At 65.1% G+C, this 56,476-nt stretch carries 50 protein-coding genes and 1 tRNA gene (2 of these 51 only partly in view); 25 read left to right on the top strand and 26 right to left on the bottom strand.

Annotated features, from left to right (window positions below):
* The 3 genes in view from WFP39_RS04360 to WFP39_RS04370 are tightly spaced (at most 21 nt apart) and all read left to right on the top strand, a layout consistent with a single transcriptional unit that may run on beyond the window.
* On the top strand, positions 1-689 hold the 3' end of the coding sequence (locus tag WFP39_RS04360; protein WP_336917924.1) for a carotenoid oxygenase family protein. 910 nt of this gene lie to the left of the window's left edge; 689 of the gene's 1,599 nt are visible here — the last part of the coding sequence; its start codon lies beyond the left edge, outside the window; the stop codon is at positions 687-689.
* A complete protein-coding gene (locus tag WFP39_RS04365; protein ID WP_336917925.1) occupies positions 689-2,719 on the top strand; it encodes a PQQ-dependent dehydrogenase, methanol/ethanol family in 2,031 nt (676 codons plus the stop codon). The genes WFP39_RS04360 and WFP39_RS04365 overlap by 1 nt, the downstream gene beginning before the upstream one ends.
* 21 nt (positions 2,720-2,740) lie before the next feature.
* Complete coding sequence (locus tag WFP39_RS04370; RefSeq protein ID WP_336917926.1) at positions 2,741-3,340, top strand: nuclear transport factor 2 family protein; 600 nt, start codon at positions 2,741-2,743, stop codon at positions 3,338-3,340.
* A gap of 50 nt (positions 3,341-3,390) precedes the next feature.
* Here the strand turns inward: WFP39_RS04370 and WFP39_RS04375 are convergent, their stop codons facing one another.
* On the bottom strand, positions 3,391-4,350 hold the full coding sequence (locus WFP39_RS04375) for a CHAD domain-containing protein (RefSeq protein ID WP_336917927.1): 960 nt from the start codon (positions 4,348-4,350) through the stop codon (positions 3,391-3,393).
* Positions 4,351-4,547: 197 nt separating this feature from the next.
* On the opposite strand from WFP39_RS04375, the gene WFP39_RS04380 reads away from it, so the two are divergent.
* The 4 genes from WFP39_RS04380 (at position 4,548) to WFP39_RS04395 (ending at position 10,575) form a co-directional block, all read left to right on the top strand.
* Positions 4,548-5,834, top strand: coding sequence for an MgtC/SapB family protein (locus WFP39_RS04380; RefSeq protein ID WP_336917928.1), 1,287 nt, complete (start codon positions 4,548-4,550; stop codon positions 5,832-5,834).
* 116 nt (positions 5,835-5,950) lie between these two features.
* The gene (locus WFP39_RS04385; protein WP_336917929.1) at positions 5,951-6,340 is read left to right on the top strand and encodes a hypothetical protein; all 390 of its coding nucleotides are present in this window, start codon (positions 5,951-5,953) and stop codon (positions 6,338-6,340) included.
* Between the two features lie 167 nt (positions 6,341-6,507).
* On the top strand, positions 6,508-8,784 hold the full coding sequence (locus WFP39_RS04390; RefSeq protein WP_336917930.1) for a TonB-dependent receptor: 2,277 nt from the start codon (positions 6,508-6,510) through the stop codon (positions 8,782-8,784).
* Positions 8,785-8,868: 84 nt separating this feature from the next.
* On the top strand, positions 8,869-10,575 hold the full coding sequence (locus WFP39_RS04395) for an alkaline phosphatase D family protein (RefSeq protein WP_336917931.1): 1,707 nt from the start codon (positions 8,869-8,871) through the stop codon (positions 10,573-10,575).
* A gap of 18 nt (positions 10,576-10,593) precedes the next feature.
* Here WFP39_RS04395 and WFP39_RS04400 read toward each other — a convergent pair.
* From WFP39_RS04400 to WFP39_RS04410, 3 genes are all read right to left on the bottom strand, one after another.
* Positions 10,594-10,668: transfer RNA gene (locus WFP39_RS04400), tRNA-Thr, on the bottom strand.
* A 51-nt stretch (positions 10,669-10,719) separates the two neighbouring features.
* Positions 10,720-11,748, bottom strand: a complete 1,029-nt coding sequence (locus WFP39_RS04405) for a TerC family protein (protein WP_336918079.1) — start codon at positions 11,746-11,748, stop codon at positions 10,720-10,722.
* Positions 11,749-11,919: 171 nt separating this feature from the next.
* Complete coding sequence (locus WFP39_RS04410) at positions 11,920-12,093, bottom strand: DUF465 domain-containing protein (RefSeq protein WP_336917932.1); 174 nt, start codon at positions 12,091-12,093, stop codon at positions 11,920-11,922.
* A 261-nt stretch (positions 12,094-12,354) separates the two neighbouring features.
* Here WFP39_RS04410 and WFP39_RS04415 point away from each other — a divergent pair, with 261 nt between their 5' ends.
* Positions 12,355-12,702 (top strand): DMT family protein, encoded by a 348-nt coding sequence (locus WFP39_RS04415; RefSeq protein WP_336917933.1) that lies wholly within the window; start codon positions 12,355-12,357, stop codon positions 12,700-12,702.
* A gap of 6 nt (positions 12,703-12,708) precedes the next feature.
* Positions 12,709-13,116 carry a hypothetical protein gene (locus WFP39_RS04420; RefSeq protein ID WP_336917934.1) on the top strand — a complete coding sequence of 136 codons (408 nt, stop codon included), beginning with the start codon at positions 12,709-12,711 and terminating at the stop codon, positions 13,114-13,116.
* A 34-nt stretch (positions 13,117-13,150) separates the two neighbouring features.
* Here the strand turns inward: WFP39_RS04420 and WFP39_RS04425 are convergent, their stop codons facing one another.
* Positions 13,151-13,390, bottom strand: coding sequence for a hypothetical protein (locus WFP39_RS04425; protein WP_336917935.1), 240 nt, complete (start codon positions 13,388-13,390; stop codon positions 13,151-13,153).
* Positions 13,391-13,601: 211 nt separating this feature from the next.
* On the opposite strand from WFP39_RS04425, the gene WFP39_RS04430 reads away from it, so the two are divergent.
* A complete protein-coding gene (locus tag WFP39_RS04430) occupies positions 13,602-14,072 on the top strand; it encodes a thermonuclease family protein (protein WP_336917936.1) in 471 nt (156 codons plus the stop codon).
* A gap of 304 nt (positions 14,073-14,376) precedes the next feature.
* On the opposite strand, the gene WFP39_RS04435 is transcribed toward WFP39_RS04430, so the two are convergent.
* The 6 genes from WFP39_RS04435 to WFP39_RS04460 form a co-directional block, all read right to left on the bottom strand.
* Positions 14,377-15,441 (bottom strand): ribonucleotide-diphosphate reductase subunit beta, encoded by a 1,065-nt coding sequence (locus WFP39_RS04435; protein WP_336917937.1) that lies wholly within the window; start codon positions 15,439-15,441, stop codon positions 14,377-14,379.
* Positions 15,442-15,585: 144 nt separating this feature from the next.
* Positions 15,586-15,888, bottom strand: coding sequence for a hypothetical protein (locus tag WFP39_RS04440; protein WP_336917938.1), 303 nt, complete (start codon positions 15,886-15,888; stop codon positions 15,586-15,588).
* 82 nt (positions 15,889-15,970) lie between these two features.
* The gene (locus WFP39_RS04445) at positions 15,971-18,847 is read right to left on the bottom strand and encodes a CHAT domain-containing protein (protein ID WP_336917939.1); all 2,877 of its coding nucleotides are present in this window, start codon (positions 18,845-18,847) and stop codon (positions 15,971-15,973) included.
* A 72-nt stretch (positions 18,848-18,919) separates the two neighbouring features.
* Positions 18,920-19,216, bottom strand: coding sequence for a hypothetical protein (locus tag WFP39_RS04450; RefSeq protein WP_336917940.1), 297 nt, complete (start codon positions 19,214-19,216; stop codon positions 18,920-18,922).
* Positions 19,203-19,640 carry a hypothetical protein gene (locus tag WFP39_RS04455; protein WP_336917941.1) on the bottom strand — a complete coding sequence of 146 codons (438 nt, stop codon included), beginning with the start codon at positions 19,638-19,640 and terminating at the stop codon, positions 19,203-19,205. Before WFP39_RS04455 ends, WFP39_RS04450 begins: the two co-directional genes overlap by 14 nt.
* A gap of 2 nt (positions 19,641-19,642) precedes the next feature.
* Positions 19,643-21,613 carry a ribonucleoside-diphosphate reductase subunit alpha gene (locus WFP39_RS04460; protein ID WP_336918081.1) on the bottom strand — a complete coding sequence of 657 codons (1,971 nt, stop codon included), beginning with the start codon at positions 21,611-21,613 and terminating at the stop codon, positions 19,643-19,645.
* A gap of 732 nt (positions 21,614-22,345) precedes the next feature.
* Between WFP39_RS04460 and WFP39_RS04465 the strand changes: the two genes are divergently transcribed.
* On the top strand, positions 22,346-22,564 hold the full coding sequence (locus WFP39_RS04465; protein ID WP_336917942.1) for a hypothetical protein: 219 nt from the start codon (positions 22,346-22,348) through the stop codon (positions 22,562-22,564).
* A gap of 8 nt (positions 22,565-22,572) precedes the next feature.
* The gene (locus WFP39_RS04470) at positions 22,573-23,268 is read left to right on the top strand and encodes a glycoside hydrolase family 11 protein (protein ID WP_336917943.1); all 696 of its coding nucleotides are present in this window, start codon (positions 22,573-22,575) and stop codon (positions 23,266-23,268) included.
* A 20-nt stretch (positions 23,269-23,288) separates the two neighbouring features.
* Here the strand turns inward: WFP39_RS04470 and WFP39_RS04475 are convergent, their stop codons facing one another.
* From WFP39_RS04475 to WFP39_RS04490, 4 genes are all read right to left on the bottom strand, one after another.
* Positions 23,289-24,263: an acyltransferase family protein gene (locus tag WFP39_RS04475; protein WP_336917944.1), complete on the bottom strand. Its 975-nt coding sequence runs from the start codon at positions 24,261-24,263 to the stop codon at positions 23,289-23,291.
* 98 nt (positions 24,264-24,361) lie between these two features.
* The gene (locus WFP39_RS04480; RefSeq protein WP_336917945.1) at positions 24,362-24,781 is read right to left on the bottom strand and encodes a hypothetical protein; all 420 of its coding nucleotides are present in this window, start codon (positions 24,779-24,781) and stop codon (positions 24,362-24,364) included.
* Positions 24,782-24,860: 79 nt separating this feature from the next.
* Complete coding sequence (gene nadB, locus WFP39_RS04485; protein ID WP_336917946.1) at positions 24,861-26,453, bottom strand: L-aspartate oxidase; 1,593 nt, start codon at positions 26,451-26,453, stop codon at positions 24,861-24,863.
* A gap of 60 nt (positions 26,454-26,513) precedes the next feature.
* On the bottom strand, positions 26,514-27,470 hold the full coding sequence (locus tag WFP39_RS04490) for an ABC transporter ATP-binding protein (RefSeq protein ID WP_336917947.1): 957 nt from the start codon (positions 27,468-27,470) through the stop codon (positions 26,514-26,516).
* A gap of 137 nt (positions 27,471-27,607) precedes the next feature.
* Between WFP39_RS04490 and WFP39_RS04495 the strand changes: the two genes are divergently transcribed.
* The 6 genes from WFP39_RS04495 to WFP39_RS04520 all read left to right on the top strand — a co-directional run bounded on the left by WFP39_RS04495 (position 27,608) and on the right by WFP39_RS04520 (position 31,568).
* Positions 27,608-27,805 (top strand): zinc-finger domain-containing protein, encoded by a 198-nt coding sequence (locus tag WFP39_RS04495; protein WP_336918082.1) that lies wholly within the window; start codon positions 27,608-27,610, stop codon positions 27,803-27,805.
* 87 nt (positions 27,806-27,892) lie between these two features.
* Positions 27,893-28,360: a hypothetical protein gene (locus WFP39_RS04500; RefSeq protein WP_336917948.1), complete on the top strand. Its 468-nt coding sequence runs from the start codon at positions 27,893-27,895 to the stop codon at positions 28,358-28,360.
* A gap of 59 nt (positions 28,361-28,419) precedes the next feature.
* On the top strand, positions 28,420-29,907 hold the full coding sequence (locus tag WFP39_RS04505; protein ID WP_336917949.1) for an alkaline phosphatase: 1,488 nt from the start codon (positions 28,420-28,422) through the stop codon (positions 29,905-29,907).
* A 95-nt stretch (positions 29,908-30,002) separates the two neighbouring features.
* Complete coding sequence (locus WFP39_RS04510; RefSeq protein WP_336917950.1) at positions 30,003-30,431, top strand: hypothetical protein; 429 nt, start codon at positions 30,003-30,005, stop codon at positions 30,429-30,431.
* Positions 30,428-31,060: a hypothetical protein gene (locus WFP39_RS04515; RefSeq protein WP_336917951.1), complete on the top strand. Its 633-nt coding sequence runs from the start codon at positions 30,428-30,430 to the stop codon at positions 31,058-31,060. The genes WFP39_RS04510 and WFP39_RS04515 overlap by 4 nt, the downstream gene beginning before the upstream one ends.
* 10 nt (positions 31,061-31,070) lie before the next feature.
* Positions 31,071-31,568 (top strand): asparaginase domain-containing protein, encoded by a 498-nt coding sequence (locus WFP39_RS04520; RefSeq protein WP_336917952.1) that lies wholly within the window; start codon positions 31,071-31,073, stop codon positions 31,566-31,568.
* A 6-nt stretch (positions 31,569-31,574) separates the two neighbouring features.
* On the opposite strand, the gene WFP39_RS04525 is transcribed toward WFP39_RS04520, so the two are convergent.
* Both WFP39_RS04525 and guaA read right to left on the bottom strand, forming a co-directional pair.
* Positions 31,575-32,042: a GNAT family N-acetyltransferase gene (locus WFP39_RS04525; RefSeq protein ID WP_336917953.1), complete on the bottom strand. Its 468-nt coding sequence runs from the start codon at positions 32,040-32,042 to the stop codon at positions 31,575-31,577.
* Positions 32,033-33,601, bottom strand: a complete 1,569-nt coding sequence (gene guaA / locus WFP39_RS04530) for a glutamine-hydrolyzing GMP synthase (protein ID WP_336917954.1) — start codon at positions 33,599-33,601, stop codon at positions 32,033-32,035. Before guaA ends, WFP39_RS04525 begins: the two co-directional genes overlap by 10 nt.
* 230 nt (positions 33,602-33,831) lie before the next feature.
* On the opposite strand from guaA, the gene WFP39_RS04535 reads away from it, so the two are divergent.
* From WFP39_RS04535 to WFP39_RS04545, 3 genes are all read left to right on the top strand, one after another.
* Positions 33,832-34,134 carry a hypothetical protein gene (locus WFP39_RS04535; protein WP_336917955.1) on the top strand — a complete coding sequence of 101 codons (303 nt, stop codon included), beginning with the start codon at positions 33,832-33,834 and terminating at the stop codon, positions 34,132-34,134.
* 544 nt (positions 34,135-34,678) lie between these two features.
* Positions 34,679-37,231 carry a DNA topoisomerase (ATP-hydrolyzing) subunit B gene (gene gyrB, locus WFP39_RS04540; RefSeq protein WP_377923227.1) on the top strand — a complete coding sequence of 851 codons (2,553 nt, stop codon included), beginning with the start codon at positions 34,679-34,681 and terminating at the stop codon, positions 37,229-37,231.
* 274 nt (positions 37,232-37,505) lie between these two features.
* Entirely contained in the window at positions 37,506-38,117 is a 612-nt protein-coding gene (locus WFP39_RS04545; RefSeq protein ID WP_336917957.1) for a glycoside hydrolase family 11 protein, read from the top strand.
* 79 nt (positions 38,118-38,196) lie between these two features.
* Here the strand turns inward: WFP39_RS04545 and WFP39_RS04550 are convergent, their stop codons facing one another.
* The 4 genes from WFP39_RS04550 to lgt all read right to left on the bottom strand — a co-directional run bounded on the left by WFP39_RS04550 (position 38,197) and on the right by lgt (position 42,328).
* Complete coding sequence (locus WFP39_RS04550; protein WP_336917958.1) at positions 38,197-39,237, bottom strand: alpha/beta hydrolase; 1,041 nt, start codon at positions 39,235-39,237, stop codon at positions 38,197-38,199.
* A gap of 25 nt (positions 39,238-39,262) precedes the next feature.
* The gene (locus WFP39_RS04555) at positions 39,263-40,285 is read right to left on the bottom strand and encodes an alpha/beta hydrolase (protein ID WP_336917959.1); all 1,023 of its coding nucleotides are present in this window, start codon (positions 40,283-40,285) and stop codon (positions 39,263-39,265) included.
* A gap of 112 nt (positions 40,286-40,397) precedes the next feature.
* Positions 40,398-41,459 carry a class I SAM-dependent methyltransferase gene (locus WFP39_RS04560; RefSeq protein WP_336917960.1) on the bottom strand — a complete coding sequence of 354 codons (1,062 nt, stop codon included), beginning with the start codon at positions 41,457-41,459 and terminating at the stop codon, positions 40,398-40,400.
* Positions 41,456-42,328 carry a prolipoprotein diacylglyceryl transferase gene (gene lgt, locus WFP39_RS04565; RefSeq protein ID WP_336917961.1) on the bottom strand — a complete coding sequence of 291 codons (873 nt, stop codon included), beginning with the start codon at positions 42,326-42,328 and terminating at the stop codon, positions 41,456-41,458. The genes WFP39_RS04560 and lgt overlap by 4 nt, the downstream gene beginning before the upstream one ends.
* Positions 42,329-42,447: 119 nt before the next feature.
* On the opposite strand from lgt, the gene WFP39_RS04570 reads away from it, so the two are divergent.
* Positions 42,448-45,207 (top strand): [protein-PII] uridylyltransferase, encoded by a 2,760-nt coding sequence (locus WFP39_RS04570; RefSeq protein ID WP_336917962.1) that lies wholly within the window; start codon positions 42,448-42,450, stop codon positions 45,205-45,207.
* 17 nt (positions 45,208-45,224) lie between these two features.
* Here WFP39_RS04570 and WFP39_RS04575 read toward each other — a convergent pair whose 3' ends face one another.
* Positions 45,225-45,890 (bottom strand): YggS family pyridoxal phosphate-dependent enzyme, encoded by a 666-nt coding sequence (locus tag WFP39_RS04575; protein WP_336917963.1) that lies wholly within the window; start codon positions 45,888-45,890, stop codon positions 45,225-45,227.
* A 20-nt stretch (positions 45,891-45,910) separates the two neighbouring features.
* On the opposite strand from WFP39_RS04575, the gene WFP39_RS04580 reads away from it, so the two are divergent.
* Together WFP39_RS04580 and WFP39_RS04585 are read left to right on the top strand one after the other, a co-directional pair.
* Complete coding sequence (locus WFP39_RS04580; protein ID WP_336917964.1) at positions 45,911-46,456, top strand: thiamine phosphate synthase; 546 nt, start codon at positions 45,911-45,913, stop codon at positions 46,454-46,456.
* A gap of 65 nt (positions 46,457-46,521) precedes the next feature.
* Complete coding sequence (locus WFP39_RS04585) at positions 46,522-48,900, top strand: FtsK/SpoIIIE family DNA translocase (protein WP_336917965.1); 2,379 nt, start codon at positions 46,522-46,524, stop codon at positions 48,898-48,900.
* Here the strand turns inward: WFP39_RS04585 and WFP39_RS04590 are convergent.
* From WFP39_RS04590 to WFP39_RS04605, 4 genes are all read right to left on the bottom strand, one after another.
* Positions 48,897-50,483, bottom strand: coding sequence for a tannase/feruloyl esterase family alpha/beta hydrolase (locus WFP39_RS04590; RefSeq protein WP_336917966.1), 1,587 nt, complete (start codon positions 50,481-50,483; stop codon positions 48,897-48,899). The two genes, WFP39_RS04585 and WFP39_RS04590, sit on opposite strands and share 4 nt — an antisense overlap.
* 73 nt (positions 50,484-50,556) lie before the next feature.
* Positions 50,557-51,954 (bottom strand): sensor histidine kinase, encoded by a 1,398-nt coding sequence (locus tag WFP39_RS04595; protein WP_336917967.1) that lies wholly within the window; start codon positions 51,952-51,954, stop codon positions 50,557-50,559.
* Positions 51,954-52,697: a response regulator gene (locus WFP39_RS04600; RefSeq protein WP_336917968.1), complete on the bottom strand. Its 744-nt coding sequence runs from the start codon at positions 52,695-52,697 to the stop codon at positions 51,954-51,956. Before WFP39_RS04600 ends, WFP39_RS04595 begins: the two co-directional genes overlap by 1 nt.
* A 240-nt stretch (positions 52,698-52,937) precedes the next feature.
* The gene (locus WFP39_RS04605) at positions 52,938-54,737 is read right to left on the bottom strand and encodes an aminopeptidase P family protein (RefSeq protein WP_336918083.1); all 1,800 of its coding nucleotides are present in this window, start codon (positions 54,735-54,737) and stop codon (positions 52,938-52,940) included.
* Positions 54,738-54,853: 116 nt separating this feature from the next.
* Here WFP39_RS04605 and WFP39_RS04610 point away from each other — a divergent pair, with 116 nt between their 5' ends.
* Positions 54,854-56,476: the 5' portion of a S9 family peptidase gene (locus tag WFP39_RS04610; protein ID WP_336917969.1), read on the top strand. 534 nt of this gene lie beyond the right edge of the window; only the first 1,623 of its 2,157 coding nucleotides appear in the window; it begins with the start codon at positions 54,854-54,856; its stop codon lies off the right edge, out of view.

Below are 56,476 nucleotides of genomic sequence, written 5' to 3' on the forward strand. Positions count from 1 at the left end.
TGCACTTTTCCTATGACAGCCGCACGCCCTGCTACATGGGCGTGATGCGGCGTGGGGGTGACGGGCGCGACCTGAAATGGCTGGTCGGGCCAAACCTGTTCTGCACCCATGTGATGGGCGGCTGGAACGAGGGCACAAAAATCACCGTCGATATGGACGGGGGCGAAGGCAATCAGTTCCCCTTCTTCCCCAGTCTGCACGAACCCTATGATCCGGTGAAAGGCACCGGCTACATCCGCCGCTTCACCGTGGACATGGCCAGCCGAAGCAATGACCGGTTCCAGGCCGAAACGATCTTCCCCGAAGTGCAGGGCGTGCTCAGCAGGCAGGACGACCGTTTCCACACGCTGCCCTACCGCTGGGGCTTCTTGCAGGTGACCGGCCCCAATGGCGGCTGGGCCGTGCTGGATCACCGGCTGGGCACATCCAAGGTGCTGTCGGTGCCGGGATACCAATTGTCCGAAATGACCTTCGTGCCCCGCCGCCACGATGCGGAGGAAGGCGACGGCTATCTGATTGGCCTCGGTTCCAGCATGGCGGAAGCCGGGCGCAGCGACCTGATCCTGTTCGATCTGGCCGATACCGATGGCGGCCCGCGCGCGCGGGTGAAAATGCCCTATCGCTGCGTCGGGCAGGTGCACGGCTTCTGGGCGGACGCGCGCGACATACCGGGGGCAAGCGCCGCGTGATGCGGGTGTGGCTTGCTGCGCTGGCGGCCTTCCTCGCTCCGCTCGCCTATGGCGCCGCGCTGGCGCAAAGCGGCCATGCCGAATGGATCAACACCGGACGCACGACGGATGAGCAGCGCTTTTCCCCGCTTGCCCAGATCAACGATGGCAATGTGGGGCAACTGGGCCTTGCCTGGTATGCGGACCTCGCCAGCGACCGCGGGCAGGAGGCGACCCCCATCGTGGTGGGCCGCACACTGTATAATGTGGAGCCGTGGAATGTCGTCACCGCGCATGATGCGACCACTGGCCGCGTGCTGTGGCGGTTCGACCCGCAGGTTCCCTTGCGCTTTGGCCGCCTTGCCTGCTGCGATATTGTCAGCCGCGGACTGGCGAGCGATGGGACACGCATATTCGTCGCCACGCTTGACGGGCGGCTGATCGCGCTCGATCCGGATAGCGGGGAGCCGCTGTGGTCCACGCTGACGGTCGACAACGCGCAAAGCTACACGATTACCGGCGCCCCGCGCGTGGCGGGCGATCTGGTGTTGATCGGCAATGGCGGCGCGGAAATGGGCGTGCGCGGCTATGTCTCGGCCTATGACCGGGCGACCGGCGAACTGCGCTGGCGCTGGCACACCGTGCCGGGCAATCCGGCCGACGGGTTCGAGAACGAGGCGATGCGCAGGGCCGCCGCGACCTGGAGCGGCCAGTGGTGGCTTTCGGGCGGCGGCGGCACGGTATGGGATTCGATCAGCTACGATCCCGATCTCGGCCTCATCTATATCGGCACCGGCAACGGATCGCCATGGACGCGCCGCTTTCGCAGCCCTGATGGCGGGGACAATCTGTTCCTCGCTTCCATCGTCGCGCTGGATGCACAAACGGGAGAATACCGCTGGCATTACCAGACCGTGCCGGGGGAGGAGTGGGATTACACCGCCACGCAGCAGATGATCCTGGCCGACCTCGAAATTGGCGGGCGCATGCGGCAGGTCATCATGCAGGCGCCCAAGAACGGCTTTTTCTATGTGCTCGACCGCGCGACCGGCGAACTCATCAGCGCCGAGGCGATTGCGCCGGTCAGCTGGGCGAGCGCGGTGGACACCGCCACGGGCCGGCCGGTTGAGAACCCGGCGGCGCGTTACGGCACCATTCCCGTCATGGTCAGCCCCGGCGCGGGCGGCGCGCATAACTGGAACCCGATGGCGTTCAGCCCGCTGACGGGGCTGGTCTATATCCCCGTGACCGAAACCTACATGGCCTATGCCGCGGCCGAAACTTACGAGCCGGAGCGCGGCGGGCTGGGCACGGCCTTCAGCGGGCATGACGATATCCGCCGCCAGATTGCCGAATATGCCGATGCGAACTCCAAGGGCTGGCTGGCTGCCTGGGACCCGGTGACGCAGACCGAACGCTGGCGCGTGCCCTACCCGCAGAAAGGATCGGGCGGCGTGCTCGCCACGGCGGGCAATCTTGTGTTTCAGGGCACGATCGGCACCACCTTTGCCGCCTACCGCGCCGATACGGGGGAGAAGCTGTGGGAGATGCCGGTGCAGAACGTGCCGATTGCCGCGCCCATCACCTATATGATCGACGGCGTGCAGTATATCGCGGTCAATGCCGGATGGGGCGGCGGGCTTGCCCATGTCGAGCGGGCGCAGTTTTCGCAATTGTTCCTCGGCCGCCCGCGCTTGCTGGTGTTTCGGCTTGGCGGCACCGCGCAATTGCCTCCGCTGCCGCCTGAAAGCATGGCGCTGCCCGAATTGGCGCCCCCGCCGCCGCTCACCGCATCGCCGCAGATCGTGGCACGGGGCGAGGCGCTGTATGGCGCGAACTGCGCGCTGTGCCACGGCAATGCCGCGCGCGGCGGGGTGAAGGATCTGCGCCACATGACGCCCGCCACCCACGCCGCCTTTGCCGACATCGTGCTGCGCGGATCGCGGGCGCGAAACGGCATGGCCAGCTTTGCCGATGTGCTTTCGGCAGAGGAGACCGAAGCCATCCACCATTACCTGATCGCCCGCGCCAACGAGGATTGGGGCGGCTGAACATCTGCCGGGAGGGGACACATGATGAGACACTGGAAAACCGCGCTTATGGCCGCGCTGCTGGGTGCGGCGGTGCCCGCTGCCCCGCTGGTGGCGCAAGCGCCAAACTACGCTCCGACCTATGCACAAGACCGGGCAGAGATCGAGGACCTGATGGCGCGGTATCTGTTCGCCATCGATTACTTCGACTGGGATGCCTATATGGCCACCTTCGCGCCCGATGCAGAGCTGGAATTTGCCAGCGGCACCTATCGCGGCCAGGCCCAAATCCGCGAGGCGGTGACGCGCTTTTCCGAAAATATCGGCCGCTTCTACCATACCGAGGACGGCCAACCCGCGAAGCTGCGCCACGTCGTGCTGCAATCCGCCGTGCGGGTCGAAGGCGACCGGGCATGGGGCACGACCTTGTGGGTGGAAATGGCCAATAACGGCCCCGGCGACGAGATGAAGATGGGCACTTACGGCATTTACGAGGACCAGTTCAGCCGCCTTGACGGGCGCTGGCTGATCCAGCGCCGCCGGGTGCTCAACGAATTCCTGCCCGGCCGCGAATCCGGCCCGGACAATCCGGTGCGCGGCATGGACGCGGCGGCCGACGCCGCGCGCGGAAGCGGCGGCTAGGCAATCCGGTCACAGCTTGGCCGCGGCAGACCGGAACTGCGGCTGATCCCTCAAGGCTCGCGCCGGACTTCCGCGTGGCGGCTTGCCGCTTTCAGCGCGCGCTCCGCTGCCTTCACCAGTTGCCGCCGGTCGTGCGCTCTTTGCTCCAGAATATTCTGAAGCTGGGCGGCGAAGCGTGCCCTGGTAATCGGATCAAGCCCGGCAAAGCTGGGCCCGGCAACCGCGCGCGCCACGGCCAGATCGTTCAGTTCGCCAAGGCAGTCCTGCAGCCTGCCCAGCGCCCTGGCGAGCGCCGCCTGCCGCGCCGAACCCGCCTTAGACGATCGCAGCGACGCGAAAAAGCCAAGGCCATAGCGCAGCTTCTTGACCTTGATCCGCAGTCGGTGCCGCTCCGCATCCGACATTTTCGCCAGATGTCCCCCATGGCGCAGAACCTTGTGCAGGCGGTGCGCGATGGCGTGGCGGGCAAAGGCGGTGATCGGCGCGTCACCGCCTTTCAGCTCTGGCGATGCCCTGCCATCGGCATCCTCAAGCCATGCCGCAAAGTCCTGCAGCAAGCGTTGAAAGGCCGCGCCGGCCAGCATGTGACGGGCCTCGCCTAGCGCGGCGTCGCGGTGAGCGATGAGATGGGCGAGCAGGTCCGCGCAATCCGGCTCGCCTGCAAGCGCATTGGCAGACACCAGGTCGCACAGCACTTGCAGATCGCGCGCCGGGCCCAGCCGGCCCGCAACCGCCTTCCATTCAGCCCGCAGCACGGCTGCCTGCGGATCCACCGTCAGCCGCCGAAACAGCGTGAAGGCCGCGCGCAGACGACGGATCGCTATGCGCGTCTGATGAAGAGCTTCCGCATCCCCGCTTGCCACGACCAGCGGATAATTGGCGAGAAGATGGGCGAGGCAATTGCGGGCAATCGCGCCGAAGCCCTCCCGCACATCCATCTGCGGGTTGAGCAGCACCGGCGGGGCGGTGCTTGCAACGGGGCCGGCCTGGGGTTTGACGGGACGGATCACATGCGCTCCCCCGGTTCGAAGCCTGCCCTCCCGATTCCTCGCGTGATGGGCGGGCCTCTCGCATCCTCTCACAAGTGGATCTTTCTTGCCCCTGCCGCCTGCCAATGCAAGGCATCCCGCTTGGCGCGCGGACTGGCTTTCCCGGTAACTTGCCCTCTGCTTGTATCCTGTGCCCGCCAATCAAGGTAGAGGAGGGCATGTTCAACGCCGCCGAATGGGCCATTCAAGTGCATCTTGCCTTGCAACTGCTGGGCGCTCTGGCGGCAGGCTTGCTGGTGGGGATCGAACGAGGCTGGCGGCAACGTGCCGAGGCCGAAGGCACGCGCGTGGCGGGCGTGCGCACTTTCACGCTGATCGGCGGAACAGGCGGGCTGGTTTCGATCACGGCAACGCATATCTCCCCATGGCTTGGCGCGATTCTGCTTGCCGCTCTGGTGGTCGTGGTGGCGGGAGCTTTCCTGCGCACGCGTCCGCAAGGCAGCAACCGCGATGCAACAACCATAGTCGCGGCCATGGCGACACTTGGGCTGGGCCTTCTGGCAGGAGCGGGCCTTGCCGCATTGGCGCTGGCGGGTGCGGCGCTGATCACGCTGGTGCTGGCCTTACGCAGGCCAATGCACGGCGTGCTGCGCGCGCTTTCCGAGGAGGAGGTGCGCGCCATTGCGCGTTATGCGGTGATTGCGGCCGCCGTGCTGCCCTTCCTGCCCGATGCGGCCTATGGCCCATACGGGGCGTGGAATCCCTTCCGCCTGTGGCTGGTCGTTGTGCTGGTGACCGGTTTTTCGGTCGCCGGCTATATCGCCAACCGGATCATCGGGCAGAACAGGGGGACGATTGCCACCGCGCTGATCGGCGGGGCCTATTCCTCCACGGCGGTGACCGCAGCCTTGTCCACCCGCCTGAAGGCAAAGGAACCCGGCCCCTTTGCGACCGGCATCGCGCTGGCCAGTGCCGTAATGTATGTCCGTGTGCTGGTCCTCGCCGCGATCCTTGCGCCGCGCGTCCTGTGGCCGCTGGCGCTCTTGCTGGGTCCTGCCATGCTTGCCGCATTCGTGCTGGTCGGCATCTTGTGGAAGCGGGAAACCGCCTCCACCGGGGCGGCCTCCACGCTCAAGGCCAAGCCTTTCGAACTGCTTCCGGCCTTGGGTTTTCTGCTCGCTGTGGCGCTGTCGTCAATGCTGGTCCACTGGGCAGAGGCCGAATTCGGCCAGAGCGGCGCGGCCATTTCCCTGTTCATCGCGGGCAGCTTTGATGTTGATGCGGCGATGGTCGCCTATGCGGTTCTTCCCGCCGAAGCGGTGCCGGTCAGCGTCGCGGCGCTGGCGCTGGCTGGGACGGTCGTGGTCAACATGGCGTTCAAGACCGCCATCGTGTTTGCCAATGCCGGGCCAGCCGCAGGTCGGCGCGCCGGATTTGCCTTGCTGGCGAGCTGCGCGATATTGGCTGTGACCTGCCTTGCCAATGCGGCAATCCTGTTCGGCTGACCCTGCAGCGCCAGCCGTCCTGCGCTGGACGGGATGCGCGGCCTGATCCATATCTGGCCGAGAGGGGATTGGGTGCAGGCGACCTCGCACCCATCGCCTGCAGGGGTCCCGCGTGCATGATCTACATTCTTCAGAATAGTGTGCCCATCGCACTGGCAACGCTTGCCGGGCTGGCGATCGGCGCGATCTGGCTGCACTATGCCGGATTGACGCCGCAGCGATGGCCGCTGATCGCGCTGGCCGTGCTGGCCGAGTTCTGGCTTGCCGCCATTCTTGCCGGCGCGCTGATCCTTGCCCCTTCGCAAGCCGGCGCATGGACGATGGCGCTGGGCAGTGCCTTCATCATCTGGCTGGGCTTTGTTCTGCCCGCGCTGGCAGTGACGCTATCCGCACTGGGCAGGCGCGCGCGGACAATCCTTGTGGCCAGCGGACACTGGCTGGCGGTGATGCTGGCGCAGGCCGTGATCCTGCACGCGATCGGGCTTGTCGCGCCGGAGGCCGCCTGACCGCACGGGATGTGACAGACGATCACAATCCGGCCATTTTCCGGTGCCGAAAGCTTCGCTGACCGGTCACCAATTGTGCATTGCAGCGTAACACTGCGCGCCTAGCGCACCCCTCGACCGCAGCGGCGAAAACGCCAGCGCGCGGGCATCACATGAGGGATAAAACCATGCACAGTTTGAGGACAATCGCCCTGGCTTCGGTCGCGCCGCTGGCGCTGTTCGCGCAGCCGGCTTTCGCCAATGAAGACACTGCCGAAAACGCCGATACCAGCACAACCACCACCGACGTTATCATCGTCTATGGTCAGGGTCAGACCCGCCAGGTGCAGGAAATCCAGGCGCAGGACATTTCCAGCCTGCTGCCCGGCACCAGCGTGATCCGCGCCATTGAAAAGTTGCCCAGCGTCAATATCCAGGCCGCCGATCCTTTCGGCAATTACGAATGGTCCACCCGCGTCACCATCCGCAGCTTCAACCAGAACCAGCTTGGCTTCACCTTCGACGGCGTGCCGCTGGGCGATATGAGCTATGGCAATCATAACGGCCTGCATATCAGCCGCGCGGTCAGCAGCGAGAATGTGGGTTCGGTTCTGGTCAGCCAGGGCGCTGGCTCGCTCGGCACCAATTCCACCGGCAATCTGGGCGGCACGGTCGAAACCTTCAGCATCGCGCCCGAAGGCCGCATGGGCATTGATGCCGCAGCCACCTATGGCAGCAACGACACGATGCGCGGCTTTGTCCGCGTGAATGCCGGCAGCGCCAACGGCGTGCGCGGTTACCTGTCCTATGGCTACGGTTCATCCGACAAGTTCAAGGGCGAAGGCAAGCAGGACCAGCACATGATCAACGCCAAGATCGTGGTGCCGATTGGCGAGGACGCCGCTCTCGACGCGTGGGCCAGCTATTCCGACCGGCGCGAGCAGGATTATCAGGACATGTCGCTCGACATGCTCAGCCGTCTGGGCAGCCGCTGGGACAATTTCTTCCCCGATTACGCGCTGGCGATCCGCGTGGCCGATATTGCCAATAATCGCGGCGATACCGGCGCGCCGGTTTCCAACGCGGCTGCCGGCACTGTATATCCGGGCGCAATCACCAGCGCGGATGACGCCTATTATGATGCGGCCGGCCTGCGGAAGGACTTCCTCGCCCATATCGGCCTGACGCTGCCCGTAGGGGATGAAGGCAGCTTTGCCATCCGCGGTTACTACCACGACAATTCCGGCCGTGGCCTGTGGGGCACGCCTTATGTGGCCAGCCCCAATGGCGTGCCGCTGTCGATGCGCACCACCGAATACGAAATGAACCGCGTGGGCGCGTTCACCTCGCTCGATTTCGCAGCCGGCATCCAGAACTTCACCGTTACTGCGTGGATCGAGCAGAACGAATTCAATCAGGCGCGCCGTTTCTACGCCTTTGAAAGCCGTACCAATCCGGGCCTGTCGTTCCGCGAATGGCCGAAGAACCCCTTCTTCACCCAGTGGGAGTTCGATTTCACCACCGACACGATGCAGTACAGCGTGGCCGATCGCATCGATCTGGGCATGTTGACGCTGAATCTTGGCTGGAAGGGCTTCAAGGTCAGCAACGAGGCGACGCCGATCGTGGCGGCGAGCTTCCCGTCGGGCAAGATCTCGGTCGAGGATTGGTTCCAGCCGCACGCAGGCTTCAACGTGGAACTCAGCGATACGGCCGAATTGTTCGGCGGCTTCACGCAGGCGACCCGTGCCTTTGCCTCGGCCACCACGACCGGCCCGTTCAGCACCAACCAGACCGGCTTCAACGCGATTCGCGACACGCTGAAACCCGAACAGTCCGACACTTACGAGCTGGGCCTGCGCTTCAACGATCCGGTCTTCAACGGCGTGGTCGGGGCGTATCTGGTCAACTTCCGCAACCGCCTGCTTTCCGCAGCGGCCGGGGCCAGTATCGTGGGCAACCCCAACGTCCTGCAGAATGTGGGCAATGTCCGCGCGCTGGGTTTTGAAGCGGTGGGCGATCTGCGCCTTGGTGGCGGGTTCAACCTGTTCGCTTCCTACAGCTACACCGATGCGACCTATCGCGACGATGTGTTCAACGTGTCGGGCACGCTGCTGGCCGCGATCAAGGGCAAGACCGTGGTCGATGCGCCCAAGCACCTGCTGCGCGGGGAACTGGGCTATGACGATGGTGCGCTGTTCGGCCGGATTGGCGCAAATTACATGTCGCGCCGCTTCTTCACCTACACCAACGACCAATCGGTGCCGGGCCGGGCGATTGTCGATGCAACGCTCGGCTACCGCTTCAACGACTTCATCGAAGCGCAGCTGAACGCCACCAATCTGTTCGACAAGGATTACGTCTCGACCATCGGGTCGGGCGGCTTCGGCAACAGCGGCGACCGGCAGACCCTGCTGGTCGGTGCGCCGCAGCAGTTCTTTGTCAGCCTGCGCACCAGCTTCTGAGCCACATCGGGCGGGCCGGCAGGAGAAATCCTGCCGGCCCGCCCTGCCCCTTCCTTACTCATTTCGACAGAGGGACGCCCCGCCATGGTCCGCACCACCCCGCCCTTGCTGCGCGTCAACCGCCGCACCGCCCTGTCGGGTCTTGCCCTTGGTGCGGCTGCCAGCGCTTTGCCCGTGCCTGTTGCCGCGCGCCCGAAAGGGCCGTTCCAGCACGGCGTCGCCAGCGGCGATCCCGACGCAACCAGCGTGGTCCTGTGGACGCGCGCCACCACCAGCGGGCCGGTGACGCTGACCTGCGAAGTGGCAGAGGATCTGGCCTTTTCGCGCATCATCGCCAGCCAGCAGATCACCACCGGTCCGGATCAGGATCACACAGCCAAATGGCTCGCCACCGGCCTCACGCCGGGCGCGTCCTGTTACTACCGCTTCCATTTTGACGGCCATGTCAGCCCGGTTGGCCGCGCGCGCACCCTGCCCGCCGGCCATGTCGAGCGACTGGGCATTGCGCTCGCCTCCTGCTCCAATTACGCTTTCGGCCATTTCCACGCCTATACCGCGATGGCGCACGATCCCGCGGTCGATTTCGTGCTGCACACCGGCGACTACATCTACGAATACGGGCATGATGGCTGGGGGGACGAGGTGGCGCAGGCGCTGGGCCGCCGCCACGATCCCGCGCACGAGATTGTCACCCTGTCGGACTATCGCCGTCGCCACGCGCAATACAAGACCGATCCGGGCGCGCAGGCGATGCACGCCGCCCATACCTTCATGGCCTGCTGGGACGACCATGAAAGCACCAACAATCCGTGGATAGGCGGCGCGCAGAATCACCAGAGCGCGACCGAAGGCGATTGGGAAACGCGCCGCGCTGCCTCGATCCGCGCCTATTACGAATGGATGCCGGTGCGCGAACCCGGCTGGCCGGGAACGCCGGGTCCCGATGGGCGCGAATTCTGGCGCAATTACGTGCTGGGCAATCTCGCCAGCCTGTTCACGCTGGAAACGCGCCACACCGCGCGCGCCGAGCAGGCCGATTATGCCGCTTTGGTGGACGTGGCGGGCGATGCGGAGGCAATAGCCCGCTTTCGCCGCGAGGTGATTGATGCGCCGGGCCGCCGGATGATTTCAGAGAGGTGCGAGGCGGATCTTGCCCAAGCCCTGCGCGCCTCTGTCGCGGCAGGCCAGAAGTGGCGGCTGATCGGCAACGCCATCCCGATTGCGCGCACCGATGTGCCCGATCTGGTCGCGCTGGGCGTGCTGCCCGATCCCTTTGCGCCCGACGCGCCCTATTCCGACAATGCCCTGCCCAATGCGCGCATTCTGGCGCTCAAAGGGCGCGCGGGCCTGCCCTTCTACCCCGACACCTGGGACGGTTACGGCTGGGCGCGCGAACGGCTTTATGATCTGGCGCGCGGTGCTGGCGCGGCTGACCTCATCTTCCTCACCGGCGACAGCCACAGCTTCTGGGCCAATTCGCTCAAGGATGCACGCGGCCGCCCGGCAGGTCTTGAACTGGGCACGGCGGGCATCACTTCGCCTGGCGATTTTGTCGAGAGCGGCTTCGGCGACGAACTGTCCCGCCGGCTCGACACAGCATTTGCCCAACATATTCCCGAAGTCGAGTGGACCGACAATATGCACCAGGGCTATGTCCGGCTGGATATGAGCCATGACGGCGCAACCGCCAACTTCATCGCGGTGGACACGGTGCGCGAGGCCCTGTTCCGCCCCTTCATCCTCAACCGCATGGAGATTGGCCGCGATGGCGATGCCATCCGCTTTGCCTGATCCGCCAAAGGGGAAACGTGGTGCCGGAGGTCAGGATTGAACTGACGACCTACCGCTTACAAGGCGGTTGCTCTACCACTGAGCTACACCGGCACGCCGCGCTTCCATAGGTAAGTCAACGGCAGGCGGCAAGATGCTCCCGCGTCAGGATGGCGATGCGGGAGGCAAGGTCGGCGGACGGCTTTCCACCGGCCAGCTCGCCTCCTCCATCCCCTTGGTCTTCCATAGCGAATACGCCACGCCCCCGCCAATCAGCGCAAAGGTCACGCCAAGGCTCATCCACGCCGGAATCTTCCCGCCATCGAGCACGAAATCGGATACGAAGATCTTCGACCCGATGAACACCAGCACCGCCGCCAACGCAAATTTCAGGTAATGGAATCGGTGCACCATCGCGGCCAGCGCAAAATACAGTGCGCGCAGGCCCAGAATGGCGAAGATGTTGCTGGTGTAGACGATGAAGGTGTCGGTGGTGATCGCAAAGATCGCCGGCACGCTGTCCACCGCGAATACCAGATCGGCCAGATTGATGACCACCAGCGCCAGGAACAGCGGCGTCGCCGCGCGCACCATCTTGCCGGTCTTTTCGTCCGCCACCTTCACGAAGAAGCGCTGGCCGTGCAGATCGGGCGTCACGCGCATATGCCGGCTGATCCACCGGATGGCGGGGTTGCTGCCGACATCCAGCGGCTCGTCGCCGGCGAAGAACATCTTGATGCCGGTGAAAATCAGGAAGGCGGCAAACAGGTAGAGCACCCAGTATGCTTCCGCCAGCAGCGCCGCCCCGCCCGCGATCATCAGGCCGCGCAGCACGATCACCGCCATGATGCCCCACAACAGCGCGCGGTACTGGTATCTGGCGGGAATGGCGAAATAGGTGAAGATCAGGCTGATGACGAAGACATTGTCGATCGACAACGCCTTTTCGATGAAGAAGCCGGTGTAATATTCGGACGCCGATGTCGCCCCGCGTTCAATCCACACCCACACGCCGAACAGCATCGCCACGGTGATGTAGAACACGCTGAGCTTGAGGCTTTCGGCAATGCCCAGTTCGCGGTCTTCCTTATGCAGCACGCCCAGATCGAACGCGGTGAGCAGGATGACAATCGCGAGGAACGCCGCCCAGAACCAGACCGGTGTGCCCAGCCAGTCGGTGGTGAGAAATGCGATCATGCAGCCTCAAATCTTGCACTAACGAAAAAGTCCCGGTGCCACCTTGGGAAAGGATTTGCCGGGACCAATTGGGGATCAGAGTTAGCGCGGGGAAAGCCCGTCCGGGCTGGAGGGGGGGGTGGGGAACGCCCGTGAGCGATGCCTCCCCCGCGCTGGCCGTGGCCGCTCTCAGGCGAGAGCGGACCGCAGCGAAACCTTGAACAGAAGCGCCTTCACGCGTGCCTTGGCCGTCGCCAGCCGAGTTGCAGCAAGCGGATCGGCCGAGCGGCTTTCACGCGCCATGCGCAGGGCATGGTCGATGCGCTGATGCATCTCGTTCAATCGGTACAAACGGGCCGTCATCCTTGTTCTCCCAATGGGCAGACAAAAGAGTGATCGGGCGGCTTTTGCGCTGGTCTGGTCGGGGGAGGATGGGGAACCCCGCCAGGAACGCATCGGCTGTCCGATGCGGTCCGACATCACGAGTGCCTGATAGACATTCGCCAGAGGGGCCCGGTCCGCACCCTCAATTTTGGAAAGGTGCCCGCGCCTTTCAAGAGGGGCCGGCCAAAAATTTTTCATCCCCCGTTGCGAAAGCCGCAAACGCGGAGCAGCAAGGCAGGCATGACGACGCTGATCCTCCTTACTCTCTCAAACATCTTCATGACCACGGCCTGGTATTGGCATCTGAAAGGCGGGCCGGAAATCGCCAATGCCCGCCCTCTGGCGATGGTGATCCTGATCAGCTGGCTAATCGCCGGGATCGAATACAGCCTGGCCGTGCCCGCCAACCGCATCGGATATATGAACGGATGGAGCGCAGGCCAGCTCAAGATCGCGCAGGAAGCCATCGCGCTCACCGTGTTCGGCATCTTCATGGTGGTGGTGCTGGGTGAGGCGCTGAGCTGGCGCCATCTTGCCGCCTTTGCCTGCATCATGGCGGCGGTCGGCTTTCTGTTCGTGGGGAAATAGGCGGCGATGGCGGCGCGCATCGCCCGTCTCGCGCTGCTGTACTGGGCCGCGATCTTTGCGCTGGGCTTTGCGCTGGGCGCTTTGCGGACGCTGTGGCTGGCCCCGGCAATCGGCGCGGTGGCGGCGGTGACGGCCGAACTGCCGGTCATGCTGGGGGCAAGCTGGCTTGTGGCGGCACGTTTGCTGGCGCGCCGGCCGCTGGAGCGCGCAGGGTCAGCGCTGGCGATGGGCCTGCTGGCATTTTCCCTGCTTCTGGCAGCAGAAGCGGCTTTGGCAGCGCTGCTGGCGGGCCAGGGCGTCAACGCATGGCTCGCCGGTCTGGCGCAGCCGGCGGGGGCGCTGGGGCTGGCAGGGCAGATCGTGTTCGCGCTTGTCCCGCTGGCCGTGTGGCGCAGATCCAGGCCGCGCGGATAGGGGGCAGCGCGAAAGCCGCCCCCTTGGCCCCGGATTACTGCGCGGGCGTTTCCTCTGCCGCAGGCGTCGCGGCGGCATCGGCGGGCACATTGGTCATCGGGGTTTGCGGCAAATCCACCGGCACGGCATTGGGATCGACCGGCGTGGTGATGATTTCGCCGCCGCTCTGGTCTTCCACATCGGCCACGGTTTCCACCGGTTCGTTCTGGCAGGCCGCCAGCAACATAACAGGCATCAGCAGGGCTGCGGCAGGGGCAATTGCAAAAGCGCGCATTGGATATTCCTTCCTCATGTGATCCATGATCCTCTGCCGCGCAGATTGCCCGCGCCCGCGCGGCGACACAAGGGGCATGGTGGCAAAATTGGGGCATTGGACTTAAAGCGGCGCCATGAAGCGGCGCAGTTCCAACGTTATCCCCTTTCGGCGGCCCCGCCCGCCGCGCCGCCGCACACCTGCCAAAAGCTGGCGTCAAGCCTTTCGCGAAATGCGTTTTATCTTTCTGCTGATCGCGATGGCCACAGCTTTCACCATCTATCAGACGCCGGGTTACATGGAGCCGCCGCGCTTTCTGGAAAGCGGGGCGGAAGTGGTGAATGCGCGCTTTGGCCGCTGCGGCAGCCCGCTTTGGCCTGCCTGCGTATCGGATGGCGACACCTTCCGTCTGGGCGAGCGGCGCATCCGCATTGTCGGCATCGACACCGCCGAGATGGACGCAGCCTGCGAAGCCGAAGCCGCCATGGCGGAGGCTTCGACAGTGGCGCTGCGCGAATGGCTCAACCGCGGCCCCTTCACCATGACCGCGCGGGCTGACGCGCCGACCGACCGCTACGGCCGCGAACTGCGCACCATCCGCCGCACTCTGCCCGATGGGAGCGAAGAAAACCTTGCCGACTGGATGCGGCAAAACGGCGGCGCACGCGGCTATTGGGGCGAGGGGCGCGGGGGCTGGTGCTGAGGCGCCGCGAACTTGTCGAAGTTGACAGTCTGTTGGATCGGGTTTTGCCGCGCAGGTTGTTGTTTTGGCGCGTGTTTTGCCGCGTTTGCGAAGTTGACAGATGTGCGCGGCGGTTTGTGCGAAGGGCATGGGGTGAGTCCGGGGTGTGGGGTGCCCGGACTTTGGCTGGCGGGGTGGGGTGTAGGGAAGGGCACGCCCCCTTCCACAAGCGGGAGGGGGATTGCAGCGCCACTAAAATGCCCTTCAGCCTGCGGGGAGCCGAAGGTGTGGCGTAGTCACAGCGGTTGGGGATGGGCTCGTGCGCTTACTCCGCCGCCTGCACCCCGGTGCCGCCGAACATATCCGGCTCGTTCGCTTCCACCGCACTGGCGTCCACCTCGTTCGCGGCCTTGGCCTTTTGGCGCGCGTCGAAGCTTGCCCACACATCCTGCCAGTTGCCGCGCGTTGCGCCCTTCGAATATTCGGTCGCGCGCGTTTCGAAGAAGTTGGCGTGTTCCACCCCGTTGAGCAGCGGGGTCAGCCAGGGCAGCGGGTGGTCTTCGACCATGTAGATCGCGGGCAGGTTCAGCTGGCTCAGGCGCCAGTCCGCGATGTAGCGGATGTAGCGCTTGATTTCCTTCGCCGTCATGCCGGGCACCGGGCCCATTTCAAAGGCGAGGTCGATGAAGGCATCTTCCAGGCGCACCGTCTTCTGGCACATGTCGATGATGTCTTCCTTGACCGATTTGGTCAGGCACTGCCGCTCGGCCACGAAAGCGTGGAACAGGCGCGTGATCCCTTCGCAGTGCAGCGATTCGTCGCGCACCGACCAGCTGACGATCTGCCCCATGCCCTTCATCTTGTTGAAGCGCGGGAAGTTCATCAGCATGGCAAAGCTGGCAAACAGCTGCAGCCCTTCGGTAAAGCCGCCGAACATGGCGAGCGTGCGGGCAATATCCTCGTCATTGTCGACGCCGAACTGCTGCAGATAGTCGTGCTTGTCCTTCATCTCGGCATATTCGAGGAACATGCCGTATTCGCTTTCGGGCATGCCGATCGTGTCGAGCAGGTGCGAATAGGCCGCGATATGGACGGTTTCCATATTGCTGAACGCGGCCAGCATCATCTTCACCTCGGTCGGCTTGAACACGCGGCCATATTTGTCGTGGTAGCAATCCTGCACCTCGACATCGGCCTGCGTGAAAAAGCGGAAGATCTGGGTGAGCAGATTGCGCTCATGCTCGGACAGGTTCTGCGCCCAGTCGCGGCAATCCTCGCCCAGCGGCACTTCTTCCGGCATCCAGTGGATCTGCTGCTGCCGTTTCCAGAACTCGTAAGCCCAGGGATATTCAAAGGGCTTGTAGGTCTTGCGGGCTTCGAGCAACGACATCTGGTATCTCCGGCATGAATCGCGAAATGCCAGCATAGGGAATCATGGCCGCGAAACGAAGGCAACATGGCCTTTTTGCATGGGGATAAAATGGGGACGAACCGTGGCTTTTGCGAGTCCGGCCGTTGGCGGGCGAAGCGGGGCTTACCGCACCCCCTTGTTCAGCCGGCGCGATATCTCCAGCGCCACCAGCATGGGCGTCGACCAGAGCCAGGAAAACAGGCTCGCTTCTTCCCAATTGCCGCTTTCGGGCAATTGCAGCGAGCATTTATAGGCTTCGAGCAAATTGTCGGGCGTGCAGGCCGACGGCCAGAGCGCGTGGTGATACAGGAACCAGCCGAGCAGCAGCCAGCCGATCTGCGTCGCATACAGCGCGAAATAGCGCGACACGCGCACATCGCCCAGCCCGTAATAGGTGCGTGACCGTCTGAAAATCCGGCTTCCCATGGCGGCGGATTTTACGTGCCATTGGTTAACAAAGCGCACCCTTGCCAAGGTTAAACTCTGCTTAACACCCCTTCCTTTTCAGTCAGTTATCCAGAATCACGAAGGGCGCCCACACCGCCGGATGCGCGGCATCCGGCACATCGGCCCGCGCCATCAGCGCCAGTTGCGCCTGCCGCAGCGCCTCGGCGCGCCCCTCGCCTTCGGCCGCGCGGCGCAAGGTCTCCACGCTGAGGATGGCGGCGGCATCGTCGCGCACGCGCCAGTGGCTCAGCATCAGGCTGCGCGCACCCGCCTGCGCAAAGGCGCGCGCCAGGCCCGAATAGCCCGGCGCCGAGGCGCTTTCGCCCGCCGCCGTCTCGCATGCGGAAAGGATCACCCAGTCCGCCGCCAGCCGCATCGCGGCAATCTCGCTGGCGGTCAGCAGGCCGTCGGCATCGCTGCGCGCCGGATCGGTGGCGGTGAGCAGCAGCGCCGGCTCGTCCAGCCCCGGCACATCGCCGCCGACCAGGCCGTGCGTGGCAAAGGCGATCACGCCGAATGCGGACAGGTCAAGCGCGGCGAGCCGTTCCTCCGTCGCCTCCGCCCCTGCGAGCACCAGCGCGGGTGCGCTGCCGTGTGCCGTGCCCGCGCCGCCACTCACCGCCGCGGCAAGCGCCGCCAGTTCCTCCCGCGCGCGGGGCAGCGGCGGCAATTCCAGCGTGCCGCCGCGCAGAACGGCTCTATCGGCCGCACCGGGGAGCATTTCGGGCGCACCCACACCCAGAAAACCGCGCGCCGTTTCAGCAGCCGCCTGTGCAGGCCGCGGCGCGCCGGGTTCGGCCAGAACACGCAGCGCATGGCTTTTGACCAGCCAGGGCGCATCGGCCAGATGGGCAGGATCGGCCGCACCGGCAAGCAGCACGGCGGGCGAAAGCCGCGCCAGATAGCCGCTGGCGGGGAAAATCAGCGTGTCCGCCCTGTCGAGCGCGGGGCGAAGGGCGTCGGGAAACACAATCTCGAACAGCGCTTGTGCCGCGTCCACATCGAACGCGCCATGCAACGGCGATTGCGCCGCATCGCGCAGGCGCGTCGCCAGCGCCTCCACCGCGCCCGGAGTGATCGCGGTGTCGGCCCAATGCACATCCGTGCGCGATACCGCAATCGTCACCGCGCGGGCCGGCAGGGCGAGCGGCAGCATCAGCAATTCGCCCTGCTCAAGTTCGCGCTGCATGTCGTCAAGCGAAGGGATGCGCGGGCGGGCCAGCGCGGCAAATCCGGGAAAGGCGGCCTCCAGCGCGGCCTGTGCCGCCGCCGCATGATCCTGTGCGGTGGACAGGCGCACGGCGAGATCGCCCGCCTCGCCCGTCCCGTCGGCCTGCGCGCGGCGCAGCGCGGCGGACAAGTCCTCCATTTGCGCCTGTGCTGCTTCCAGATCGGCCACCAGGGCGCCAAGCCCCGCATCGCGCGCCTGCGATGCCGCCGCGATGCGCGCATTGGGCACCGCCAGATCGGACAGGAGCGCCAGTTGCGCGGCGCGCACCGCGTCCTCGCTGGCGCCTGCCGCCAGCGCCACTTCGAGATGATCGGCAAAGGCGGCAGGCAGAATCCGCGACAGGGCGATGCGCTCCTCCTGCCGCGCGGCGAGGTCGAACATCTGCTCTTCAAACCGGGCCGTTGCGGCGCGCGCTTCGTCCAGCGCCTCGGCATGGCGGCCCAGCCCCGCCAGAATACGCGCACGCACCAGCCGCGCGGTGAGCACTTCGCTGTGATCGGCACGCAGAGCGGCACTCAGCGCGGCCAGCGCAGCATCGGCCAGCGCCAGCGCCTCGGCGCGCTGCCCCAGCCGTTCCAGATGATCGGCCAATTGCACCTGCCCGGCCGCCAGATGCCAGTCGCCCGGCTCCAGATCCTCGGCCAGCCGTGCCACGCCGCCGCGCGCGACCTCGACCGCCTCGTCCAGCCGCCCCTGCGCGGCAATGCTGCGCGCCAGATTGATATGCGCCTGCCCCCGCGTATAGGGCTGGCTCTGGTTGCGCAGCCGGTCGGCCATGGCGGCAGCGGCGGCAAAAATGCCTTCCGCATCGCGGTGGTTGCCGCGCAATTGCAGCGCGCGGCCCAGCATCGACAGCGGATCGTAGATGTCGTCCACCTCTTCGGCGTGAAGCCTGCGCTCCAGTTCCAGATGGCGGCGGATCAGCGGCTCCGCCTCGCCATAGCGGCCATAGCGCAGCAGCACGCCGTAGGCCGAATTGAGCACATTGCCCATTTTCGGGTGATCGGGCGGCAGATGCGCCAGCGCGTGCTGTTCGGCCAGCCGCATCGCGCCAAGCGTATCGGGGCGTTCGAGGAAATATTTCACCACCCCGCAGGACGAAGCATCGTTCACGATCATCGCATGATCGGGCCGGGGGGCGGCAAGCCCCAGATCGCGCGCGGTGCAGAAGGCCGCTTCGGCGGCAACCAAATCGCTTTGCGCAAAGGCGAGCGAGCCACGGGCATTATGCGCCAGCGCCTGCCGCGTCAGCCCCGCCTCGCCCTGCGCACGGGCCAGCGCCAGCGCCGCATCGGCGCGCGCCGCCGCCTCGTCCAGCCGCCCCAGCTCGGTCAGGATCACCGCTTCGTAAGCGAGCAATTCGGGCGCGAAATCCGGGCTTTCCGGCAAACTGTCCACCAGCGCGCGCGCCGCGCCGATCTCCTCCCACGCCGACGGGTAATCCTTGGCGTAATAGAGCGCGATGGCAAGGCCAAGCCGCGTCTGCGCGCGGGTGGCGGGATCAGCGGCAGGATCGGCGGCAATGCGCGCGGCGAAATCCTGCCACGCCGCCAATTCGCCTGCGGGAGCGGCCAACCGGTCGCGCGCCAGCATATCCTGTAACGTGGTGGCAGCAGCAGGGTGCGCGAAAGCGAGGAAGGCCGCGCCCCACGCCACTATCTTGCGCGTCTGCACTGCCCCGCCAACCAAACCGCCTGCCTGCCCCATTAACCAAGTCTGGCAAATGGGCGGATGGGAGGGAAGGGAAAACCGGCGCGAAAGCCGCGAAAAACCGCCGCTCTACTCCGCCTTGCGCCGCGATCCGAAGAAACTGCCCCCGCCAAGGACAGTTACACCAAGAAAGAAGCCGAAATCATACCATCCGCCGCGATTGGGCACGGCATAGACCGCGATGTCGCTTGAAAACAGCGATCCGATCCACGCCCAGGGGAAGATGAAACCGTGCCACAGCCCCCACCAGAAACCGGGCGCACCCGGCGCGGCGCTGACCGTATCGGGCGCCTGCGTGGCACAGGCCGCGAGGAGGAGGGTGAGGGCGAGACTGGCGGCACATCTTGCACGGTCAGTCGGTCGCATCTTGTCCTCCCTTGGCAGCACTTGCCTCCCGCTCGGCACGCCGCCTTGCGCGCCGGTGCCTGTCGCGCGCGCGGCGGATCACAGCCTTTCTCTCCCATTCACGCTGTTCGCGCAACCAGCGCGGCAAGCGCGGCAGCCACGCCAAAAGTGCAACCCAAGGGAGAATCACCAGACCGAACAGCAGAAATTGCCGCCAGCCGCCGCCGAGCAAATGGTAGCTGAGCGGGAGGGCCGCCAAAATCTTGTTCCGGCCTACAGTTGGCATGTGCGGCGAAACCAGCGGATCGATCGCCACCAGGAACAGCACGCCGCAGTAAACAACCATGAAAGCATAGATGGGCCATCCCGCGCGCAGATCGCGCCCGAAACGACGAAGCCGCTCCCGGAAAGGAAGCGGCCTCTTGTTTTTGCGGTTCGTGGCCACCCTCACTGGCAGGCGAGGCACTCGTCATAATCGGTGGTGGGCAGTTCGTACTTGGCGGGTTCGGCGGTGTTGTCCGCTTCCACCCCGCCGGCAAAGCCTGCGCGCTGCACCGATTTTGACCGCAGGTAATACAGGCTCTTGATGCCCTTCTCCCATGCCTGGAAATGCAGCATCATCAGGTCCCACTTGTCCACGTCTGCGGGAATGAACAGGTTCAGGCTCTGCGCCTGATCGATGAACGGCGTGCGGTCGGCGGCGAATTCGAGCAGCCAGCGCTGGTCGATCTCGAAGCTGGTCTTGAAGACCGCCTTTTCTTCGGGCGTAAGGAAATCGAGGTGCTGCACCGAGCCGCCCTTCTCCAGGATCGAGTTCCAGACATTGGTGGAGTTCTTGCTCTTGGTGTCGAGCAGCCGCTCCAGATAGGGGTTCTTCACCACGAAACTGCCCGACAGCGTCTTGTGCGTGTAGATATTGGCCGGGATCGGTTCGATGCACGCGCTGGTGCCGCCGCAGATGATGCTGATCGACGCAGTGGGCGCGATCGCCATCTTGCACGAAAAGCGCTGCATCACGCCCATTTCCTCGGCATCGGGGCAAGGGCCACGCTCCTGCGCCAGCACCATGCTCGCCTCGTCCGCCTTGGCGGCGATGTGCTTGAACATCTTGAGGTTCCACACCTTCGCCATCGGGCTTTCAAAGCCGATGCCCTTCATCTGCAGGAAGGAGTGGAAGCCCATCACGCCCATGCCCACGCTGCGTTCGCGCATGGCGGAATATTTGGCCCGCGCCATTTCGGCGGGCGCGCGGTCGATATAGTCCTGCAGCACGTTGTCGAGGAAGCGCATCACGTCCTCGATGAACTGCCTGTCGCTGTTCCACTCGTCCCACTTTTCCAAATTGAGCGAGGACAGGCAGCACACCGCCGTGCGATCATTGCCGAGGTGATCGACACCGGTGGGCAGGGTGATTTCGCTGCACAGGTTGGAGGTCGACACCTTCAGCCCCAGATCGCGGTGATGCTTGGGCATCAGGCGGTTCACCGTGTCCGAAAACACGATATAGGGCTCACCGGTGGCCAGGCGGGTTTCGACCAGCTTCTGGAACAGGCTGCGCGCATCCAGTTCGCCGCGCACGCTGCCGTCCTTGGGGCTGCGCAGTTGGAACTTGGAGCCGCTGCGCACCGCTTCCATGAACTCGTCGGTCACCAGCACGCCGTGATGCAGGTTGAGCGCCTTGCGGTTGAAATCGCCGCTGGGCTTGCGGATTTCGAGGAACTCCTCGATCTCCGGGTGGTGGATGTCGATATAGCAGGCGGCCGATCCGCGCCGCAGCGAGCCTTGGCTGATCGCCAGCGTCAGGCTGTCCATCACACGGACGAAGGGGATGATCCCGCTGGTCTTGCCGTTGAGGCCCACCGGCTCGCCAATGCCGCGCACATTGCCCCAATAGGTGCCGATGCCGCCGCCCTTGCTGGCGAGCCACACATTCTCGTTCCAGGTGTTGACGATGCCTTCGAGGCTGTCGGACACCGAATTGAGATAGCACGAAATCGGCAGGCCGCGATTGGTGCCGCCGTTCGACAGCACCGGCGTTGCCGGCATGAACCACAGCTTGGAGATATAGTCATACAGCCGCTGCGCGTGTTCGGCATCGTCGGCATAGGAATCGGCCACGCGGGCGAACAGATCCTGATAGCTTTCGCCGGGCAGCAGATAACGGTCGGTTAGCGTGGCCTTGCCGAATTCGGTGAGGTTCGCATCGCGCGCATTGTCGGTGACAACGGTGAAACGCCGCGCGTTCACACTCTTGGAATCGGGCTTGGCCGCGCTCTTCACCGCCTGCGCCAGCGCGCCTGCGGCCGCCTGTGCGACCAATTCGTCGGTTCCTGCATCGCTGCCGGTCATTGCCACTGCCTTTCCGGCTGCCTTGGGCGCAGCGCTGCCGGCCGGTTTGGCCGCTGCATCTGCCAGCATATTGTCGTCCATACCCATTGCCGCCTCACTCGTGTTCCGAAATTCCATAGCCGCGCCCGTCCCCGTTCTGCCGTGCAAGGGCAAGGCTTCGTGCCGATCCGCCCCTGCGCCAATTGCCATGCAGTTGCCTGCCCGCTTGTTCGGCATATGTTCGAATCAGGTGCCGATGCCGCACCCTATCGCTTTCCATGCCGGGGCAGGGAAAAACTTATCCCCCTAAATGCCCACAGGCCTGCTTGACGCGGCACCATGCCAGATCGGGAATCGCTGCGCGGGACATGCCGCTGCGCGCTGCTCCCTGAATCTAGGTCTTGTGGGTGCCCCCTTCAACCAGACCACAACCCATAGTGAATCGGACCGATTCCGCGCGCAAGAGGGTTAAGGCCGATTTACGAGCCGAGCAGGCCCGAAAGCGGGGGTGTATTGGCCCATCGATACAGCGCGACGCGCGGGAAAGGCTCCACTTGCGCAGCGCGCAAGCCCCAAAATCGATCTGCGGAAAAAAATCCGGCAAAGGCGCGCGCGGCGAATCTTTCGAATCCCCACGCGCAAGGATGCTGCGCGGGCGCGCAATTCGGCGTGGTCACGCCCCGCATCCGCCGACAAAAGGCTGTGGCCTCGCGGCGCGGCAGGTGCGGAAAAAACCGCTGCGGCAGGTGCAAAAATGTAACCAATTGTCGCCAAAATCGCCTATGAGCGACGCAGCGAAGGAAAAAGGGCAAGGACCGCAAAATGGGCGCGCTTTTCAAGGCCATTCCGCTCGGCGGGCTGCTGACCTGGCTCGTCTGCCTGTTCATCGGCTCCTCCGGATCGACCGGGGGATTCCTGTCGATTCGACGGATGGATGTGGACATCGCCATGCTCGGCTTGTCGACCGACATCTACTGGTCCTGGACCATGTTCGCGATCGGCACCGGCCTTAGCTGGGCAATACTTTACATGATGGAATGAGGCACGCCATGAACGGGCGCGCGGCGCTGACGCTTTCGCTTGCGCTGGTTACAGGCTGCGCGCCGCCGCCGACGCCCCCGGTTGGGACGAGCGCGGAACCGCAGTTGTGCCGCAACGGCACCGGGCAGCACGGCGGCTATTTCTACACCTTCTGGCACGATACGGGCGATACCTGCATCCGCCTTGGCGAGGGCGGTTCCTATGCGCTCGACTGGGATCTGGTGGCCACGCGCGGCAATATGGTGTCGGGCAAAGGCTGGCGCACCGGCACGCTTGACCGGGTGGTGGGATACCATGCGCAACGCTTTGATCCGGGGACCAACGGTTACCTTACGCTCTATGGCTGGTCGCGCGGGCCGCTGGTCGAATATTATGTGGTCGACAATTGGGGCAGCGACTTCACTCCGCCGGGGCCGGGGGCAGAGGTGCTGGGCACGGTGGAAAGCGACGGTGGCACCTACCGCATCTACCGCACCCTGCGCGTCCAGCAGCCCAGCATCGAAGGCACGCAGACCTTCGCGCAGTTCTGGTCGGTACGCACTCAGCGGCGACCGATCAGACAGGACGCGCGCATCACCTTTGCCAACCACGTCGCCGCCTGGCGCGCGGCCGGGCTGGAACTGGGCCGGATGGATTATCAGGTGATGGCGGCCGAAGGCTTCGGCAGCCGGGGCTCTGCCAGCATCCGCATGTGGGAGGAATAACGGGCGGAAAGCCGAGGAGATCAGGCCGACGCGTCAGCCGGTTTGGGCGCCATTTCGCGGCCCGCAGGCTGAGCCGCTTTCCTGCGGCGGTGCCAGAGCCACAGCGCGCAGATCACCAGCAGCAGCCCCGCTGCACCGCCAGGCGTCTGCAACAGGGCAATCGCCGGGTAATGCAGCGCATACAGCGGGAACGACAGCGCCCCCAGCCACGCCGCCAGATTACGCCGCCACCCTTCGGGCCGTGCCGCCATTCCCCCGAACATCATCAGCGGGGCAAGCACCAGGATGAACAACAGCGGCCCCCATGCCACCGGCCAAAAATAGGTGGCCAGAACATAGGCGGGCAGAACCGCCAGCGCGAGCAGCGGCGAAACCCGGATTGGCGGAACATCGCCCCACAGCCGGAAGATCAGCACGCCCAGAACATAGGCAAGGCCCACACGCCACAGCACCAGCCAGTGATACATGGGAAAGCCGCCACGCGGGAAACCGTGCCGCTCGATCGCCCAGGCCAGCCCCACGGCGCACACCAACGCCAGCGCCAGCAGCCCCTTTCGCCCCATCCGCGCCAGACCAAAGGCATGCGCGACATTGGCGAGAAGTTCGTAGAAGATCGACCAGAGCGGCTGGTTGAGCAGATAGGGCGTTGTCGCCGCCATGTTCAGCGCCGGCAGCATGGCCAGCATCAATCCCCATGCCAGCAGCAGATCGCCCGAAAAATCGCCCCGCGCCAGCGCCGCGACAAGGCCGATACTGGTGCCGAGTGCCATCCAGCCCCATAACCGCCGGTAGCGCGCCACGACAAAACGCCACGGGGAAAGCGCGCCGCTTGTCAGCCGCGCCTCATACGTGCGTGCCATGACAAAGCCGGACAGCATGAAGAAGAAATCGACAGCCAGATGGGCACCGCCAATCGGAAACCCCAGATGCAACAGCACGACCACAAACGCGGCAAGACCGCGCAAGGCATCCAGTCCGTAAAGCCGTTCCTGCATCCATGCGAGTTAGGCGTAGCGTGGTGAAGGAAGGCTTAAACCGCCCCGCACTACGCCGCCACATCGGTGTGTGGCACAGCCCGCGTGAAAGGCAGCCCCTAATCCCGCGCCGGTTTCCACAAGGGGCCAACCGCCAGCAGCAGCACGATCAGGTTGAACCCGGCATTGATCGCATTGCCCGACGCCACCGACCCTGCGCTGTCGAGCACGAACCACGCAAGGCAGCCGCCTACCACCGCCCGGCGCACGCCATCGGGCGCCGCATCATAGACATAGGCGCGCAGCAGCGCGATCGTCACGCCCCAGCCCAGCAGGAACCCGCCGGTCAGCGCCGAAAGGAAACGTGTGGTGGGCGCGGCGTAGTCCATATTTCCATCAAGCGGCCAGCTGAGCAGGTCGAGCGTCCATGCCGCCGGGCCGGATGTTGCCAGCACGCTGCCAAGCGCAAAGACCGGGCCGAACGAGGCAATGACCAGCGCGGTCACCCACAACCATTGCTTGTGAAAGGCCTGTGACATCGGGCGATCCCCCAATTGGCAAAAACCGGCGGTGCCTTAACACACGCGGCGGTTGCGGCGCCAGCGGGCCGTCAATGCGTTACGGCACCAGCACCGTGTCCACCGCCTCGGCATTGGTTTGCGGGTAATCCAGTGTGTAATGCAGGCCGCGGCTTTCGTGGCGGCGCAGCGCGCTTTCGACGATCAGTTCGGCGCATTGGTGCAGGTTGCGCAGCTCGATCAGGTCCGTCGTCACGCGGAACTGGCCGTAATAATCCTCGATCTCGTTGCCGAGCAGGCGGATGCGGTTGGCCGCGCGTTCCAGCCGCTTGGTGGTGCGGACAATGCCGACATAGTTCCACATGAAGCGACGGATTTCGGTCCAGTTCTGCTTGATGATCACTTCCTCGTCCGAATCGGTCACCCGGCTTTCATCCCATTCGCGGATCGCGGGCACGGGCAGCAATTCGTCCCAGCGGGCAAGGATGTCCTGCGCCGCGGCTTCGCCAAACACGAAACATTCGAGCAAGGAGTTTGACGCCAGACGGTTCGCGCCGTGCAGCCCGCTTTCGGTGCATTCGCCCGCCGCCCACAGGCCCGGCAGATCGGTGCGCGCATCCAGCCCGATGACCACCCCGCCGCAGGTGTAATGCTGCGCGGGCACCACGGGGATGGGCTGCGTGGTCATGTCGATACCAAGGCCCAGCAATTTTTCGTGGATGGTGGGGAAGTGCCCGCGCACGAAATCGGCCGGCATATGGCTGATGTCGAGATGGACATAGTCGAGGCCATAGCGCTTGATCTGGTCGTCGATGGCGCGCGCCACCACGTCGCGCGGGGCCAGTTCCATCCGTTCCGGGTCGTAATCGGCCATGAAGCGGTGGCCGGTCTGCGGATGCAGCAATTGCCCGCCCTCGCCGCGCACCGCCTCGGTAATCAGGAAGTTCTTGACCTCCAGATTATACAGGCAGGTGGGGTGGAACTGCATCATTTCCATGTTGGACACGCGCGCGCCCGCGCGCCAGGCCATCGCAATGCCATCGCCCGTGGCCCCGCGCGGCGCAGTGGAGAACTGGTAGACGCGCCCCGCTCCGCCGCTGGCCAGCACGGTGGCGCGCGCGGTGTGCGCCTCCACCCGGCCGGTCTGCTCGTTCAGGGCATAGGCACCCCAGACGCGGCCTGACCCGGAATAGCGCGCCTCGTGCCTGCCGGTGATGAGGTCGATGCAGCTCATATGCGGCAGCAGGGTGATGTTGGGGTTTTCCTCCGCCGCTTTCAGAAGCGCGGCCTGCACCGCCCAGCCGGTCGCGTCATCGACATGCACGATGCGGCGGTGCGAATGGCCGCCTTCGCGCGTCAGGTGCAGCGCGTTGCTTTCGCGGTTGAAGGGCACGCCCAGATCGCAGAGGCGATCAATCGCGGCGGGCGCGCGTTCGATCACGAATTCCACCGCCTCAAGGTCGTTCAGGCCCGCGCCTGCCACCATGGTGTCGCGGATATGATCCTCGAACGTGTCGCCTGTGTCGAGCACGGCGGCGATCCCGCCCTGCGCCCAGGCGGTCGATCCGCTGTTGAGCTGCCCCTTGGCCAGCACCAGCACTTTCAGCCGGGTGGCAAGGCTGAGCGCGGCGGTCAGCCCCGCTGCGCCAGAGCCGATTACCAGGACGTCGTAAGGCGGATTTTGCGTAGCCATGACCCCCTCATGCCCGCCGCATGGCAAGGCTGCAAGCACGGGCAAACGGGCAGGTGGCGCTCAGGCCGCCTCTGCGCTGGTCAACTGCACGAAGACATCCTCCAGATCCGCCTCGCGGGTGGACACATCCTCTACGGCAAAGCCCTGATCCTGCAGCAGGCCCAGCACTTCGCCCGCGGTCATCTCGGCCTTGTCATAGGTGACTTCGATCACCCGGTCGCCCGCCTTCACGCATTTGCGGAAACGCGGATCGGCGGGCAACGCCTCCACCTCGCGGTCAACCGTTACCGCCACGATCTTCTCGCCCATCATGCCCACCAGTTCGCGGGTGGGCTTGTTGGCGATCAAGCGGCCATGGTTGATGATGGCAATCCGGTCGCAAAGCTGCTCGGCCTCTTCCAGATAGTGCGTGGTCAGCACCACCGTCACGCCTTCGGCGTTGAGTTCCTGCACCAGGTCCCACAATTGCCGGCGCAGTTCGACATCGACGCCTGCGGTCGGTTCGTCCAGCACGAGGATCGGCGGGGAATGCACCATCGCCTTGGCGATCAGCAGGCGGCGCTTCATCCCGCCCGACAGGCTGCGGGCATAGGCGTTGCGCTTGTCCTCCAGCCGCACCGCGCGCAGCAATTCGTCCGACCGCCTGAGCGCCTTGGCAATGCCATACATCCCGCCCTGATTTTCCAGCACCTCGTAGGGCGTGAAGAAGGGATCGAAGATGATTTCCTGCGGCACAATGCCGATTGCCAGCTTGGCGTTGCGGTGATCGCGGTCGATATCGTGGCCCCAGATGCGGATTGTCCCGCTGGTCTTGGTCACCGTGCCGGCCATGATGTTGATAAGCGTGCTCTTGCCCGCCCCGTTCGGCCCCAGCAGGCCGAACACCTGCCCCTGCGGCACATCGAAGGAAAGCCCATCCAGCGCCAGCTTGGGCGGCGCCTTCTTGGTGGCGGCATAGCGCTTCACCACATCGCGGATCTCAATGGCGTTTTCGGTTGCGGTTTCGCTTTCGGACATGGCCCGCCTGATGGCGGTTTCGTGCGGCCGCGTAAAGGGGGCGACGATGCGCGGAGATATTGCCTGAATCGCGCCCGCGCGATAGGAGGCCGCCCATGACCCATGCGCACAATCTTTCGCCCGTTGCAGGCAACGACATGGTTGCCGAAACCACGCTGGTGGACAGCGAGAGGGTGTGGTGCGACGGATCGGGCGGCATCCGCGGCTGCGCATCGGTCAAGCCCGCCGCGCTGGGCCATCCGCGCGTGTGGTTGCAGATTGACGAGCGCGGCTTCGCCGATTGTCCCTATTGCGACCGGCGCTTCATCCTGAAGGGCGGCCCGGCCGACCAGTAAAGCGGGCGATGCTTGCCTCATTTTCCGGTCAGGCTGTGTTAAGGGCCTGCGCGCCATGTTCACCCCCAGAAATGGGAGTCGCTCAACATGACGAAATTCACCGCATTTGCCGCCGCGCTGCTGGCCGCCGGATCGCTGGCCATTCCCGCCGCCGCGCAAACCGAAACCGCTCCTTCGGCTGAAAGGGAGGTTTCCCCGGCGCACACCTCGACCCGCGTCCAGCGCGGCGAGGCGCAGCTTGCGCGTATTCTTGAAGGCTTTGCCGCCACGGGCGAAACGCAGCGCTGCGTCAACGCCTTCCGCACGAACGACATCACGGTGATCCCCTATGTCGGCGTGGTCTACGAGGACGGGGACAAGGTCTATGTCGCCCGTGCGCGCCGCCCGGAAATGCTGCGCGACAGCGACGTGCCGGTGTTCGAACGCTTTTCCAGCCAGATCTGCACCACCGATGTGATGCGCACGATCGACCGCTTCGCCCCCAATATGCAGGGGTCGCTTTTCCTGGAGGATTTCCAAGTCTATACGCGCATCCCGGCCGCGAACAGGAACTGATCGACCCGCAATTGTCATCAAAGCCCGGCAGGGGAAGCGGATTGCAAGGAGATCTTCTCATGTCCGTTTCCGCCCGCCGGGCTTTTGCTTTTTCCGCCGCGCTTTGCGCCGTGGCGCTCGCTCCGCTGCCCGCCAGCGCCCAACCCGCCGATAGCGCCGCCTATCGCGCGCAAGCGCAGGCCGAACTTGAACGGCTGCGTGCCGTGCAGCCGATCGACGGGCCGGCGCGCAATATCATCATATTCATCGGCGACGGGTTTGGCGTCACCACGCTGACGGCCGCGCGCATCCATCAGGGCCAGCAGCGGGGCGTGGACGGCGAAAGCTTTGTTACCGCGATGGACACGCTGCCCCATTCCGCGCTGGTGCGCACCTATTCGCATGATGCGCAGGTGTCCGATTCGGCCCCCACCGCCACCGCCATCCTGTCCGGGGTGAAGGCGCGCGCCGCGGTGATCGGCTATGGCCCCGAAGCGCTGATCGGCGATTGCGCCAGCGCGCTGGGCAATGAAGCGCCCTCGCTGATCGCTGAGGCGCAGGGCATGGGGCTGGCAACCGGCGTTGTCACGACCACGCGCATCACCCACGCCACCCCGGCGGCCGCCTATGCCCATACGCCGCACCGCAATTGGGAAGCGCGGCTTCCGGCGGATCAGGCAGCCGCAGGCTGCACCGATATCGCCACGCAGCTGGTGGAGGGCGATGTCGGCATGCGGCTCGATGTCGTGATGGGCGGCGGGCGGCGTTATTTCGTGCCTGCCGATGTGGCCGATCCCGAATATCCCGCCGTCACTGGCCTGCGCAATGATGGGCGCAATTTGCTGGCCGAATGGCGCGCACGGCATCCGCAGGGGCATTATGTGACTGCAGCCGCCGAGCTTGCCGCACTCGACCCAGCCGCGCCCGGCCCGCTGCTCGCCCTGTTTGAGCCGGATCACATGCGCTACACGATCGACCGCGCCGCAGACCCGGCGGGCGAGCCTTCCTTGGCCGAAATGACCGCGGCGGCGATTGCCCGCCTGTCGCAAAATCCGGGCGGATTCGTCCTGCTGGTCGAGGCGGGCCGGATCGACCACGCGCACCACGCCGGCAACGCCGCGCGCGCGTTGGCCGATGCCGTCGCCATGGACGAGGCGGTGGCCGCCGCCATGGCGTTGACCAACCCCGCCGACACGCTGATCGTGACCACGGCCGATCACAGCCATGTCATCGGCATGGCGGGCTATCCTTCGCGCGGCAATCCCATCCTGGGGCTGGTGCGCGAGGATGGCGAAGTGACGCTGGCCGATGACGGCATGGCCTATACCACGCTCGGCTATCTCAACGGACCCGGAGCGGTAAGCGGCCCCCGCCCCGATCCCGCCGATCACGACACGCATGAACACGATTACCTGCAGCAGGCGCTGGTGCCGCTCGGCAGCGAAACGCATGGCGGCGAGGATGTGGCGGTGCGCGCCAGCGGCCCGATGGCCTATCTGTTTCGCGGCACGATCGAACAGCACACGATCCACGCCATCATGCAGGCCGCGCTGCTGGCAGGGCAGTAGGGGACGTGTTGTAACGCTGCCGCTTCGGCCCTAGTCTTTTCCCCGTCACGGAGCAGCCAGCAGAGCTGGACGGACAAATCGGGGGGAGAGGACCGATGCACTATCTGGTGTGGACGCTGCGGCTGGGCTTTGCCGCATGGCTGATCCCGGCGGGGCTCAACCATTTCTATCCGCTGTTTTTCCAGCCGCTGGGCAACCAGCCGGAAAGCACCGCGCTGATCGTGGCGCTGATCGATACGGGGCTGTTTTCCATTGTGAAGGCGGTGGAGCTGCTTGCCGGCTTGTGCCTGCTTTTCGGCTGGCGGGTGCCGCTGGCGCTGGTGCTGGAACTGCCGGTGTCGTTCAATGTCTGGTACTGGGACGTGCCCTTGCAAGGGTGGGATTCGGTTTCGGCCTGGTATGGCTGGGCGGTGCTGGGCGCGAATGTCCTGCTGATGCTGGCCTATTGGCCCAGTTACCGCGCGCTGTTGCACCCGCGCGCGAACCTGCTCTGGCCTCCGGCCTTGCGGGAGGAGGCACCATGATCGCCCGCCTGCTCACGCCTGCCCGGCTGCTGCTGGGCGCAATGCTGCTGGCGGGCGGGCTCAATCACTTCGCCGGCCGCTTCATGCCTGCTCCTGAAGGGAGCACGCCGCTCGCCATACAGTTGATGGAGGCGCTGCACTTCAGTGCGCTCATCGATGTGGCGATGGGAATGCAGATGGCTACCGGAGTGGCCATCCTCGTCAACCGCTTTGCCCCGCTCGCGCTGGCGGCAGTGATGCCGGTGAATATCTGCGGGCTCTATTGGGCACTGGTGCTCGAACGCTCGCCGGTGTGGAGCCTGTTTGCCGGGCTGGCTGTGGCGCTCACCGCGCTGCTCATGTTCGCGCTGCTGCACCGTTATGCCGCGATGCTGGCGCCGCGCGCACTGGCTTTTGGGGAAAGCGAGGGGCAGCGCTTCGAAACGCTCTACGCCCGGCCTTGCGGACAGACAGGCGGGCGCGATTTCGCGCTGGCCTTGCTGCCGCTGGCGGGGGCGGCGGCATTCTATCACTTTATCGTGCCCAGCGTGCTGGGCTTCTGGTGCCTGATGGTGCTGCTGGTGCCGCTGGCGGTGCTGGTGCTGCGGGGCTTGCAGGCGATGCTGGTGAACCCGGAGCGGGAGAGGTAAAGGCCGGGGCATGGCCCCTTCCCCTATCCTCGTCCTCACCACCGGCGGCACGATCGACAAGAATTATTTCGACGCGCTGAGCGAATACCAGATCACTGACAGCGGCATCCCGGCGCTGCTGGCCGAGGCGCGGGTGACGCTGCCGTATCGCGTGGTGGAACTGATGCGCAAGGACAGCCTGGACCTGACCGATGCCGACCGCGCACTGATCGCCGCCGCCGCACGCGAAGCGCCCGAAAACCGCATCGTCATCACCCACGGCACTGACACGATGACCGATACGGCGCGCGTGCTGGCCGCCGAAGTGCCGGGCAAGGTGATCGTGCTGACAGGCGCGCTTTCGCCCGCCCGCTTTGCCGAAACCGACGCGCCCTTCAACCTCGGCATGGCCTTCGCCGCCGCGCAAACCGCCGCACCCGGCGTATGGATCGCGATGAGCGGGCAGGTGTTTGACGCGCTGCGGGTGAAGAAGGATCGGGAGGCTGGGCGGTTTGTGGCCTTGCCCTGATTGCGGTCAGCCCTCGCTCGACACATCGCGGGCAAATCGCAGGCTCGTGCGCTGGTAGCCGAGCCGCTCGTAAATCCGATGCGCATCCGCCCGCTTCGCGTTGCTCGTCACCTCGACAAAGCCGCAGCCAGCCTCTGCCAGAACCCGCTCGGCTTCGCGCACCAATGCCGCACCGATGCGATGCCCGCGAAGATGCTGCGCCACCACCATCATCGAAATGCGTCCCACCGGGCGCGGACGGTGCAACACGTGCATGATCGACGTCGAAAGGCACCCGATCACTTCGCCCGCAAGTTCGGCCACAATGACATTCTGGCGAGTCAGATCGAGCGCAGCGAGCTGGGCCGCTATATCCTCCGCGGTTCGCTCGTAGCCGAGTTGGCGGATCAGTTCCTGAAGGGCCGGGGCATCGGTCTCCTGCGCACGGCGCAAATGCACCGCAACAGCGGGCGCGCCCGGCGAGGTCACTCCCACTCAATCGTGCCTGGCGGCTTGCTGGTGTAATCATACACCACGCGGTTCACGCCCTGCACTTCATTGACGATGCGCGTGGCGACGCTGGTCAGGAAATGGGCGTCGAACGGATAGACATCGGCCGTCATCCCATCGGTGCTGGTCACGGCGCGTAAGGCACAGACGCTGTCATAGGTGCGGTAATCGCCCATCACGCCCACGGTCTTCACCGGCAACAGCACGGCAAAGGCCTGCCAGATCGCGTCATATAGCCCCGCCTTGCGAATCTCGTCGAGATAGATCGCGTCGGCCTTGCGCAGGATGTCACAGCGTTCCTTGGTCACTTCGCCGGGGATGCGGATGGCAAGGCCGGGGCCGGGGAAGGGGTGGCGGCCCACGAAAATGTCGGGCAGGCCCAGTTCGCGGCCCAACGCGCGCACCTCGTCCTTGAACAGTTCGCGCAAGGGTTCGACCAGCTTCATGTTCATGCGTTCGGGCAGGCCGCCGACATTGTGGTGGCTCTTGATCGTCACGCTCGGCCCGCCGGTGAAGGATACGCTCTCGATCACATCGGGATAGAGCGTGCCTTGGGCAAGGAAATCGGCACCGCCGATCTTCCTGGCCTCCTCCTCGAACACGGCGATGAATTCCGCGCCGATGAACTTGCGCTTGGCTTCGGGGTCGGTCACGCCGGCAAGGCCCGCCATGAAGCGTTCCTCGGCATCCACCACCACCAGCGGGATGTTGTAATGGTCGCGGAACATGGTTTCGACCTGCTCGCGCTCGTTCATGCGCAGCAGGCCGTGATCGACGAAGACGCAGGTGAGCTGGTCGCCGATCGCCTCGTGAATCAGGATTGCCGCAACGGAGGAATCGACCCCGCCCGACAGGCCGCAGATCACCCGGCCATCGCCCACCTGCTCGCGGATTTCGGCCACCTTGGTCTCGCGGTAGGCGGCCATCGTCCAATCGCCTTTCAGCCCGCAGACGCGGTGCACGAAATTGGCGAGCAGCTTGGCCCCGTCGGGCGTGTGCACCACTTCGGGGTGGAACTGCGTGCCGTAGAACCGGCGCTTCTCGTCCGCGATCACGGCAAAGGGTGCACCATCGGACACCGCCACGATTTCAAAGCCGGGCGCGAACTGCGTCACCTTGTCGCCGTGGCTCATCCACACCTGATGGCGTTCGCCGACATTCCACAGCCCGTCGAACAGCGCGCAAGGCTTGGTGACGGTGAGGTAAGCGCGGCCGAATTCGCCGCCCTCCCCCGTCTCGTGCCCCGGCTTCACTTCGCCGCCCAGCTGGTGGCTCATCACCTGCTGCCCGTAACAGATGCCGAGGATCGGGACGCCTGCCTCAAACAGAAGGTCTGGTGCGCGCGGGCTGCCTTCATCGGGCACGCTGGCGGGGGAGCCGGACAGGATGATGCCCTTGGGCCGCATCCGGTGAAATGCCGCCTCGGCCATGCTGAATGGGGCAATCTCGCAATAGACGCCCGCTTCGCGCACGCGGCGCGCGATCAGCTGGGTCACCTGGCTGCCGAAATCGACGATGAGGATGGATTCGGGGTGTTCGCTCATGGCCCACGCGCTTGCCTTGAAGCGGGCGCGCTGTCCAGCCGTGCCGCCCCTCCGGACCGCAAGAGAGGGTGCCTGTGTGACAATACGGCGAAACTTCCTTTGAAAAATGCGCAACAGGCGTGGCATTTTTCGCATTTGCACCATTTCATGCTGCAATGCACAAATATCTAAGAGAGATGTCCGAACGGCTCCCCCCCAGTTTGATTGCCCAACCGATCAATGGAGCACCGATGATGAAGACTGTTCTTTTCGCCGCCGCCCCCGCACTGGCCCTTGCTTCCGCGCTCTGCGCCCCTGCCGCTGCGCAAACCGTGACGATCATCAAGATGGGCTATGATCGCGCCCCGCGCGCCGAAGCCGCCCTTACCGCCGATGCCGTCGTGGCCGAAGCGGCTGAACGTGCCTGTCCGCGCCCCTTCCTCCGCAATCTGCGCGCGCAGGAACTCTACCGCCTGTGCCTGGCCGAAGCGCGCGCGGAAGCCGAAGCCAAGCTGGCCGCACGCGAAACCCCGGCAGACCTCGCACGCCGCTGATCTGGGCGCAAGACCTTGTCAGATATTGGAAACATTCAAGTTGCAAAACTTGCAACACATGTCGAATTCTTCGCAATTGCACAAAATGCGTATTGACCTATCTGCACCTCGCAAGCGGGCCGCCCCCATCTCTCCCTCCCTCTCCCATCCGGAGGCGGCCCGCAAAACAGGAGCAAGATACCATGCGCAATTTCGCCACCACTCTGCTGGCCTCGATCGCTTCGCTGGCCGTCAGCGCCACGATGTTCAACGCCATCCTCGTCTGAAGCCACACGGCCCGGACGACACAGGAATCAGGTTATGACAACTTTTGCCAAGCGCGTGCTCAACGCCTATTTCGATAGCATTGCCCGCCTGCCCTATCCGGCGATCTGGATGGCCTGATCGCCAGCCGATCCGGCCGCCCGATCCGGGCTTTAACGGCCGCCCCGTCACAGGGCGGCCGTTTGCATTTGACCGCCGGAATACTTCCCCTTGAACAAGTTGTGGAACACCCCGCCCAAAGGCGGTGCTTTTGCTTCCTAAAGCCCGCGCGGATTCCTATATGATGGGCATGACCGATACCGCTGCCACTCCGCCCGCAAAAGACGTCCGCACTGCCGAATACGGCGCCGAAAGCATCAAGGTGCTGAAAGGTCTGGATGCCGTGCGCAAGCGGCCAGGCATGTATATCGGCGATACCGATGACGGATCGGGCCTGCACCACATGGTGTTCGAAGTGTCCGACAACGCGATTGACGAGGCGCTGGCCGGACATTGTGACCTGGTGCTGATCGAACTGAACCCCGATGGCAGCGTGTCGGTGGAAGATAACGGCCGCGGCATTCCGGTGGACATCCACAAGGAAGAAGGCGTGTCCGCCGCCGAAGTCATCATGACGCAGCTTCACGCGGGCGGTAAGTTCGAGAACACCAGCGACGACAACGCCTACAAGGTTTCGGGCGGTCTGCACGGCGTGGGCGTTTCGGTGGTGAACGCGCTGTCCGAATGGCTGGAACTGACCATCTGGCGCGATGGGCAGGAGCACTGGATGCGCTTCGAACACGGCGATGCGGTAGCCCCGCTCAAAGTGGTGGGCGATGCGCCGAAGGTTTCGGGCAATGCCGACGCGAACGGCTTCAAGAAGGGCACCCGCGTTACCTTCAAGGCCAGCGAGGAAACCTTCAAGAACGTCACCGAGTTCGATTTCGAGAAGCTGGAGCACCGCTACCGCGAGCTGGCCTTCCTCAATTCGGGCGTGCGCATCCTGCTGCGCGACAAGCGGCACGAGGAAGTGCGCGAGCACGACCTCTATTACGAAGGCGGCATTGCGGCTTTCGTCAAATATCTCGACCGCAACAAGCAGGCGCTGGTGCCTGAACCCATTTCCGTGTCCGCCGAAAAGGACGGCATCGGCATCGATGTCGCGCTGGAATGGAACGATTCCTATTACGAAAACGTGTTGTGCTTCACCAACAACATCCCGCAGCGCGATGGCGGCACGCATCTCGCCGCCTTCCGCGCCGCGCTGACGCGCACACTCAACAATTATGCCGAGCGTTCGGGCCTGCTCAAGAAGGAGAAGGTCAGCCTGTCGGGCGAGGATATGCGCGAGGGCCTGACCGCGATCGTTTCGGTCAAACTGCCTGACCCCAAGTTCTCCAGCCAAACCAAGGACAAGCTGGTCTCCTCCGAAGTGCGTCAGCCGCTCGAAAGCTTGATGAGCGACAAGATGAATCAGTGGCTGGAAGAGAACCCGGCCGACGCCAAGCAGATCATCCAGAAAGTGATCGACGCCGCCGCCGCGCGCGAGGCCGCACGCCGTGCCCGCGAAATGAGCCGCAAGGGCGCGATGAGCGTCGCCAGCCTGCCCGGCAAGCTGGCCGATTGCCAGGAACGCGACCCGGCCAAGTCCGAACTGTTCCTGGTCGAAGGCGATTCGGCAGGCGGCAGCGCCAAACAGGGCCGCGACCGCAAGACGCAGGCCATCCTGCCCTTGCGCGGCAAGATCCTGAATGTGGAGCGCGCCCGGTTCGACCGGATCATTTCGTCCAAGGAAGTCGGCACGCTGATCCAGGCGATGGGCACGGGCCTGCGCGACGAATTCAATCTGGAAAAGCTGCGCTACCACAAGATCGTCATCATGACCGACGCCGATGTGGACGGCGCGCATATCCGCACGCTGCTGCTCACCTTCTTCCACCGGCAGATGCCCGAAATCGTCAAGGCGGGGCATCTGTTCATTGCCCAGCCGCCGCTGTTCAAGGTGGCAAAGGGGCGCAGCGAGGTTTACCTGAAGGATCAGGCCGCGCTCGACCGCTATCTGGTGGAAGCGGGCTTGCAGGGGCGCGTTCTGGAAACATCCGGCGGGGCGCGCGGGGGGGAGGAACTGGCCGATATCGTCGCCCGCGCGCTGCGCCTCAAAAACACGCTGGCCTTCGTGCCGCGCAAGTATGAGCCGCAGGTGATCGAGGCGATGGCGCTGAAGGGCGCGCTGGCACCCGGCCTTTCGCCTGAAGACCGCGCCGCGCGCCTCCGCGATGCCGCCGCGCATTTGCAGGCCGGCGATGCCGATGCGACATGGGCGGCCAGCCTCACCGATGACGGCACCGTGCGGTTCGAACGCAAATGGCGCGGGGTGGCCGATGTGCATCTGATCGAAGCCAAGTTCCTCGACAGTGCCGAGGCACGCAAGGTGCACGCCCGCGCCGCCGAACAGGGCGATGTGTTCATCACCCCGGTGCGGCTGGTGCGTTCGGGCAGCGAAGCCGCGGAAGCCGAAACCGAACTGACTGATGCCAGCGATGAGGCTGCAACGCCTTCGCTGCTCCCCGTCTCGCCCGATGCCATCATGCTGCCCACGCAATTGGTGGAGGCGGTGATGGCCGCAGGGCGCAAGGGCCTCTCGATCCAGCGCTACAAGGGCCTTGGCGAAATGAATGCCGAACAGCTCTGGGAAACCACGCTCGACCCGGAAAACCGCGCGCTTTTGCAGGTGAAGGTCGAGGATGCAGATGTGACCGACGAGATTTTCACCCGCCTGATGGGCGATGTGGTCGAACCGCGCCGCGAATTCATTCAGGACAACGCGCTGAACGTCGCCAATCTCGACATCTAGGGCCCCCGCGCTCTCTCGCCGTCAATCGACACCATCCCGCTTTCTTCACGCCGCTGACGAAAGCGGGCGCACGGCTGTGCGCATAGGCCATCAGGGCGCTTGACGCATTCATGCAAATATGAGAGCGCTACCAAACGCTTGGGGGAATCGCCAAAAGGCGCCGGGCGGATATCAAAAAAACGAGAGGGGGTAAGAGGATATGTTGAAGGACACAAAAATGGTAGCGTTATCACGCGCTGCCAAAAACGTGGCTTTGGGTGTCGCTGCCAGCCTAATGGTAAGCGTTACCGCGCAGGCGCAGACAATCTGCAGCAACAGCACGGGCAATCAGGGCGGCTATTTCTGGACATTCTTCCGCGACAGCGGGTCGGGCTGCATGACGCTGGGCGCAAACGGCAATTTCAGCGTCAACTGGCAATTGGGCAGCAGCGGCAATCTGGTGGTCGGCAAGGGCTGGGCCACCGGATCGACCAGCCGCGTGATCAATTACAATGCCGGCGTCTTCAATCCGGGCAATAACGGCTATCTCACGCTCTATGGCTGGACGACCAACCCGCTGGTTGAATATTACGTCGTCGACAATTGGGGCAATTACACCCCGCCGGGCGCGCAATCGATGGGCACGGTGACCAGCGATGGCGGCACCTACAACATCTACCGCACACAGCGCGTCAACGCGCCGTCGATCATCGGCACCGCCACGTTCTACCAATATTGGAGCGTGCGCACGCAGAAGCGCCCCATCGGGCAGAACCACCGCATCACTTTCCAGAACCATGTCAATGCGTGGCGCAGCCGCGGCTGGAACCTGGGCCAGATGAATTACCAGGTGATGGCCGCCGAAGGGTTCGGCAGCAATGGCAGCGCCAATCTGACGGTCTGGTAAACAATCTCCCCCGCGCAATGCGGACACTGTGGGGCTGGCTTTCGGGCCAGCCCCTATTTTTGTCCGGAAAAGGCGGGCCTTACTCCGTCCCCATATCCAACCGCTCGGCCAGCCAGGGCAGCACGACATCCTGAAAGCGCGGGCCGATCCTGTCGGTATGCGTGCCGTCATACACTTCCCAGAAATGGTCGAGCCCGAATTTGGCGAATTCCTGATGGATCAGCGTGTCGTCGGTCACCAGCCCGTCGCGGTTGCCCACATCAAGGCCGATCCCGTCGAAACTGCGCAGCGCCGCCACGCGCGATGATACCATCGCCAGCGGCGAATTGGCCGCCCAGCGCGCCAGCACCAGCTCGTCCAGGGCGCCCTCTTCGTTCACCGCCCAATCGACATAGAAAGGCGGCTTTTGCGGGTTGGGTGACCAGGCAACCGCGCTGGCCAAACCGGCGCGCATCCCGAAGCCCGCCTGATCCACGCCTTCACGCGGCACGGCGGCCATCGCGGCGGCGCTTTCGGGCGTTTCGCGGCGAGCGGACACGCAGCAGGGGCTTTGCGCCCAGATGCTGTCGAACACCTCCGGATGCGTCATCCCCACCACCAGTGTGCCATATCCGCCCATCGAATGGCCGACCAGCGCGCGGCCTTCGCGGCTGGGAATCGTGCGGTATTGCGCGTCGATCGCAGCGACCAGATCGGTGGCGATGAAATCGCGGAAATTGCCGGTAGTGACGCTGTTCGAATACATCGACCCGCCCATCGCGGTCAGCGTATCGGGCACCACCACGATAAACTCGCGCCCCGCCGCCGCATTGGTGGCAACGGCGGTGGGCACCTGCATGTAATCATAGAAATCGCGGCCCGAAATGGCAAAGCCGTGCAGGTAATAGACCACGGGGAAGCGGCGTTCGGGATCGGTGGCATAGCTGGGTGGCAACACCACCATCACCTCGCGCAGCGGCGAATTGCCTTCGAGATTGCCTTCCAGCGAAGCGCCGTGAACCGTGATCGCCTCCACCGTGATCCCGGCGGGCACAACGGCATCGGGCGCGGTGATATTCTGCGCAGCGGCAGGAACGGCCAGCAGCAGCGCGGCGCTGGCGGCAAGCAGGTTGCGGATCATGTCATTCTCTCCTGCGAAAAGGTGGTCAGCGGTCCAGATGCTGCGCAAAGAACGGCAGCACATGGGTGCGGATGCGTTCGGCAATGCGGTTGCCGTGGTCGCCCTCATACAGCTCGAACTGGTAGGACACGCCGAAACGGTCGAGCTCACGCATGAAAGCGTAATTACCTTCCAGCAGGAAATCGGCATCGCCAATGTCGATGGCAAAGCCTTCGAGTGCGTTCAGCGCAGGCAGATATTGCGGCAGCAGCACCAGCGGCGAATTGGCAGCCAGCCGCTGGTTCGCCAGCGGGTCGAGCGTGCCGTCTTCGCGAAGGCCGGTATAGATCTTCAGAAAGCCCTCGTCCGTCGGGTCAGGCGTCCATGTGGCGGCGGTGGAAACGGCGGCCAGCTCGCCAAATCCGGCGGCCTCGGCCTGTTCGGGCGTCATGGCGGCGATGGCGCGCGCCTGATCGGCGGTCAGCTCCATCGGCGGCAAGCAGCACGCGCTCATCATGTAGATGCTGGAAAAGACGCCGGGATTTTTCATCGCCACGCGGATCGTGCCGTATCCGCCCATCGAATGGCCGGCGAGGCCGCGGCTTTCGGGCGAAGGGATCGTGCGCAGATTGGCATCGGCCCAGGCCACCAGATCGCGCGCCACCATGCTTTCGTAATCGCCCACGGTCGGCCCGCTCGAATAGAACCCGCCGCGCAGCCGCGAATAGCCATCGGGCATCACCATGATGAAATCGTGGCCCGCTTCGGACGCGGCCTGCACCGCTTCGTGCAGGCGGAAACCGGCCTGCTGCGCATCGAGCGGCCCCCAGTATCCGTGCAGGTAATAGACCACCGGATAGCGTTTATCCGGGTTCTCGTCATATCCGGGCGGGGTTGCCACCACCACGCGGCGCTGCGGCGAATTGCCTTCCAGATTGCCTTCGAGCGAGGGGGAGTGGAACGTCATGAACGTGGCCCGCGCCTGTTCCTGAGCGCCGGCAGGCATGGCCATCGCCGCAAGGCCGCAGGCGGCAGCAAACGCGGCAATGCGCCCTTTCAGTTTCAGCATATCTCTCCCCCACATATCCTTGGCGGGCTGGCACGCCCGGTTCTGGAGGACAAATTGCGGCGAGTGGCCCGCGCTTGTCCAGCGCCTTTTCGGTAAGAGATTGTCGCAGGGTTCAGCGCTGCGGCGGAAAGCCCGCGCCATCGGGCCATTCGGGAGCGGCCAGACCCATCACCTTGAACAATTCGCCCATTTGCGCCGGGTCCACCAGCCGGTCGCGCGCGGCCATCAGCGCGGCGCGGTGTTGCGGAGCGAAGGCGGCGAGCGCTTCGGCCCGCTGATCGATCCCCAGCGCGGTCAGCCATTCGCCTTGCGTGGTGGTGCCCAGCCAGCGCGCCCCGCCCGCCAGCGCCACCTGCCGCGCCTGGTCGAAATCGACATGTGCGGTGAGATCGGCCTCTCCCGGATGAGCAAAGGGATCGACCTTGCGGTGCTGGCGCAGCGCCTGCAGCGTGGAGCCGGTGCGTGGGGATGCGTGGCCGTAATCGATGAACAGCGCCGCCCCGCCCTGCGCCGTCAGCCGTCCGGTCACCTCGAACAGTGTGGCCGCCGCGCCGGGACAGGTCTCGATAATCGTGCCAACCTGGGCCTTGCGCCGGTTTTCCGGCACGGCGGCATCCATCGGCTGGCGCCCGGCGACGGGAAAGAAGCGGCCATCGCCGTCCACATCCACCATCACTTCGCGCCAACCCTGATCGGTCATCACCAATTGCCGAACGGGAAGCGCATCGAGAAACTCGTTCGCCACCAGCAGTATCGGCCCGGTGCGCGGCACGCTGGCAAGATCGTGATGGTGGATCGCGTCCGGCACCTGTTCGAGCTGCACATCGCGCAGCCGCACCGACCCTTCGACCAGATGCGCGCGCGGTTCGAGGCCGTAGCGCTTCATTGCGCGCAAGGCGTCGCGCGCCAGAAAGCCGCGCCCCGGCCCCAGTTCGACGAAATGCACCGGCTCGGTGCGCCCGCCCTTGATCCACATATCGGCCAGCCACAGGCCGATCAGTTCGCCGAACATCTGGCTGATATCGGGCGCGGTGACGAAATCGCCCCCCTCGCCGAACACCTCCTCGCGCGAGTAATAGCGGGCGTTGCTCTCGCCCATGAACTGCATCAGGCTGATTGGCCCGGTGGCCGCAATCAGGCGGCGGAAAATCTCCGCCTGGCTGGCCTCGTTCATTTGCTGTCCGCGCCTGCGGTGGGCACATAGCCGCTCGCAACCGCAGGCCGCATCAGCGACCACGCCACCAGCGCAAGCCCCGCCGCGATCAGCGGCAGGGTGAGCCACTGGCCCATATTCAGCCCGCTTTGCGCCGCGAAATCGGCCAGATGCGCATCAGGCTCGCGGAAGAATTCGGCGATGAAGCGGCCCAGCGAAATCGTGACGGTAAACACGCCCACCAGCAGGCCCGTGCGATACCGCGCCCGCGTCAGCCAGAAGAGCGACAGCATCACCACGATCACCAGCAGGCCTTCCAGCCCTGCCTGATAGAGCTGGCTGGGGTGGCGCGGTTCGGGCCCGGCGCCGGGAAATACCATCGCCCAGGGCACCAGCGATTCGACCGGGCGGCCCCACAATTCGCCGTTGATGAAATTGGCGAGCCGGCCAAACAGCATCCCAAACCCCACATTGACCGCGATATAGTCGCACACCCGGATGAAGTTCAGCCCGTTGCGCCAGGCGACAAAGGCAATGGCGAGCACCACGCCGATCAACCCGCCGTGGAAGCTCATCCCCCCGCCCAGCGTGTTGAACATCTCCCACGTGCCGAGGAAATCGGGCCGGTAGAAGATCACATAGCCAAGCCGCCCGCCAGCAATGATGCCGATCATGCAATAGAAGAACAGATCGTCGGCATGGCGCTTGGCCAGCGGAGCACCGGGCGCATCGATCATGCGGCGCAGGTGCCAGTATCCCAGCACCAGCCCCGCCAGATAGGCGAGCGAGTAGTAGCGCAAGGTGAAGAAGCCGAGGTCGATCCCCTGCTTCAACCCCAGATCGGCCCAGTTGATTGCGTTGCCCGCAGCAACCGCCAGATATTCGAGCATCGTTGTCGGCGCCCTTCCTTGCCCGCTCATTCACACGAGGCGCAGGCAATGGCACAGCAGGCGGGCAGACGAAAGCCAGCTTTTGCACATTTGCGCGCAGGGCCTTATGGGCATGATCTGTGTCTTTCGACGATCTCACCCGCCAGCGCGCCATTATTGACCGGCGCGCACTTGTCGCCGCCATCGCCCAGGCTGTCGAGGCCGAGGGGGCTGCGTCTTCGCGCAAGACGATAACCGGCCTGCTGCGCGCAGCGCTCGATGCGGGACGCGCCGAACTGGCGCAGCGGCTGCTGGCGAAGCCCGCCGCCGGACACGAAATCACGCACGGCCATGCCTTCCTGATCGACCAGATCATCCGCGTGGTGCACGATCATGTGACGGGCGACCTGTATCCGGTGGCCAACCGCAGCAGCGGCGAACGGCTCGCGCTGATGGCGGTGGGCGGATATGGGCGCGGCGAGATGGCGCCGCATTCGGATGTCGATATCGCCTTCCTCACCCCAGGTAAGCCCACCGCGTGGTGCGAACAGGTCGTCGAATCGATCCTCTATTTCCTGTGGGATCTGGGCCTGACCGTGGGCCATTCCACCCGCAGCCTTGATGAAATGGTGCGCCAGGCGCGCGGCGATCTGACGATCCGGACCGCCATTCTCGAAGGGCGCTATCTGTGGGGCGACAAGGACATCCACCGGCAGGCCGAAACCCGTTTCTGGGGCGAGGTGGTGCCCGGTTCCGAAGCGCAGTTCGTTACCGAAAAGCTGGCCGAACGCGATGCCCGGCACAAGCGGATGGGCGATTCGCGCTATGTCGTCGAACCCAATGTGAAAGACGGCAAAGGCGGCCTGCGCGATCTGCAGACGCTCTACTGGATCGGCAAATATGTCTACCGCGTGCGCAGCGCCGCCGAACTGGTGGACAAGGGGCTGTTCACGGCTGAGGAATACAGCAGCTTCCGCCGCGCCGAAGGCTTCCTGCTGGCGGTGCGCTGCCACCTCCATACGCTCGCCAAGCGCGGCGAGGACCGGCTGACTTTCGACCTGCAACGCGAAGTCGCGCGGCGGATGCGTTATTCCGACAGGCCGGGCAAAAGCGCGGTCGAACGCTTCATGCAGTTCTATTTCCTGCAGGCCAAGCATGTCGGCAACCTGACTGGCGTGTTCCTGGCGCAGATGCGCGAACAGGCGGCCGAGCGCAAACAGCGCGAGGGGCTGCTCCAGCGCTTTCGCCGCCCGCGCGAGGTCGAGGGCTACCTCCTGCGCGGCGGCAAATTGAGCGCGCCGGGTGACAACTGGTTCCGCGAAGATCCCGTGCGGCTGGTCGAAATCTTTGCCCTGGCCGAGCGCGAGGGGCTGGAAATCCACCCCGAAACCTTCCGCATCATCCGCCGCGACGCGCCGCTGATCCACGCCGAGACGCGCAAGTCCGAACGCGCCAATGCGGCATTCCTTGATCTGCTGACGGGGCGGCGTGACCCCGAAACCGTGCTGCGCTGGATGAACGAGGCAGGTGTGTTCGGCCGTTTCGTGCCCGATTTCGGCAAGGTCGGCGGGCAGATGCAGTTCGACATGTACCACCACTATACGGTGGACGAGCACACGATCCGCGCCATCGGCCTGCTCAGCCAGATCGAACGCGGCGACCTGGCGGATGATCACCCGCTGGCAACGCGCATCCTGCCCGGCCTCAAATACCGCCGCGTTCTCTATGTCGCGGTGCTGCTGCACGATATCGCCAAGGGGCGCGGCGGCGACCATTCGGTGCTGGGCGCGGAAGTGGCGATGAAGCTGTGCCCGCGTTTCGGCATGACCGCGCAGGAAACGCGCCTGGTCGCCTGGCTGGTGCGCTATCACCTGTGGATGAGTGCGACCGCCTTCAAGCGCGACCTGTCCGATCCCAAGACCATCGCCAGCTTCACCGAAGAAGTGGACGATCTCGAAAAGCTGGCGCAGCTCACCGTGCTGACCATCGTCGATATCCGCGCGGTCGGCCCCGGCATCTGGAACAGCTGGAAGCGGCAATTGCTTTCCGAGCTTTACAATTACGCCGAGGAATATCTGCGCGGCGGCGGCGATGTGCAATTGCAGGAGAAGCGGCTGGCCGCCAAGCGCGCCGAAGTGCGCGACCTCCTGGGCAAGCAGGCGCATCTTCTCGACGAGCTCGATGCGCGGTTTGACCGCGATTACTGGTTGCAGGAACCGGCCGACATTATCGCCATCAACCTGCCGCATTATGCCGAAGCAATGCGGCAGAAGCAGTCGCTCGCCATTCACACCGCCTATTACCCGGCGCGCGGGGCGACGCTGATCACCGTTATGGGCGATGACCATCCGGGCCTGTTTTCGCGCATTGCCGGCGCAATCAGCCTGGCGGGCGCAAACATCATCGACGCGCGCATCCACACCACGCGCGTGGGCAAGGCGGTGGACAATTTCCTGGTGCAGGACCCGCTGGGCAAGCCGTTCCGCGAGGAGGACCAGCTCGCCCGCCTGAAAAAGAGCATCGAGGATGCGCTGGCTGGCAAGATCGACATCGTGCCCAAGCTCGCCGCGCGTCCGCTGGCGCGCAGCCGCGCCGAAACCTTCCGCGTTGAACCGCGCGTTCTGTTCGACAACGAGGCGTCCGACCGCTTCACCGTGATCGAAGTGACCGCGACCGACCGGCCTGCCCTGCTCAACCGCCTGACCCGCGCCATGTTCGAGGCAAGCCTGATCATCAATTCGGCGCACATCACCCAATATGGCGAACGCGCGGTGGACACCTTCTATGTGACCGACCTGCTCGGCCACAAGATCTTCAACAAGGATCGCCTCGCCAAGGTGGAAGCCGCCCTGCTTGCCGCGATTGCCGCAGGCGAACCGCAGGGGATCGCGGCGGAGTAGGGTTTATCCCGCCGCTCTCAGCCCCGCCCGCCGAACAGCGCGGTGCCCACGCGGATATGCGTGGCGCCCAGCATTATCGCGGTTTCGAAATCGCCGCTCATCCCCATGCTGCGCCCTTCCAGCCCGTGATCGCGTGCCAACTTGTCGAGCAGCGCGAAAAAGGGCGCGGCCTCGATATCGGCAGGCGGCACACACATCAGGCCCGCCAGCGGGATCTCCGCCCCTCGCGCCTGTTCCAGCAAGGCGGGCAGATCGGCCAGCGCGCAGCCGCCCTTCTGCTCCTCCGCGCCAATATTGACCTGCACGAAACAGGGCACGCGCCGCCCTGCCTTGTCCATCGCCTTGGCAAGTGCGGCGACCAGCGAAGGCCGGTCGAGCGAGTGGATCGCATCGAACAGCACGACCGCGTCCTCCGCCTTGTTCGATTGCAATTGGCCGACGAGGTGCAGTTGCACATCGGGGAACTGGTCCTTCAGCGCCGGCCATTTGGCCGCGGCTTCCTGCACCCGGTTTTCGCCAAACACGCGTTGGCCTGCCTTCAGCAAGGGCAGGATCGCATCGGCGCCGTGCGTCTTGCTCACCGCAATCAGCGTGACGTCGGCGGGTTCGCGGCGGGCGATAGTGCAGGCCTTGGCTATGCGATCCTGCACTTGGGTGAGAAGAGTGGCTGCGTTTTCGGGCATGGGGGCGCTATAGCGTTCCCATGGCTCTGATCCAGTCCTTCCCCGCTCTCTGGCTGCTTTCCGATGCGCGCAACGATGCGGCGCTGGAGGCTGCGCTGGCCCGCCTGCCGCGCGGCAGCGGGTTCATCTACCGGCATTACCATTTGCCGCCAGTCGAACGGTTGGCGCGTTTCAATCAGCTTTCCCGGCTGGCGTGGGCGCGGGGCCATACGGTCATTCTGGCCGACAGCGCGCCGACTGCCCGCGAATGGGGGGCGGACGGGATATATGGCGCGCCGCGCGCGCTGGTGCCGCGGCGCGATGATCTGCTGCGGCTGGCCACCGTTCATTCGCTGGGCGAAATGGCCGAGGCGCGGCGCATGGGCGCGGACGCGGTGCTGCTGTCGCCCGCCTTTGCCACGCGCACCCATCCCGGCGCGCCCTTTCTGGGGCCGCTGCGCTGGCGAATGCTCGCGGCCAGGGCGGGCAGGATACCGGTGATCGCGCTGGGCGGGATGAACGCGCGCAAGGCCCGGCGGCTGGATTGGCCACACTGGGCGGCAATTGACGGACTGTCATCGCTCTAGCGGTTGACGCGGAGTCGCTGCGGATTCACAATGCGTTCCTTGCGGGACAAGAGGGGTCAATCACCATGGCGACGCGGGTGCGCAACGCCAAGCAGGCAGGCGACTGGAAAGCGGCATTTCGCCGTTCGCTGGCGCGCATCTGCCAGCGCAGCGCGGCGTTCGTGCTGTTTGCGACCATGCTGTTCCTCGCGCTGGCGCTGATCAGCTATACGCAAACCGATCCCGCCCCTTCCACCGCCGCAGGCGATACGATAGCCAACTGGATGGGCCGCAGCGGCGCCTGGGTGGCAGACCGGGCGCTGTGGTCGTTCGGGCTGGTCTCGCTGCTGTTCCTGCCGCTGCTTTACGCCTGGGCGCGCAAGTTGTGGCGTGCGGCCGACCTTTCGGAAGAGGCGGAGGAGGACGGCGCGCTGCCGCCGCGCCGCATGGCCGAGGGGGGCTGGTGGGCGACCTTGGGCGTGCTGTTGCTGGCGATGGTTCTGCTCTCCACCGTGCTCGCACTGGTGAGCGATCCGGCGGGCTGGGCGCAGCCGGCGGGGCCGGGCGGGCTGGCGGGATTGCTGGGCGAAGCAGCCTTGCGCGCGCTGGCGGGCCGCCTGCCTGAAGCAGGCCAGTTCTGGGCCATTCTGGGCGGGGGGATTGCCGCGCTGCTGGGCGGGGCATTCCTTGCCGGCAAGGTCTTTGCGGTGGATTGGGCGGGCCTGCTCACCCTGCCCAACCTGCTGCGCCGCGACCGTGGGGATGACAGCCCCTCTGCACTCGCCCCGGTTCAACGGCGCAAGCCTGTGGCTGAGCGCAAGCCGGATGGCACGGTGCCCATCGACCAACCGGCGCGCAAGGCTCCGGAAATCGTCGATCCTTCCGCACCGCCGCGCCCCGCGCGCCCGACCAAGGCGAACCAGGCCGATCTGTTCGCGCAATATGCTCTCCCCAGCCTCGACCTTCTCGAAGACCCGCCGGCCGAAGCTGCGCCCAAGCTCGACAAGCTGGCGCTGGAACGCAATGCCCGCCTGCTTGAAAACGTGCTCGACGATTTCAACGTGAAGGGCGAGATTACCGCCGTGCGCACCGGGCCGGTGGTGACGATGTACGAGCTCGAACCCGCCCCCGGCATCAAGGCCAGCCGCGTGATCGGTCTTGCCGAAGACATCGCCCGCAACATGAGCGCGATCAGCGCGCGGGTCGCCAGCATTCCGGGCAAGACGGTGATGGGCATCGAATTGCCCAATGTCGACCGGCAGACCGTGAGCTTCAAGGAAATGGTCGCCTCCGAAGCCTTTGTGGAAGCCAAGGGCAATCTGCCGATTATCCTTGGCAAGGACATTGCCGGGGAACCCGTGGTGGCCGACCTTGCCGCCATGCCGCATCTGCTGGTCGCGGGCACCACGGGTTCGGGCAAATCGGTGGGTCTCAACTGCATCCTGCTGTCGCTGCTTTACCGCTTCAGTCCGGCCGAATGCCGCTTGATCCTGATCGATCCCAAGGTGCTCGAACTCAAAAGCTACGACGACATCCCGCACCTCCTCGCGCCCGTAGTGACCGAACCGCACAAGGCGATCCGCGCGCTGAAATGGGCGGTTGCGGAAATGGAGCGGCGGTATCGCATGATGAGCGAGATCGGCGCGCGCAATATTGGCGGCTTCAACGAACGGGTGAAGGCCGCGCAGGCCAAGGGCAAGCCGCTGGGCCATACCGTGCTGGCAGGCTTTGATGCCGAAACGGGTGACGAGCTGACCGAGGAAAAGCGCCTCGATTACGAAGTCCTGCCGCAGATCGTGGTGATCGTCGACGAGCTGGCCGACCTGATGGTGACGGTGGGCAAGGAAATCGAAGGGCTGATCCAGCGGCTCGCGCAGAAAAGCCGCGCGGCGGGCATTCACCTGATCATGGCAACGCAGCGTCCCAGCGTCGATGTGATCACCGGCGTGATCAAGGCGAACCTGCCCACGCGCATCGCCTTCAACGTCACCAGCCGCATCGACAGCCGCACCATTCTGGGCGAGCAGGGGGCCGAACAACTGCTGGGCAAGGGCGACATGCTCTACAAGCCGACCACCGGCGCGCTGAAGCGTGTGCACGGCCCCTTCGTTTCCGACGAGGAAGTGGAGAAGGTGGCGCAGCATTGGCGCGAACAGGGCCAGCCGTCTTACGTCGAAAGCGTGACCGAAGAGGTCGAGGACGATGGTTATGGCGGCGGGTTCGGCGCGCTGGAGGACGAGTTCACCGGCAGCGACAACCCGGAGGAGCGGCGCTACCGGCAGGCCTGCCAGATCGTGTGGGAAAATCAGAAGGCCAGCGGATCGTGGCTCCAGCGCCAGTTGGGCGTGGGCTACAATACCGCCGCCAAGCTGATCGAGAGGATGGAGGAGGACGGCATTGTCGGCCCCGCCAACCATGTCGGCCGCCGCGAAATCTACCGCGACCGGGATGGCAACCCGCTTTAGCCTTGGGGCAGGCGGCAGGAGTAACTTGCCGCCAGTGCCGGATCGCCGCCGGTATAATGCGGATAGGCCGGGTGCGCACACAGCGGGCGTTCGCCTGCCGCCCCGTCACTGCGCCGTGCCGTAATCCCGTTCGGCGCGCGGCCCTGTTCCACCCACTCCACCAGCGGGCTGAGCAGGTCGAACCGGTCAAACGCATTACCGCCTGAACAATGCAGCATCCCCGGCACCATATAGAACCGTGCCGCATCGTCCCACGCCGCCGCGCCATTCGCTTCGCGGGCGCGCTGGAAATACTCCCATGTGTCAATGGCAGAGAACCACGGATCGGATACGCCGTGATAGAACATGATCTTGGCTCCGCGGCGCAGGAAGGTGGAGAGGTTCGTCCAGTAGGCGGTGTCGGTCAGCCGCCCCACTGCATCCCATTCCACCGCTGCCAGCCGCGCATCAAGGTCGATCTCGCGGCCCGCATTGGCCGGGCCGAACGGGCCGGGCGCGCCCGACGGAATGTATCCGGGCAGGCCCGGCCCGGCATAGGTGACCCCGGTATCCCACGGGATCGCGGTGTAGAGCGGCCGTCCGCTTGCCTCTCGCGGACCGGCAAAGATCTGCGCCAGCGCCTCGGCCTTTTCGGGAGCCAAGCAACCCGCGCTGCCATCGGTCACCTGCCCCGGCGCGCAGGCAAGCGCGCGCGCGTCGAAATTGCGGCACGCCTCGACATTGAATATCATCCCGTCCACCCGGCCATCCGCACCGTCGCATTGGCGGGCAAGGCCCGCATCGACCACGGCGCGCTCGGCGCTCGAAAACCCCGCCGGTGTCGTCACCCCCGCCGCCTGCGTGCGGTTGAGCAGCACCTGCGCCCATTCGATGGCAAGGTTCGAATGGCCCGGCCGCATGGCGGGCGCGCCGATCACGATGCCGTCGAACAGTTCGGGATAGCGCTGGCTCGCCAGCATCCCCTCGCGCCCGCCGGTGGAACAGCCGGTCATATAGGAACGGCGCGGCGGCTCTCCGTAAAACGCCGCTGCAAGCCAACGGGTGGCCAGCGTGACCGTGTGCACCGATGTTTCGGCAAAATCGAGCGCGGCGCGCTGATCCGCCTGGAAACTGGCGTCGAAAACCTCGCCCTTGTGCCCGCTGTCATGGCTGGCCACGGCAAAACCCATGGCCAGCGCATTGCTGTTGCCCGCCGCCACCGGGCCGAAGGGCGGACGGATCGATCCGTTCAGCCCGCCCCCGCCCATCAGCAGATAGCGCCCATTCCATGTCAGCGGCAGCGCCAGTTCAAAGCCGATGCCGTATTCCTTGCCATCGACGCCCGTGCGGCGATTGAGCATGCCTTCGACAAGGCAGTGCTGTGGCAGCGCGGCCTGCGGTCCGAACGGCGTCATGGTGGCGGGCTGGGCCGGGATCAGCGTTGCGGCGGTAACTTCCAAATAGCCATCGCCTAACTGCATCATGGCACGGCCGCATCTTTCAGCCGGAACGGTTTGCGTCTCCTGCGCGGGAAGCGCCGAACCCAGCCCGAAAGCCGAAACCGAACACGCCAGCACCGCCGCGCCGCGCACCCTATGCCGCATCCTCATTCTCCCCATTTGCAGTCGCCAAGGGGGTATCAGCGGCCCGCAGCAGCGGCAAGCAAGTGATCGCGCATCAGGTGCCGAGCGGAAGGCGGATTTCCGCGGTCAGGCCGATGATCTTTCCCGCCTTGTCATGCCGGTTGGTCAGCGACAGATGCCCGCCATGCTGTTCGGCAATCGCCCGTGCCAGAGTGAGGCCAAGGCCCGCGCCGCCGGTTTCGCGGTTGCGCGATCCTTCGCCGCGTTTGAACGGTTCCATCATGGTGGCAATCTCGCCTTCGGGGATGCCGGGGCCGTTATCGGCAATGCGGATCACCGCCTCGCCTCCCTCGCGCTTGAGCGAGATATGCGGGGTCGCCCCGTAACGCAGCGCGTTGCCGATCAGATTGCGCAATGCGCGGCGCAGCCACGTGGCGCGCAGCTTCATCGGCAGGCGGTCGGTTTCGCCCAGCTCCACCGCGTCACCCATATCCTCGAACTCCTCGACGACAGAGGCGACCAGCGCCGCCAGATCGGTGCGTTCGAGCGGATCGCTGGGCCGCCCTACGCGGGCGAGCGAGAGAATATCGTCGAGCGAGCGGGTGATATCCTCGATCGTATGCGCCATGCGCGCGCGCTCGCCCTCGTCCTCGACCGATTCGATGCGCACGCGCAGCGCGGCCAGCGGCGTCTTGAGATCGTGGCCGATCGCGCCCAGCATCACGTCCTTTTCGTCGATCAGCGCGACAATGCGCGCTTCCATCGCGTTGTGTGCGGTGATCAGGCGGCGCGTATCCTCCGGCCCTGAAGGTTCGAGCTGGCCCGCAATCTGGCGCGTTTCGGCAAATCGTTCGACCCGGTCCGCCAATGCGGCCAGCGGACGGGTGATGCGCCGCAGCAGGATGGCAAGACCGCCCACCAGAATGACATAAAGCAGCAGTGTCTGCGCAATCAGCGCGCCCAGCTGGCCCGGATCGGGCCCGCCCACGGCCCAGCGCGCCACGGTCCATTCGGGGCCGCTGTCGCGCCGCATCGCCGCCACCAACAGGCGCCCCTGCGCCCATTCGGTCCGTTCCTGTTCGCGCAATTGCGCCATGACGAAAGGATCGTTCACCGTGTCGCGCGTCAGCACGATCAGGTCCACCGGCTGCACACCCTGATCGGCGAGGATGGCCTTCAAGGCCGCTTCGCGCTGGCTGTCGCGGACCTCGCCGGGAAGCAGCGGGCTCTCCTCGGTCTTCTGCACCCGCAGCCGCTGCCAGCGGCCCATTGCGGCTGCCCCGCGCCGGTCGGGCTGGCGGAAATCGAACCGGGGTTCGGTGACAAGCTGGAAGGCAAGCGCGTTGAGCGCAATGCCTTCGCGCCGCTGTTCGGATGCGCGGTATTGCAGCACCGCGGAAATGGTCTGCGCCACCATCAGCGCCGCGGCGACCGCCAGCAGCATCTGACCCAGCAGGCTCTTGGGCGCCAGCTTGCGGAACAGGGTGCGCATCAGGTCCGGCTGCTATCCGCGGTTTGCTGCACGCGGCGCACATCGGCAGCGAGGCGGTAGCCACCACCCCACACGGTCTGGATCAGGCGCGGATCGCGGCTGTCCTCCTCCATCTTGCGGCGCAGGCGGCTGACCTGGTTGTCGACCGCGCGGTCGAACAGATGCGCCTCGCGCCCCTGCACCATGTCGAGCAGACGATCGCGGTCGAGCACCTGGCGCGGATGGTCGAGGAAGGCCACCAGCAGGCGAAACTCGGCGGAGGAGATGGGCACCACCGTGCCTTCGGGATCGGTCAGCCGCCGCTTGAGCGGATCGAGCACCCAGCCTTCGAATTCGTACAGCGCATCCGATTCCACAGGCGCCGAGGCACGGCCCGCACGGCGCAGCACCGACCGGATGCGCGCCACCAGCTCGCGCGGCTCGAACGGCTTGACCACATAATCGTCCGCGCCGATTTCCAGCCCCACGATCCGGTCGGTCGCCTCGCCCCGCGCGGTCAGGAAGATCACCGGCAATTGCCGCCCTTCAATCAGATGGCGGCACAGCGACAGACCGTCCTCGCCCGGCATCATGATGTCGAGCAGCACCAGATCGGGCTTTTTTTCCTGCAGGATCGCGCGGGCACGTGCGGCATCGGGCGCCTGCGTCACCACAAAGCCCTGGCGCGTCAGATATTCGGCCAGCGGCTCGCGCAGGCTTGCCTCATCATCAACCAGCAGCAGCCTGATGTCGCTCTCAGTCATACCTTGTCCGGACATCCCCCTCGGTAGCACGGGATTAGCCCATCGCCCGGCTGACGGAAAGAGCAAGGCGGGATCCGTGCCAGATGGCAGAACAACGGGGCCGCGCAATCCGGAAATGGGGGGGGTGGGGTGATGGCGCGGCCCCGCTGCCCATGACCGCATTTCTACCTGCCGCTTGTCGCAGGTCTATGCCATGCAGCCGCGATAATGTCGCAATTTGTCGCAAAGGTTGCGCCGCGCCTAGAGCGGCCGGCAGGCCACCTCAAGCCAAGCCCGATCGGCGCCCGAAAGCTGCGGCCCGATCCGTGCCAGCACCTCGGCATGATAAGCGTTCCACCAGGCGATTTCGTCCGGGGTCAGCAACGCCGTGTCCACCAGCCGCCGGTCGATCGGCGCAAGGGTAAGCGTTTCAAAGCCCAGCCATTCGCCTTCTGCGCCCGGAATGGCCCACGGGACGACCAGCACGAGATTCTCGATCCGGATGCCATAGGCGCCCGTCTTGTAATAGCCCGGCTCGTTGGAAAGGATCATGCCCGCGAGCAATTCCTGCTCTGTCCCCGCCTGCCCGCCTCTCGGCTTGGCGATACGCTGCGGCCCCTCGTGGACGGAAAGGAAGCTGCCGACGCCGTGCCCGGTGCCATGCGCATAATCCACGCCCGCCGCCCACAGGTGCTGGCGCGCCAGCACATCGAGCTGCGATCCGGTGGTGCCAGCCGGAAAAGTCTGCACCGCCAGCGCGATATGCCCTTTCAGAACGCGGGTGAAGCGGTCCTTGACCTCCTCGTCGGGTTCGCCCGGCCCGATCCACACGGTGCGGGTAATGTCGGTGGTGCCGTCGGGATATTGCCCGCCGCTGTCCACCAGATAGACGCTGCCAGGCTGCAGCAGGCGGTTCGTCTCCTCGCTCACCCGGTAATGCACGATTGCCCCGTTGGGGCCCGAACCGCTGATCGTGTCGAACGACAGATCGACCAATTGCCCGCTTGCCTTGCGGAAGGATTCGAGCTGATTGGCGGCGGAAATCTCGTCCACCGTGGCAGTGGGCGCGTGCATATCGAGCCAGTGGAGAAAGCGCGAGACCGCCACTCCATCGCGCAAGTGCGCGGCACGCGTGCCGTCCTGTTCGGCGGGAGTCTTTACCGCCTTGGGCAGCACGGCGGGATCGGCGAGCGGGGCAATCGCGGCCCCAGCCTCTTCGAGCGCGGCGAAGATCGCCGCCACGCTGCGCGCCGGATCGGCTGCCACGCGCTTGCCGGCCAATCCCGCCAGCGCGGCCGTAAACTCCGCCCGGTCCCGCACGCGCACTTCGCTGCCCAGCGCCTGCACGACCTCGGCAGGAACCTTGCCGGGGGCCACGAACCAGTCGGCGCTGCCATCGGCGTGGACGATCAGGAACGACAGCACCACCGGCGTGCGCTCCACATCGGCCCCGCGGACATTGAGCACCCATGCCACGGAGTCCAAGGCGGCAATCACCACCGCGTCGCAAGCCTCGGCGCGCAACCAATCGGCAATCGCGGCGCGCTTTTCCGCGCTGCTGCGCCCGGCCAGCGCATCGCTCTGCACGAAAGCGGGCGCAGCCGATGGCGCGGGGCGATCATCCCACACCGCATCCACCGGATTGCCGTCCACCGGCACCAGCGCAGCCCCGGCCTTGTCCAGTCGCGCCGCCACCGCATCGGCCCAACTGCGCGTGTGCAGCCACGGATCAAAGCCCACTTTGGCACCGGCAGGCACGTTCTCCGCCAGCCATGCGGCAAGCGAATCCTGCGGCACCGACTTGTATTCGTACAGGCGGCCATCGACCTGGTCGCGCACCTGCAGCGTGTAGCGGCCATCAACGAAGATCGCCGCGCCATCCTTCAGCACCGCAACCGTGCCCGCCGATCCGCCAAAGCCAGTGAGCCACGCCAGCCGCTGCGCATAGGCGCCGACATATTCGGACAGATGCTCGTCACTGATCGGCACCACGAACCCGTCCAGCCCGCGCCGGGCAAGCTCCTCGCGCAAGGCCTTGAGTCGGGCATCGTGGGTTTGCATCAACATGGGTCGGATCGCTTTTCGGTTTTATCTGAAACCGGATTGTGTATCACACCCGGCGCATGAAGCCAGTCTAGTCTGGGAGTGGCCCATCTGCCAAGGAACGCCTTTCGCGCATGAAGAACATTGCCCTTGTTGCCGCTGCCCTGCTGGCGCTACCGCCGCTTTCGCAACAGGCAATCGCCCAACCATCCGACGACGGAGCCCGCGTGACCGCAACTGCCCCTACCTCTCCGCCTTTGGCCGAGCAGCGCGAATACAGCTATTCGCGCCACGGCATCACCATTTCCGATCCCTGGCACTGGCTGCGCGACCCATCCTATCCGGTGATCGACGATCCGGATGTGCTGGCCTATCTCAACGCCGAAAACGCCTGGTTCGAAGCGAACATGGCCCCGCATCAGGCACTGGTCGACACGCTGTTTGCGGAAATGCGCGGGCGCATCAAGGAAGACGACGCCACCGTGCCGCAGAAGGATGGCGACTGGCTCTATTGGTCCGAATACGAGGCGGGGAGCGAATACCGCAAATATTACCGCCGTCCCGCTGCCGGCGGCGAGGCGCAGCTCTACCTCGACGCCAATCGGCTGGCCGAGGGGCACGAATATCTCTCGATCAACGACATTTCGATCAGCAAGAACGGCCGCTTCATGGCCTATGCGATCGATACTGACGGGTCGGAACGCTACACTGTGCGGATCAGGGACCTCGAAACGGGCGCAGACCTGCCCGATGTGATCGAAGACACCAACACCTCGCTCATCTGGGCGGCGAACGACACCATGCTCGTCTATGGCGTTGCGAACGAGAACTGGCGCGTCGACAATGTGCGCGTCCACCGCATCGGCACCCCGACCAGCGAGGATGTGGAGATTTACCGCGAGGGCCAGCTAGGCTTCACCGTCTCGGCCACGCTGTCGGGGAACGAGGAATGGCTGATCCTGGCCACCGGCGACAACGAGACGAGCGAGGTGATGCTGCTGCCCGCCGCCGATCCCTTTGCCGCGCCCATCGTCATCCGCCCGCGCCAGACCGGCGTGGAATATGCCGCTGATGTGAAGGACGATACGCTCTACATCCTGCACAATGCCGATCATGTGAATTTCAGCGTGTCCACCGCCTCGCTTGCCAATCCGGGCGAATGGACCACGCTGATCGAAGGGTCGGACGCTTTTTACCTGACGGGCATGGAGCTGTTCCGCGATTTCTTCGTCACCGAAGGACGGCGCGCAGGCCTCGATCAGGTGCAGGTGCGCTATTACGGCGATCCGGTGCGGGTGGAAGAAATCGCCTTTCCCGAAGCCAGCTATTCCGCTGGCCTCTCCGACAATCCCGAATGGGCGGTGGACCGGCTGCGGCTGGGCTATCAATCCATGGTCACGCCGGGCACCGTCTATGATTACCACGTGGCCGACCGGCGGCTGGAAGTGCTGAAGGTGCAGGAAATCCCCTCAGGCTACGATCCCGCGCTCTATCAGGTCGAGAGGCTGGAGATCCCGGCGCGCGACGGCACTCTGGTGCCGGTATCGGTGCTCTCGCGGCGGGATCGGCCAGCGGGCGGGCCGATGCACATCTATGCCTATGGCGCCTATGGCTATGCCGTGCCGCCGGGCTTTTCGACCAACCGGTTCAGCATGGTCGATCGCGGCATGGCCTATGCCATCGCGCATATTCGCGGCGGGGACGATCTGGGGCGGCGCTGGTATCTGCAAGGCAAGATGGAAGAACGCACCAACACC

Source organism: Alteraurantiacibacter lauratis (assembly GCF_037154155.1).
GTDB lineage: Bacteria > Pseudomonadota > Alphaproteobacteria > Sphingomonadales > Sphingomonadaceae > Alteraurantiacibacter > Alteraurantiacibacter lauratis.

Excerpts from the sequence above, each read along its gene's own strand:
- WFP39_RS04490 (WP_336917947.1), bottom strand. The coding sequence starts at position 27,470 with ATGTCCGAAAGCGAAACCGCAACCGAAAACGCCATTGAGATCCGCGAT.
- WFP39_RS04520 (WP_336917952.1), top strand. The coding sequence starts at position 31,071 with ATGGCCCCTTCCCCTATCCTCGTCCTCACCACCGGCGGCACGATCGAC.
- WFP39_RS04460 (WP_336918081.1), bottom strand. The coding sequence starts at position 21,613 with ATGCTGGCAGATGCAGCGGCCAAACCGGCCGGCAGCGCTGCGCCCAAG.
- WFP39_RS04410 (WP_336917932.1), bottom strand. The coding sequence starts at position 12,093 with ATGACGGCCCGTTTGTACCGATTGAACGAGATGCATCAGCGCATCGAC.
- WFP39_RS04560 (WP_336917960.1), bottom strand. The coding sequence starts at position 41,459 with ATGAACGAGGCCAGCCAGGCGGAGATTTTCCGCCGCCTGATTGCGGCC.
- WFP39_RS04585 (WP_336917965.1), top strand. The coding sequence starts at position 46,522 with ATGGCGACGCGGGTGCGCAACGCCAAGCAGGCAGGCGACTGGAAAGCG.
- WFP39_RS04605 (WP_336918083.1), bottom strand. The coding sequence starts at position 54,737 with ATGCAAACCCACGATGCCCGACTCAAGGCCTTGCGCGAGGAGCTTGCC.
- gyrB (WP_377923227.1), top strand. The coding sequence starts at position 34,679 with ATGATGGGCATGACCGATACCGCTGCCACTCCGCCCGCAAAAGACGTC.
- WFP39_RS04365 (WP_336917925.1), top strand. The coding sequence starts at position 689 with ATGCGGGTGTGGCTTGCTGCGCTGGCGGCCTTCCTCGCTCCGCTCGCC.
- WFP39_RS04470 (WP_336917943.1), top strand. The coding sequence starts at position 22,573 with ATGAACGGGCGCGCGGCGCTGACGCTTTCGCTTGCGCTGGTTACAGGC.
- WFP39_RS04555 (WP_336917959.1), bottom strand. The coding sequence starts at position 40,285 with ATGCTGAAACTGAAAGGGCGCATTGCCGCGTTTGCTGCCGCCTGCGGC.
- WFP39_RS04550 (WP_336917958.1), bottom strand. The coding sequence starts at position 39,237 with ATGATCCGCAACCTGCTTGCCGCCAGCGCCGCGCTGCTGCTGGCCGTT.
- WFP39_RS04505 (WP_336917949.1), top strand. The coding sequence starts at position 28,420 with ATGTCCGTTTCCGCCCGCCGGGCTTTTGCTTTTTCCGCCGCGCTTTGC.
- WFP39_RS04420 (WP_336917934.1), top strand. The coding sequence starts at position 12,709 with ATGGCGGCGCGCATCGCCCGTCTCGCGCTGCTGTACTGGGCCGCGATC.
- WFP39_RS04425 (WP_336917935.1), bottom strand. The coding sequence starts at position 13,390 with ATGCGCGCTTTTGCAATTGCCCCTGCCGCAGCCCTGCTGATGCCTGTT.
- WFP39_RS04440 (WP_336917938.1), bottom strand. The coding sequence starts at position 15,888 with ATGGGAAGCCGGATTTTCAGACGGTCACGCACCTATTACGGGCTGGGC.
- WFP39_RS04575 (WP_336917963.1), bottom strand. The coding sequence starts at position 45,890 with ATGCCCGAAAACGCAGCCACTCTTCTCACCCAAGTGCAGGATCGCATA.
- WFP39_RS04510 (WP_336917950.1), top strand. The coding sequence starts at position 30,003 with ATGCACTATCTGGTGTGGACGCTGCGGCTGGGCTTTGCCGCATGGCTG.
- WFP39_RS04600 (WP_336917968.1), bottom strand. The coding sequence starts at position 52,697 with ATGACTGAGAGCGACATCAGGCTGCTGCTGGTTGATGATGAGGCAAGC.
- WFP39_RS04450 (WP_336917940.1), bottom strand. The coding sequence starts at position 19,216 with ATGCGACCGACTGACCGTGCAAGATGTGCCGCCAGTCTCGCCCTCACC.
- WFP39_RS04415 (WP_336917933.1), top strand. The coding sequence starts at position 12,355 with ATGACGACGCTGATCCTCCTTACTCTCTCAAACATCTTCATGACCACG.
- WFP39_RS04495 (WP_336918082.1), top strand. The coding sequence starts at position 27,608 with ATGGTTGCCGAAACCACGCTGGTGGACAGCGAGAGGGTGTGGTGCGAC.
- WFP39_RS04465 (WP_336917942.1), top strand. The coding sequence starts at position 22,346 with ATGGGCGCGCTTTTCAAGGCCATTCCGCTCGGCGGGCTGCTGACCTGG.
- WFP39_RS04515 (WP_336917951.1), top strand. The coding sequence starts at position 30,428 with ATGATCGCCCGCCTGCTCACGCCTGCCCGGCTGCTGCTGGGCGCAATG.
- WFP39_RS04445 (WP_336917939.1), bottom strand. The coding sequence starts at position 18,847 with ATGGGGCAGGCAGGCGGTTTGGTTGGCGGGGCAGTGCAGACGCGCAAG.
- guaA (WP_336917954.1), bottom strand. The coding sequence starts at position 33,601 with ATGAGCGAACACCCCGAATCCATCCTCATCGTCGATTTCGGCAGCCAG.
- WFP39_RS04430 (WP_336917936.1), top strand. The coding sequence starts at position 13,602 with ATGCGTTTTATCTTTCTGCTGATCGCGATGGCCACAGCTTTCACCATC.
- WFP39_RS04580 (WP_336917964.1), top strand. The coding sequence starts at position 45,911 with ATGGCTCTGATCCAGTCCTTCCCCGCTCTCTGGCTGCTTTCCGATGCG.
- WFP39_RS04370 (WP_336917926.1), top strand. The coding sequence starts at position 2,741 with ATGATGAGACACTGGAAAACCGCGCTTATGGCCGCGCTGCTGGGTGCG.
- WFP39_RS04545 (WP_336917957.1), top strand. The coding sequence starts at position 37,506 with ATGGTAAGCGTTACCGCGCAGGCGCAGACAATCTGCAGCAACAGCACG.
- WFP39_RS04500 (WP_336917948.1), top strand. The coding sequence starts at position 27,893 with ATGACGAAATTCACCGCATTTGCCGCCGCGCTGCTGGCCGCCGGATCG.
- WFP39_RS04590 (WP_336917966.1), bottom strand. The coding sequence starts at position 50,483 with ATGCGGCATAGGGTGCGCGGCGCGGCGGTGCTGGCGTGTTCGGTTTCG.
- WFP39_RS04435 (WP_336917937.1), bottom strand. The coding sequence starts at position 15,441 with ATGTCGTTGCTCGAAGCCCGCAAGACCTACAAGCCCTTTGAATATCCC.
- WFP39_RS04390 (WP_336917930.1), top strand. The coding sequence starts at position 6,508 with ATGCACAGTTTGAGGACAATCGCCCTGGCTTCGGTCGCGCCGCTGGCG.
- WFP39_RS04595 (WP_336917967.1), bottom strand. The coding sequence starts at position 51,954 with ATGCGCACCCTGTTCCGCAAGCTGGCGCCCAAGAGCCTGCTGGGTCAG.
- nadB (WP_336917946.1), bottom strand. The coding sequence starts at position 26,453 with ATGGCTACGCAAAATCCGCCTTACGACGTCCTGGTAATCGGCTCTGGC.
- WFP39_RS04395 (WP_336917931.1), top strand. The coding sequence starts at position 8,869 with ATGGTCCGCACCACCCCGCCCTTGCTGCGCGTCAACCGCCGCACCGCC.
- WFP39_RS04475 (WP_336917944.1), bottom strand. The coding sequence starts at position 24,263 with ATGCAGGAACGGCTTTACGGACTGGATGCCTTGCGCGGTCTTGCCGCG.
- WFP39_RS04380 (WP_336917928.1), top strand. The coding sequence starts at position 4,548 with ATGTTCAACGCCGCCGAATGGGCCATTCAAGTGCATCTTGCCTTGCAA.
- WFP39_RS04535 (WP_336917955.1), top strand. The coding sequence starts at position 33,832 with ATGATGAAGACTGTTCTTTTCGCCGCCGCCCCCGCACTGGCCCTTGCT.
- WFP39_RS04385 (WP_336917929.1), top strand. The coding sequence starts at position 5,951 with ATGATCTACATTCTTCAGAATAGTGTGCCCATCGCACTGGCAACGCTT.
- WFP39_RS04480 (WP_336917945.1), bottom strand. The coding sequence starts at position 24,781 with ATGTCACAGGCCTTTCACAAGCAATGGTTGTGGGTGACCGCGCTGGTC.
- lgt (WP_336917961.1), bottom strand. The coding sequence starts at position 42,328 with ATGCTCGAATATCTGGCGGTTGCTGCGGGCAACGCAATCAACTGGGCC.